40 protein-coding genes, 1 other RNA gene and 1 pseudogene are annotated in these 44,603 nt (G+C 46.7%); 23 read left to right on the top strand and 19 right to left on the bottom strand.

Going from position 1 to position 44,603, the window contains the following annotated elements; translation table 11 throughout:
- The 4 genes and pseudogenes from Q0537_RS05470 to Q0537_RS05455 all read left to right on the top strand — a co-directional run.
- Positions 1 to 522 (top strand): annotated as a pseudogene (locus tag Q0537_RS05470) (DNA gyrase subunit B); the annotation flags it as partial.
- Positions 522 to 1,952: an EAL domain-containing protein gene (locus Q0537_RS05465; RefSeq protein WP_299225761.1), complete on the top strand. Its 1,431-nt coding sequence runs from the start codon at positions 522 to 524 to the stop codon at positions 1,950 to 1,952. The pseudogene Q0537_RS05470 and the gene Q0537_RS05465, both read left to right, overlap by 1 nt.
- A complete protein-coding gene (gene queF, locus Q0537_RS05460) occupies positions 1,952 to 2,332 on the top strand; it encodes a preQ(1) synthase (RefSeq protein WP_299225758.1) in 381 nt (126 codons plus the stop codon). The genes Q0537_RS05465 and queF overlap by 1 nt, the downstream gene beginning before the upstream one ends.
- Positions 2,329 to 3,564 (top strand): HD domain-containing protein, encoded by a 1,236-nt coding sequence (locus tag Q0537_RS05455; RefSeq protein WP_299225755.1) that lies wholly within the window; start codon positions 2,329 to 2,331, stop codon positions 3,562 to 3,564. Before queF ends, Q0537_RS05455 begins: the two co-directional genes overlap by 4 nt.
- A gap of 3 nt (positions 3,565 to 3,567) precedes the next feature.
- On the opposite strand, the gene ffs is transcribed toward Q0537_RS05455, so the two are convergent.
- Positions 3,568 to 3,665, bottom strand: an RNA gene (gene ffs, locus Q0537_RS05450) — signal recognition particle sRNA small type.
- A gap of 47 nt (positions 3,666 to 3,712) precedes the next feature.
- Between ffs and Q0537_RS05445 the strand changes: the two genes are divergently transcribed.
- The 3 genes from Q0537_RS05445 to Q0537_RS05435 all read left to right on the top strand — a co-directional run bounded on the left by Q0537_RS05445 (position 3,713) and on the right by Q0537_RS05435 (position 6,699).
- Positions 3,713 to 4,132, top strand: a complete 420-nt coding sequence (locus tag Q0537_RS05445) for a hypothetical protein (protein WP_299225752.1) — start codon at positions 3,713 to 3,715, stop codon at positions 4,130 to 4,132.
- 64 nt (positions 4,133 to 4,196) lie between these two features.
- Positions 4,197 to 5,999 carry a translational GTPase TypA gene (typA, locus tag Q0537_RS05440; RefSeq protein WP_299225749.1) on the top strand — a complete coding sequence of 601 codons (1,803 nt, stop codon included), beginning with the start codon at positions 4,197 to 4,199 and terminating at the stop codon, positions 5,997 to 5,999.
- Between the two features lie 112 nt (positions 6,000 to 6,111).
- A complete protein-coding gene (locus Q0537_RS05435) occupies positions 6,112 to 6,699 on the top strand; it encodes an HAD-IB family hydrolase (protein WP_299086627.1) in 588 nt (195 codons plus the stop codon).
- Positions 6,700 to 7,151: 452 nt separating this feature from the next.
- Here the strand turns inward: Q0537_RS05435 and Q0537_RS05430 are convergent, their stop codons facing one another.
- A complete protein-coding gene (locus Q0537_RS05430; protein WP_297987633.1) occupies positions 7,152 to 7,964 on the bottom strand; it encodes a transporter substrate-binding domain-containing protein in 813 nt (270 codons plus the stop codon).
- Positions 7,965 to 8,193: 229 nt separating this feature from the next.
- Positions 8,194 to 8,997, bottom strand: coding sequence for a transporter substrate-binding domain-containing protein (locus Q0537_RS05425; RefSeq protein WP_298098411.1), 804 nt, complete (start codon positions 8,995 to 8,997; stop codon positions 8,194 to 8,196).
- Between the two features lie 97 nt (positions 8,998 to 9,094).
- Here Q0537_RS05425 and Q0537_RS05420 point away from each other — a divergent pair, with 97 nt between their 5' ends.
- Entirely contained in the window at positions 9,095 to 10,123 is a 1,029-nt protein-coding gene (locus Q0537_RS05420) for a hypothetical protein (RefSeq protein ID WP_299225746.1), read from the top strand.
- A 297-nt stretch (positions 10,124 to 10,420) separates the two neighbouring features.
- Entirely contained in the window at positions 10,421 to 10,828 is a 408-nt protein-coding gene (locus Q0537_RS05415; protein ID WP_299225743.1) for a DUF805 domain-containing protein, read from the top strand.
- Between the two features lie 132 nt (positions 10,829 to 10,960).
- Here the strand turns inward: Q0537_RS05415 and Q0537_RS05410 are convergent, their stop codons facing one another.
- Positions 10,961 to 11,542 carry a helix-turn-helix domain-containing protein gene (locus tag Q0537_RS05410; protein WP_299225740.1) on the bottom strand — a complete coding sequence of 194 codons (582 nt, stop codon included), beginning with the start codon at positions 11,540 to 11,542 and terminating at the stop codon, positions 10,961 to 10,963.
- 127 nt (positions 11,543 to 11,669) lie between these two features.
- On the opposite strand from Q0537_RS05410, the gene Q0537_RS05405 reads away from it, so the two are divergent.
- The 3 genes from Q0537_RS05405 to Q0537_RS05395 all read left to right on the top strand — a co-directional run bounded on the left by Q0537_RS05405 (position 11,670) and on the right by Q0537_RS05395 (position 15,685).
- Positions 11,670 to 12,236: a hypothetical protein gene (locus tag Q0537_RS05405; RefSeq protein WP_299225737.1), complete on the top strand. Its 567-nt coding sequence runs from the start codon at positions 11,670 to 11,672 to the stop codon at positions 12,234 to 12,236.
- Between the two features lie 13 nt (positions 12,237 to 12,249).
- Positions 12,250 to 14,697, top strand: coding sequence for a molybdopterin-dependent oxidoreductase (locus Q0537_RS05400; protein ID WP_299225734.1), 2,448 nt, complete (start codon positions 12,250 to 12,252; stop codon positions 14,695 to 14,697).
- A gap of 271 nt (positions 14,698 to 14,968) precedes the next feature.
- The gene (locus Q0537_RS05395; protein WP_299225731.1) at positions 14,969 to 15,685 is read left to right on the top strand and encodes a hypothetical protein; all 717 of its coding nucleotides are present in this window, start codon (positions 14,969 to 14,971) and stop codon (positions 15,683 to 15,685) included.
- Positions 15,686 to 15,957: 272 nt separating this feature from the next.
- On the opposite strand, the gene tpx is transcribed toward Q0537_RS05395, so the two are convergent.
- The gene (tpx, locus tag Q0537_RS05390) at positions 15,958 to 16,482 is read right to left on the bottom strand and encodes a thiol peroxidase (RefSeq protein WP_297921832.1); all 525 of its coding nucleotides are present in this window, start codon (positions 16,480 to 16,482) and stop codon (positions 15,958 to 15,960) included.
- An 89-nt stretch (positions 16,483 to 16,571) separates the two neighbouring features.
- On the opposite strand from tpx, the gene Q0537_RS05385 reads away from it, so the two are divergent.
- The 6 genes from Q0537_RS05385 (at position 16,572) to Q0537_RS05360 (ending at position 24,022) form a co-directional block, all read left to right on the top strand.
- On the top strand, positions 16,572 to 18,020 hold the full coding sequence (locus Q0537_RS05385; RefSeq protein ID WP_299225728.1) for a TM2 domain-containing protein: 1,449 nt from the start codon (positions 16,572 to 16,574) through the stop codon (positions 18,018 to 18,020).
- A 60-nt stretch (positions 18,021 to 18,080) separates the two neighbouring features.
- Positions 18,081 to 18,524: a DUF805 domain-containing protein gene (locus tag Q0537_RS05380; RefSeq protein ID WP_005872982.1), complete on the top strand. Its 444-nt coding sequence runs from the start codon at positions 18,081 to 18,083 to the stop codon at positions 18,522 to 18,524.
- Between the two features lie 216 nt (positions 18,525 to 18,740).
- Positions 18,741 to 19,253: a heme utilization cystosolic carrier protein HutX gene (hutX, locus tag Q0537_RS05375; protein ID WP_299225725.1), complete on the top strand. Its 513-nt coding sequence runs from the start codon at positions 18,741 to 18,743 to the stop codon at positions 19,251 to 19,253.
- 1,027 nt (positions 19,254 to 20,280) lie between these two features.
- Positions 20,281 to 20,880, top strand: coding sequence for a disulfide bond formation protein B (locus Q0537_RS05370; RefSeq protein WP_299225722.1), 600 nt, complete (start codon positions 20,281 to 20,283; stop codon positions 20,878 to 20,880).
- A 20-nt stretch (positions 20,881 to 20,900) separates the two neighbouring features.
- Positions 20,901 to 21,509: a cytochrome C gene (locus Q0537_RS05365; RefSeq protein ID WP_299225719.1), complete on the top strand. Its 609-nt coding sequence runs from the start codon at positions 20,901 to 20,903 to the stop codon at positions 21,507 to 21,509.
- Complete coding sequence (locus tag Q0537_RS05360; RefSeq protein ID WP_299225716.1) at positions 21,506 to 24,022, top strand: molybdopterin guanine dinucleotide-containing S/N-oxide reductase; 2,517 nt, start codon at positions 21,506 to 21,508, stop codon at positions 24,020 to 24,022. Before Q0537_RS05365 ends, Q0537_RS05360 begins: the two co-directional genes overlap by 4 nt.
- Positions 24,023 to 24,223: 201 nt before the next feature.
- Here Q0537_RS05360 and Q0537_RS05355 read toward each other — a convergent pair whose 3' ends face one another.
- From Q0537_RS05355 to Q0537_RS05315, 9 genes are all read right to left on the bottom strand, one after another.
- Positions 24,224 to 25,036 (bottom strand): hypothetical protein, encoded by an 813-nt coding sequence (locus Q0537_RS05355; RefSeq protein WP_299225713.1) that lies wholly within the window; start codon positions 25,034 to 25,036, stop codon positions 24,224 to 24,226.
- Between the two features lie 451 nt (positions 25,037 to 25,487).
- Positions 25,488 to 26,915, bottom strand: coding sequence for a class II fumarate hydratase (fumC, locus tag Q0537_RS05350; protein WP_299225710.1), 1,428 nt, complete (start codon positions 26,913 to 26,915; stop codon positions 25,488 to 25,490).
- A 187-nt stretch (positions 26,916 to 27,102) separates the two neighbouring features.
- Positions 27,103 to 28,413 carry a hemolysin family protein gene (locus Q0537_RS05345; protein WP_299225707.1) on the bottom strand — a complete coding sequence of 437 codons (1,311 nt, stop codon included), beginning with the start codon at positions 28,411 to 28,413 and terminating at the stop codon, positions 27,103 to 27,105.
- 682 nt (positions 28,414 to 29,095) lie between these two features.
- Complete coding sequence (locus tag Q0537_RS05340) at positions 29,096 to 29,905, bottom strand: M48 family metallopeptidase (protein ID WP_299225704.1); 810 nt, start codon at positions 29,903 to 29,905, stop codon at positions 29,096 to 29,098.
- A gap of 1,119 nt (positions 29,906 to 31,024) precedes the next feature.
- Positions 31,025 to 32,284: a hypothetical protein gene (locus Q0537_RS05335; protein ID WP_299225701.1), complete on the bottom strand. Its 1,260-nt coding sequence runs from the start codon at positions 32,282 to 32,284 to the stop codon at positions 31,025 to 31,027.
- Between the two features lie 11 nt (positions 32,285 to 32,295).
- Positions 32,296 to 32,556, bottom strand: coding sequence for a DUF493 domain-containing protein (locus Q0537_RS05330; RefSeq protein ID WP_298986954.1), 261 nt, complete (start codon positions 32,554 to 32,556; stop codon positions 32,296 to 32,298).
- Positions 32,534 to 33,004: a cyclic pyranopterin monophosphate synthase MoaC gene (gene moaC, locus Q0537_RS05325; RefSeq protein WP_299225698.1), complete on the bottom strand. Its 471-nt coding sequence runs from the start codon at positions 33,002 to 33,004 to the stop codon at positions 32,534 to 32,536. Before moaC ends, Q0537_RS05330 begins: the two co-directional genes overlap by 23 nt.
- A 620-nt stretch (positions 33,005 to 33,624) precedes the next feature.
- A complete protein-coding gene (locus Q0537_RS05320) occupies positions 33,625 to 34,071 on the bottom strand; it encodes a hypothetical protein (protein WP_299225696.1) in 447 nt (148 codons plus the stop codon).
- Positions 34,072 to 34,434, bottom strand: coding sequence for a DUF1508 domain-containing protein (locus tag Q0537_RS05315; RefSeq protein ID WP_299225693.1), 363 nt, complete (start codon positions 34,432 to 34,434; stop codon positions 34,072 to 34,074).
- 116 nt (positions 34,435 to 34,550) lie between these two features.
- Here Q0537_RS05315 and Q0537_RS05310 point away from each other — a divergent pair, with 116 nt between their 5' ends.
- From Q0537_RS05310 to Q0537_RS05290, 5 genes are all read left to right on the top strand, one after another.
- Entirely contained in the window at positions 34,551 to 35,030 is a 480-nt protein-coding gene (locus Q0537_RS05310) for a hypothetical protein (protein WP_297904142.1), read from the top strand.
- Between the two features lie 429 nt (positions 35,031 to 35,459).
- Complete coding sequence (locus Q0537_RS05305; protein WP_299225690.1) at positions 35,460 to 36,302, top strand: DUF3737 family protein; 843 nt, start codon at positions 35,460 to 35,462, stop codon at positions 36,300 to 36,302.
- A gap of 1 nt (position 36,303) precedes the next feature.
- Positions 36,304 to 37,497: a MalY/PatB family protein gene (locus tag Q0537_RS05300; protein ID WP_299225687.1), complete on the top strand. Its 1,194-nt coding sequence runs from the start codon at positions 36,304 to 36,306 to the stop codon at positions 37,495 to 37,497.
- Positions 37,498 to 37,677: 180 nt separating this feature from the next.
- A complete protein-coding gene (locus Q0537_RS05295; protein ID WP_299225684.1) occupies positions 37,678 to 39,063 on the top strand; it encodes a DUF3137 domain-containing protein in 1,386 nt (461 codons plus the stop codon).
- Positions 39,060 to 39,188, top strand: a complete 129-nt coding sequence (locus Q0537_RS05290; protein WP_299225681.1) for a hypothetical protein — start codon at positions 39,060 to 39,062, stop codon at positions 39,186 to 39,188. The genes Q0537_RS05295 and Q0537_RS05290 overlap by 4 nt, the downstream gene beginning before the upstream one ends.
- A gap of 464 nt (positions 39,189 to 39,652) precedes the next feature.
- Here the strand turns inward: Q0537_RS05290 and Q0537_RS05285 are convergent, their stop codons facing one another.
- The 5 genes from Q0537_RS05285 to Q0537_RS05265 form a co-directional block, all read right to left on the bottom strand.
- Positions 39,653 to 40,513, bottom strand: a complete 861-nt coding sequence (locus Q0537_RS05285; RefSeq protein ID WP_299225678.1) for a cysteine ABC transporter substrate-binding protein — start codon at positions 40,511 to 40,513, stop codon at positions 39,653 to 39,655.
- 20 nt (positions 40,514 to 40,533) lie between these two features.
- Entirely contained in the window at positions 40,534 to 41,271 is a 738-nt protein-coding gene (locus tag Q0537_RS05280) for an amino acid ABC transporter ATP-binding protein (protein ID WP_297881210.1), read from the bottom strand.
- The gene (locus Q0537_RS05275; protein ID WP_297897210.1) at positions 41,271 to 41,927 is read right to left on the bottom strand and encodes an amino acid ABC transporter permease; all 657 of its coding nucleotides are present in this window, start codon (positions 41,925 to 41,927) and stop codon (positions 41,271 to 41,273) included. Before Q0537_RS05275 ends, Q0537_RS05280 begins: the two co-directional genes overlap by 1 nt.
- A gap of 2 nt (positions 41,928 to 41,929) precedes the next feature.
- Positions 41,930 to 42,583: an amino acid ABC transporter permease gene (locus Q0537_RS05270; RefSeq protein WP_299225674.1), complete on the bottom strand. Its 654-nt coding sequence runs from the start codon at positions 42,581 to 42,583 to the stop codon at positions 41,930 to 41,932.
- A gap of 166 nt (positions 42,584 to 42,749) precedes the next feature.
- Entirely contained in the window at positions 42,750 to 44,096 is a 1,347-nt protein-coding gene (locus Q0537_RS05265; RefSeq protein ID WP_298102400.1) for a DASS family sodium-coupled anion symporter, read from the bottom strand.
- Between the last annotated feature and the right edge of the window lie 507 nt (positions 44,097 to 44,603).

The following is a 44,603-nucleotide window of genomic DNA, read 5'->3' as shown; positions in this document are numbered from 1 at the left end:
AGATTTTTGATAGAAAACGACGAAGCGCGAAGCCTTGGATACGAGGAACTATTTAAAATTTTAAAACCGCGTCTGGAAAGCGAAGGATTTAATATATTAAATTCTTACGTAAATGATGGAGGCATTAGAATTTATGTCCAAACTCCGAGCGGCTTAGAACAGCTTGTGATAGATGAGAATTTATTTGGCAATTATATCTTTGAAGAGGCGATCAGAGTTTATTCAAAGATCAAAGAGCGAGATGTAAGCTTCGGTAAGGATTTTATTGAAATTTTAGATGAAATCGAAAAAAGCTCGAAAAAAGGCGCTTATATTCAGCGCTATAAAGGTCTTGGAGAGATGAATCCGGAGCAGCTTTGGGAAACAACTATGAGCCCTGAAAATAGAAGGCTTTTAAAAATTAGCATTGCAGACGCACAGAGTGCTAGCGATACCTTTAATCTTTTTATGGGTGATGAGGTCGAGCCGCGCCGAAACTACATCCAAGATCATGCCAAAGATGTTAAACACTTGGATATATAATGTCTGTTCTATTTAGTGAGACCAAAGAGCGCGAAAATCGCTTCATAACGGCACTTAAAATTTCGGTGCCGTTTACCTGCGTTTTGATTGTTTTTGGAATTATTTTGTTTCGAAACGGAGAGTTTAAATTTGATGACGTAATTTTGTTTTTGATACTTTTAATTTGTTATGTTTATTATGTCATCTATCAAATTTATTTTGGCTTTCAAAAAACGCTGATTGATCCCGTTACTCACGTATTCGTGCGCGAGGAGATCGAGAAAATTTTAAGCAACGATCTAGTCAAAAATCGTCAAATAAATATCGTTCTTTTGCGAATTAAAAATATCATCGACATAAACGATCGATACGGTTATAAAAACGGCGATGAAATTTTATATGAGTATTGTAAGGAACTTTCAAATTTTATGGCGGAGCAGGGTTTTAAGGACCTTCCGATCGGTCGCTTTATAAATGGCTACTTTGTATTCGGAGTGGAATCAAAAGCTACAAATTTAAGCCATATTTTGCGGATGTTTGAGCATAAAATTTCAAGTCAAACGATCAAAAATGTAGAGATAAAAAGCGAATTTACGATGCTTCCAAGCTCCTATGATCGCAATCTACATAATATCGTAAATGCGCTATTTTATAAGATCAATCACCTGGACGACGAAGAGCACGGCGAAAAGTCTATCGACGTCGAAAAGGTGCTAATCGACGTATTTTCCGCCGACGTTATGGAGGCGATAGATAGTGAAAATTTCAGTTTTAAATATCAGCGCGTCGCAGATAAAAACGGGGTAAAATCTCATATAAATTTAATTCCGAAGCTTGATCTAAGAAGCGGCGAAAAGATTACAAAAAGTAGAATTTTAGATATCTTGCTTCTAAATCATTACGATATTAAATACGATATTTCGATGATGAGACAAATTTCTAGGATTATCTATTTTAAAGATATCGACGCTAAAATTTTTATCGAGATCATGCCTCAGACGCTGCGAAATAACGAGTTTCGCAATGAAATTTTAAAACTCATTGATAATAACCTAATCGATCCGAAAAAGATTGTGTTTGAGTTTAACGAAAAGCTCATCTACCCGGAGATCAAGCGCTTTGACGAAATTTTAATTAAATTCCGCGAACTCGGATTTAGCTTCGCGCTGTCGCAGTTTGGCGGCTCAAACGCTAGCTTTGAGTATTTAAAGTTTCTAAACGTCGATTTTATCGTTTACGACATAGAATTTAATAAAAATTTAGACGATGAAAAGATTAAAAATATTTTTATAGGCATCAACGAAGCTTGCGCGAAATCGGGCGTTGAAACCGTGATGCGTTTCATCGACAAAGAGAAATTTCAAATGCAGCTTTATAAAATGGGCATCGATTATATTCAGGGATTTTGCGTTGAAAAGCCGAACGATATATCGAATTTAAGGAGATCATAGTGAGATACGGCGAAGAGGAAATTGAGAAATTTGACATCAAAAATTTAGAAGTTTGGCCCAATAAACAGGAGTGTGATTATTTGATAAAAATTACCCTACCCGAGTTTTGCTGCCGCTGCCCGCGCTCTGGCTATCCGGACTTTGCGACGATCTATTTGGAATATATCCCCGATAAGCTAGTAGTCGAACTTAAAGCGATTAAAATTTACATAAATTCCTTTATGGATCGCTACATCAGCCACGAGGATAGTATAAATGAAATTTACGGTGCGTTGCAAAGTAAGTTAAAGCCTAAATTTATGAAAATCAGGGGCGATTTTAATCCGCGCGGCAACGTCCACACGGTAATCGAAATAAACTCGGACCAAATTTACCGATGATAAGCTCAAATTTAGTCGAACAAATTTTTAAATCCGCAAGCATTAGCCGCTGGAACGATTACCCAAAGATGGTAAGTCTAGTCGAGCTCGACAAACAGGCGCATAAATTTATCATCGCTTATTTCATCGCTAGCTTTGAGTGCGACGTGGATATCAACTACGTCATCGAAGCGGGGATTTTCGAGTTTTTAGCGCGTATCGTAGTAACCGACATCCGTCCGGACGTCTTTCATCAGATCCAAAAAACCAAGAAAAAAAAGATCAACGAATGGGTTTTAAGCGTCCTCGAAAGCGATCTTTTGCCTATTCAAAACGGCGCGTTTTTCGAGCGATTTAAAAAATATCTAAATTCCAAGGATCATAAGAAAGAAGCCGTGATCTTAAAGGCGGCGAGCTACCTCTCTACGCGGTGGGAATTTAACATCGTCTATCAAACGAGCCAGTTTCTAAACGACATCGAAGAGCTAAAAGCCAAGGTGGAGGAGGAGCTCGAGGATTATTACGAGCTCATCGGCGTGCGAAAGATCGTGATGAATAAAAAGCTCGCCCGCATAGTCGATCTTAGCGGCAGACTTCGTTTTCAAAAGCGCTGGGCGCAGACGCCGCGCATCCCTGAGACATCGGTGCTTGGACACATGCTGGTAGTCGCGATCTTAAGCTACTTTTTCTCGCTTGAAGTGGGTGCGTGTCGCTCGCGCACGGTGTATAATTTTTTCTGCGCGCTATTTCACGATCTACCAGAAAGCCTCACTCGCGACATCATTAGCCCCGTAAAATACGGCGTTAAGGGTCTTAGCGACATCATTAGCGAATATGAGATGCGGCTAATAGACGATAAAATTTTACCATTCGTGCCGGAACATATGCGAGATGATTTCAGTTATATTTTGGGTATCCGTAAAGAGGGCAGTAAATTTATAAAAGACGAGTTTGAAAACCGCACCTTCGAGCTAGGCAAGGAGCCTAAATTTGCAGAGGGCAGCCTAAAGATGTTTAACGAAGATAAATTTCGCACAATCGACGGCAAAGCGCTTAAGTATTGTGATAAGCTAGCGGCATTTTTTGAGGCTGGAATTTCGATCAGTTACGGCGTAAAGAGCAAGGAGCTGCTTAGCGGGTATAATTCGATGTTAGAGTTTTTCAAAGCAAAGCCGAAAATTGAAGGCGTCGATTTTTATAGTGTTTGCGAGGATTTCAAAGAGCATTTCGGACTTAATAAGATCGATTTATAAAACCCCTTCCCAGATGGCTGCGGCACATGCGAGATCTAAGTGCTCTGCTGTATTCCTACCCTGAAGCGGTGCCTAAAAAAAGCATTGCACAGGTCTAAGAAAGGGCAATCGGGATTATATGGAAATGTTTCTTAAAGTAAGGTTATAAATGAATTTCAAGAATCATCTTTTATCCGTATTTCGCGAGGTTTTTATCCCTCATCATCGCTCTATCGAGTTTAGAGCCAAAATTTTTGCCGCTATGCTACTTGCCAAAAAGAAGCAGACCGACGAGGATTACGACGCGATCAAAGATATAGCGGGTGAAATTTATCCGGGTGATGAGCAGCGCATCGGCGTGCTGGTCTCCATCGTAAAAGAGTATATCTTAAAGGCGAAAACCTATAAAAGCTTAAATTTAGATTCGCTTTTAAAAGAGATCGACAGAGATATCAAAAATAACAAAAAATATATCAAAAAGATTGATTTTTCGCATCTACGCCGTTTAATCGGAGATGATGATGACGATGCGCTGATCCAACAGCGGGTTTATGAGTTTTTTGTCTGTGAAGTCAAAGAGTATTCGTAAATTTTGATCTTAAGAATTTTTTTAGTATAATCATCAGTTTTTGAAATTATAAACGGAGAGAAATTTGGAAAATATCAGAAATATCGCGGTTATCGCACACGTCGATCACGGCAAGACCACTATCGTAGATGAGCTTTTAAAACAGTCCGGCACCTTCGGTAATCACCAAGAAGTCGGCGAGCGCGTGATGGACAGCAACGACATAGAGCGCGAGCGCGGTATTACGATCCTATCCAAAAACACCGCCATCCACTACGGCGGCGTTAAAATCAACATCATCGACACTCCGGGTCACGCCGATTTCGGCGGTGAAGTCGAGCGCGTGCTAAAGATGGTGGACGGCGTACTCTTACTCGTCGATGCGCAAGAAGGCGTTATGCCGCAGACAAAATTTGTCGTGAAAAAGGCGCTATCTTTAGGGCTCAGACCTATCGTAGTCGTAAATAAAATCGACAAGCCCGCAGCCGATCCGGACCGCGTGGTAAATGAAATTTTTGATCTTTTCGTAGCGCTTGACGCAAACGACGAGCAGCTCGAGTTCCCCGTCATCTACGCCGCGGCCAAAAACGGCTATGCAAAATACGATCTAAACGACGAAAGCACCGATATGAAGCCTCTTTTTGAGACGATCATCTCTCACGTCCCTACTCCTAGCGGCAGCGATGATAATCCTTTGCAGCTGCAGGTTTTCACGCTCGATTACGATAACTACGTCGGTAAGATCGGCATCGCTAGGATTTTTAACGGCACGATAAACAAGAACCAAAGCGTTATGCTAGCCAAAGCAGACGGCACGCACATAAACGGCAGAATTTCAAAGCTCATCGGCTTTAACGGACTTGAGCGCGCTGACATTGATGCGGCGGGCACGGGCGACATCGTGGCGATCGCGGGCTTTGACGCGCTTGACGTAGGCGATAGCATCGTAGATCCCAATAATCCGGTCCCGCTTGATGCGCTGCATATCGAAGAGCCGACCCTTAGCGTAATTTTCAGCGTAAATGACGGACCGCTAGCCGGCACGGAGGGTAAATTCGTAACCTCAAATAAGATCGACGAGCGTTTGGAAGCGGAGATGAAAACCAACATCGCGATGCGCTATGAAAACGCGGGCGAGGGAAAATTTAAAGTAAGCGGCCGCGGCGAGCTGCAGATCACGATTTTGGCTGAAAATATGCGCCGCGAGGGTTTTGAGTTTTGCCTCGGGCGCCCGGAAGTCATCATTAAAGAGATCGACGGCATCAAATGCGAGCCTTTCGAGCATCTAGTCATCGATGCGCCCGATGATTGTACCGGTACAGTCATCGAAAAGCTCGGTCGCAAAAAGGCCGAGATGAAGGTGATGAATCCTACCGGCGACGGGCAGACGCGTATGGAGTTTGAGATCCCGGCGCGCGGTCTCATCGGCTTTCGCTCGCAGTTTTTGACCGATACTCGCGGCGAAGGGGTGATGAATCATAGCTTTTTGGAATTCCGCCCTTTCATCGGCGCGGTCGAGAAGCGACAAAACGGCGCGCTCGTGAGTATGGAAAACGGAGTGGCGCTAGGATACAGCCTGTGGAATCTGCAAGATCGCGGCGTGCTTTTTATCGCTCCGCAGGCGAAGGTCTATCTGGGTATGATCATCGGCGAGCACAGCCGTCCGAACGATCTGGACGTAAATCCGATCAAGGGTAAAAATTTAACCAACGTCCGCGCGAGCGGTAGCGACGATGCGATCAAACTCGTGCCGCCGCGTGCGCTAAATTTAGAGCGCGCGCTGGAGTGGATCGAGGAGGACGAGCTTGTGGAGGTTACGCCCGTAAATATCCGCGTGCGCAAGCGATACTTAGACCCTACGACGCGCAGACGAATGGCGAAAAAATAGAATTTTTAGATGAAATTTTAAAATTCGGCGTGAAATTTAGCTTTTAAATTTCACGCTTTTTTTATAGGCAAATTTTAAAATTTACGCTTCTGAAATTTTGCTAGGAGAGGCAATGAATCTTGTTTTATTCGACTTTGATGGCACGATCACGCGCGATGATTCGCTGCTCGAGTTCGTCGCCTACGTGGTCGGATTTAAGAAATTTTTTCGCGGGATTTTGGTGCTATCGCCCATTTTAGCGGCGTATAAGTTAGGTCTTGCGAGCAATAATTTTACGCGCAGAAAGCTCTTGGGCTACTTTTTTGCGGGCATGAGCGCCGATAAATTCGATAAAATTTGCAAAAAATACTCCACCACCCACATCGAAGATATCCTAAAACAAAGCGCGATGGACAAGATCGCAAGCTATAAAGCCGCGGGCGATAGGGTCGTCATCGTTACCGCCTCGCTCGAAGACTGGCTGCGTCCGTGGTGCGACGCTCAGGGCTTGGAGCTTTTAGGCACTAAAATACGGCGCAAAGGCGGCATCATCACGGGCGAGATCGAGGGGCAGAACTGCTACGGCGCGCAAAAGGTCGCTCGCGTGCGCGCGGCATATGACGTGAGCGCGTTTGATCGCGTTATCGCTTACGGCGACAGCAGGGGCGATCGCGAGATGCTAGAATTCGCCGACGAGGCGCATTACAAGGCGTTTGAATAAAATTTAACGGCTGAAAGCTTAAAGATAGTATCTGCGACGACCGCGCTTTTGCCGTGAGTCAGAATTTGCCTCACGCAGAATTTTATCCTTTTAAATTTATCTCGCTTATCTGCGGAATTCTACACCGCACGATAAATTTTATATTTTATCGCAGCGCAAAAGCCCTCAACTACGAAATTCTGTTGCAGCATGGGATTTTAAAATTCTCGGTGCGGGTAAAATTCTAAAATTCCGTCATACATAAAATTTTAAAATTCTATCATAGCGTGAAATTTTGCTCCGAATGGAATAGATGTTTTTAAACCGAGCGTAAGATAAAATTTTAAATTTTAGAATTTTACGAAATTTTGTAGCTACAAAAATTCCAAAATTTGCAGATCGTAAAATTTCACTCGCCGCGTGTGAGGCGGAATTTTAAAATTTCAAAATTCCGCGCCTTAGAATTCTAAGGTCTAAAGCATATTATAAATTCCGTCTAGCAGGAAGTATTTTTTATCCGCAGTGCCGCGGTAAAATGGCTCGAAAGTGTCCTCATAAGCCTTTTTGAAAAAGCCCTCTTTGCTTAGTTTGATTAGATCGGCATTGATGAAATCAAGCAGGCTTTGATTGCCTTTTTGCACGCCGACGCCTAAGAATTCCGCCGCGCCTAGGTTTTTAAACGGCACTTCGAGCGTATCGTCCACGACGGCATAGGCTAGGACGATGATGTTGTCATTGGCGTAGCCGTCGGCTCTGCCGTCCTTCATCATCGCATAGCACTCAGAAGTATTTTTGCAATAGACCAAATTGCTAAATTTCTCTTTACGCAAATAGCGCTCGGTCATTGAGCCGTTGGGATTTTTTTCGATTGAAATTCTCATATCGCGAACCTGTGCGAAGTCCTTCACTTGATCCTCTTTACGCGTTACGATGCCAAAATTTACCGATAGATACGGCAGCGAGAAATCCACCTGCTTCTTACGCTCTTGCGTAATCATAAAGGTGCCGATAACCATATCGACCTTGTTATTTTTCAAAAACGGGATTCTCTCGCCCGCGGTTACGGCTACGAACTGCACTTCACCCTTTTTATCGCCGAAAATATCTTTGGCGATCGAGCTAGCAAGCTCGATTTCAAAGCCCTCAAACTTGCCGTTATTAGACTCGCTTAGCGGCGGACGACCTTCGCGCACGCCCACTCTGATAACACCTGCCTGCCTGATTTCATCTAGTGTATTTGCAAAAATGCTAGCGCAAAATAAGGCTAAAATAAAAAGTAATCTCATAAAAAGCCCCCTACTTTTTAGTTTTAAAATAATTATAGCACTATATATTTTAGAGAAAATAAATGCAAGCGGTTTAAAATTCAATCACCGCACGTATTCAGGTTTGAAATTTAGGGGCGAAGTGGGGATTTAAAATTTCATGAATTTGAAAAATTTTAAATCCCAAGATTTATTCGTTATGCAAACTGCCTTCGATAAATTTTATATTTTAATTTCTAGCTCTACGCTTTTATAGTAAGTCATAAATTCCATCTAAAAGGAAGTATTTTTTATCCGCCGTACCGCGGTAAAAAGGCTCGAAAGTGTCCTGATAAGCCTTTTTGAAAAAGCCCTCTTTGCTTAGTTTGACAAGCTCTGCGTTGATAAAATCAAGTAGCTCCTTATTTCCTTTTTGCACGCCAATACCGATGAAATCTGGCTTGCCGAAGTTTTGAAACGGCACTTCGAGCGTATCGTCAACGACGGCGTAGGCTAGCACCGTGATATTTAGATTGATGTATCCGTCAGCTTTGCCGTCTCGGATCATCGCGTAGCATTCGCTTGTGCTTTTGCAGTAGCTTACGTTGCTAAATTTCTCTTTTTTGAGGTAATTATCTACGGTCGTGCCCTCTTCGGTTATGAGCCTCATATCGCGCAAACGCGATATATCTTTGATGGCATCCGCTTTGCGAGTTAGTACGCCGAGATTGGTCGAAAAATACGGCATCGAGAAGTCTACATGATTTTTGCGCGCCGAATCGATGACGAAGGTAGCTGCAACTATATCAACTTTATTATTGACTAGATACGAGACGCGATCGGCGGCGCTTAGAGAGACAAACTGCACTTCGCCTTGTTTAGCACCGAAAATCGCCTTTGCGATCGCATTGGCAAGCTCGATTTCAAAGCCTTCAAATTTACCACCGCTAATCTCGCTAAAAGGCGGTCTGCCGTCTCTGACGCCTACTCTAATGACGCCGCTATTTCTGATCTCTTGCAGCGTGTTTGCAAAAAGCCCCGCACAAAGCAAGATCAAAGTAAAAAGTAGTTTCATTTGCCGCTCCTTTGTTTAGGTTATTTATGGCTAATTCTAGCGAAATTAAAATCAAAAGGTGCTTTTTTAGGCTAAATTTATTTGTCATTTGCTTTTTATGAAATTTCAAGGCGCCATTAAATTTAGCCTTAGATTTGATATAATCGCGCAAAATTTAAGCGAGGGCGATATGAAAAATTCTATCTTTTTGTGGCTTTTACTTGCGGTCTGCACTTTCGGCGCTGCTAAGGATGATCCGAGAGTTTCTGCTTCACAGCAAGCAGAGTCAAATTTATCTCAGCCAAATTTTGAAATTTTTTACGATGAAAATGCTAGCGATGCGCAGATTGATGCGGGCTTGGACGCACTTTTAGCCTTCGCGGCGCAAAACAGGGGCAGGATCGACGAGGATTTCGGGGAGTTTAAAGATAGAATTTTCACTGCTTTCATTTTTAATCCGAAGGTGCTGCGAAATTCAAAATTTGACTTCGAGCGGATAGAAAAAATCCTTAAATTTAAACCAAATCTCAATTACGGCGGAGACGGCGGTTTTTTCTCGCCGCTAAAGCTCGCGATCTTTTTCGGCTCGAAATTTAGCGGCGAGACGGCAAAGCTTTATCACTTTGATAGCGCCGATGCGATGCGGCTTTTAGAGCTTTTGGTGCAAAACGGCGCGAACGCCAAGACTAGCGGGCTGCTGCGAGATGCCGCGGCAAGTGATAATTTCGAGGCATTTAAGTTTTTGATCGCAAACGGTGCGCGAGATACGAAAGACGTGGTCGGCTCGGTTGCGGGCAGCGAATTAATATTTTTAAGCGACAATAACGTTTCTATTCTCGGATATAGGGAGGCGCTGCCGCTTGCTGCGAGGGAGTTTGCCGCGGGAGCCAAATTTAAAGAATTCCGCGACGAGAGATTACGCTATTTGGACGAAATTTTAAAATTCCAAAGCTTTGCGAGCATTGATAAAAAGGAGATCGAAACGCTTATCAAAGTAGCTGTGGTGCTGGATGACGAGATGACGGCGGAGTTTTTGCTCGCTCACGGCCTTTGCAAGCAGAAGGAGCTTTGCGAGTTTCTAAAAGCGCAGGCAAAAACTTACGACGCTGCAAAAATTTCTAAAATTTTAAGCCGTCAAAAGGGCTAAATTTTAAAATTTGAGCAGCTACGGCGTGGCAAGCGGATAAAATCGCTATTATAGTTGCGCCAGTCGTAGCCACCCTACTTTGTCATTTAACGCGAGCGAAAAAGCAAAATCTGTTCCGCCTAACCTACCCTCCTCCGCTTATCAAACAGCTCGCTATTAAGTTCATTCGAGATAAATTTTAATGTATTTGCCAGACAGCGCGGTGGCGAAGGTAAATTTTAAAATTTAATCAATATAAAGGACAAATTTAAGTGCCATTGTTATATAATTTATCTTATTTTTAAAAAGGAGTTTGAGATGACTTTTATGGAGTCTATTCGCACTTGTCTCAAAGAGAATTATTGCAATTTTGAGGGGCGTGCGCCACGTTCAGAGTACTGGTGGTTTGCATTATTTGCGGCACTTTTAGGAATCGTAACGTTAGTATTGGACGGCTTTTTAGGCACCTATGCCGTTACGAGTTCCGGTAGAATGATCGGTTTCATTAACTCAATCTTTTTATTGGCAATACTTTTACCTTCTATCGCCGTAGCAGTAAGGCGTCTGCATGATACCGATAGAAGCGGCTGGTTTTATCTGTTAATTCTTGTCCCGATAATAGGCCCGATAGTATTGATCGTATTTTTTATCCAGCAAGGCACTAACGGAGGTAACCGCTTTGGAGACGATCCGTTGCGACCCGCAAGCAGAGGCTCGATTTTTTAAAGCGCCTGCATAGTCTTTGCAAATAGGCTAAATTTAGGGCTAATTCCATTTTGGTTTTAGCCCTTTTTTACGAGGCGGTTTCGCTCAAAATAGCCTTTTATATTTAAATTTAGATCCGCCGCGAGATTCAAACTACAAAATTTTAATCCTATTGCCCTTTAATTTCACGATCTTTTTGTCGTTTACGAGCTTCGTAATCGCCTGAGAGACGTTTTGTCTGGGTGCTCCGAGCAGGCTTGCCAGCGTCATTATATTAAAGGGAAGCTCCACGATCTTATCTGCGTTTGCGATGCGATTTAAAAAATTTAAAATCCGCGTCTGGATTTTTGCAAAGACGATCTCTTTGATCAAAATCCGCTGCGAGTAGATGTTTTTGATAAGCGCGTTTATGATCGAGCTTGCAAACTCGTCTCCAAGCAGCTCGAAAAGCTCCGAGATATTGATCTGCAGCGTCTCGCAGTAGCTTAAAATTTCAAGGCTCGTGTTCTTATCCAAGCAGACGTAGGCGCCGCTTTTTACGAAGCTAAAGATAAATTCCTTGCCGTTTTCGTAGCAGTTTAGCTTCGCTCTGCCGCGCAGCAGAATGATAAATTTAAACTTCTGCGCGTAGATCACGTCGCCGCGAGCGTAGCTCTCGCGTCTAAATTTAGCAATCCGCTCCTTACTTAAAAAGTCGAATTTCTCGCTGTAATCGTTATTTAGTCTATCTATCATAGCAGCTCTTTGCATAAAATTTCACGTAAATTTTACATAAAAAGGATAAATTCGTCGCAATCGCGACAAATTTAAATTTATCTTTGATTTATAATTCGCGTTAAAGACAACCTAGAAAGGATACTTTATGAGGAAAATTTTTATCTCATTTATCTGTGCGTGTTCGCTTTTCGGCGGAGAGGTAATCTCTAAAACCGCTACGATCTCGCAGGAGGGAAAAGCAATCGGCGAGGCTGAAATTTTAACACCGATCGAGGTGATATCCAGCGAAGGTGGCGTTACCAAGATTAAAATTAAAGGCGTCGTGAGCGAAAACTATCAGCTTCAAATACAAAAAAATATGAAAGAGGCTGAAATTTACGCGATTTTTACGAATGAAGCCGAAGCAAATTTTAAAAGGGGCAAAAAGCTCGAGGACGATTACGGCGAGATCTGGTATGAGGTCGAGGGGATTTACGAGGTTGGCTCGGATGCCGTAGCCAAGGACGCTAAGGCGCTTTATACGGAGGCAAAGACGAACTACGAGCAGATCTGCTCAGCGTGTCACCGCCTGCATGAGCCAAAGAGCTTCACGGCAAATCAGTGGCCTGCAAATTTACAAGAGATGATCAATGCAAACTACGTAGCGCTCGAGGGCGACGAGCTAAATTTGATCATAAAATATCTACAACACAACGCAAAAAAACCTGAATGATAAAGGAGATCAGATGAAAAGGCGAGACTTTTTAAAGGCAGGGATTTTAGGCGCAAGCGCAGCAAGTGCTAGCAGGATTGAGGGAGTAACGCAGACGATTTTTGATAACAAAAAGGTATTCGGCGCAAATAGATTCGGCACTTTTTGGCTAAATTTAAACTCGTCGCAGATCGTTTCGGTAAGCGATTTTGAAGGCGATAAATTTCCAAACACGATGAATTACAGCTTGCCCGATTCCGTGCAGAACGAAAACCGCGTGCTCTATCCGATGGTGCGCAAAAGCTATCTAAAGGCTAAAGGTGCAGCCAAAAGCGAACTGCGCGGCAAAGAGGAGTTCGTGCGCGTTAGCTGGGACGTAGCGCTTGATTTAGCGGCGAAGGCTTTGAAAGAAAATTTCGACAAATACGGCGCCGAGGCGATCTACGGCGAGTGCTACTGGTGGGGCGGTAGCGGCAAGATCGGCTGGGGACGCACCGTAGCGCACCGAATGCTTAAAATTTTAGGCGGCTACGTAGAGGAAAGCGGCGATTATTCGACCGGCGCGGGGCTCGTCATCATGCCTCACGTGCTGGGCTCAAGCGCCGTTTACGACGCGCCTACTACGTGGAAAGCGATCGTCAAAAACGCCAAAAACGTCGTATTTTGGGGCACCGATCCTGCGGTAACCAATCAAATTTCATCCATTCCGCCTACGCATGACGGCTACATAGGCATGCAAGAGCTTAAAAAATCGGGCATCAAAACCTACAGCGTAAACGTGATGAGAAACGATACCGCGCGTTACTTCGGCAGTGAAGATATCATTGTGCGCCCGAACACCGACACCGCGCTCATCATCGGTATGTGCCATTATCTGTTTACGAACAACCTCTACGACGAGGAATTTATCAAAAAATATACCGTTGGATTTAATAAATTTAAAGCGTATTTTCTAGGCGAGAGCGATAAAATCGTAAAGGACGCAGCTTGGGCGAGCAAAATTTGCGGGCTTAGCGAGGAGGCTATTGCGAAATTTGCTACAGCGCTTGCAAAGGAGCCGACTACGATCTTGATCGGTCGCGGTTTGCAGCGCGCAGATCACGGCGAGCAGCCTTTCTGGGCGCTAGTGGCGCTTAATGCGATGCTGGGATATATCGGCAAGGAGGGTCTCGGCTTTGAATTTAGCCTGGGCTACGGCTCTGCAGGCGCTACGAATAAAGTGGCTCCGATTTTAAAGGGACTTAGCACGCGCATAGATGAGAAATACGAAAACACGGGCTCTGCGCCTTGGAAAAGCGCGAAAAACATCACCATCCCGTCCTCTCGCAGCATAGAGGCGCTGGAGCATCCGGGCAAGCAGATCGATTATGACGGCACCAAGATCAAGCTGCCGCATATGAGAGTCGCCTATATGGCGTGCGGATCGATGTTTACGCGCCATCAAGACGTGAATAATATTGTTAGGCAGTGGCGTAAATTTGACACCGTCATCACCGCCGAGCCTTACTGGACGAGTACGGCGAAGCTTAGCGACATCGTGCTTCCCGTCGCGATCGAGGTCGAGCGCAACGACATCAACCAAACGGGCGCTACGGGCGAATATATAGTCGCTTACAGGTCTGCAATCGAGCCGATGGGCGAGAGTAGGAGCGACTTTTGGATCTGCGAGCAGATCTGCAAGCGCTGGGGATACGGCGAGGTCTTTAGCGAGGGCAAGGACGAGTTAGGCTGGATGAAGGAATTCTACGCCGATGCCGTAGAGCAAGCCAAAGGCCTAAATATAACGATGCCTAGCTTTGAGGAATTTTACGACAAAGGCTTCGTGCGCTTTGAAAAGGACGACGAGAGTAGCGCGCTATATACGCGTCTTGCGGCATTCCGCGAAAATCCCGCCAAAAATCGCCTCGGCACGCCGTCTGGTAAGATCGAGCTCTACTCGCCGGTAATCGCTAAGATGGGCTATGCCGACTGCCCGCCGATGCCTACTTGGATCGAGCCTAAGGAGTGGCTAGGCGATGCGAAAAAGACGGCGAAATATCCGATTCACATCGTAAGCCCGCACTCTCGCTACCGCTTGCACAGCCAGCTAAACAACTCAATCATCAGAAATTTCGCCGAGGTTAGCGGCAGAGAGCCGGTGCTTATCAATCCAAAAGACGCCGAAGCGCGCGGGCTTGCGAACGGCGACATCGTGCGCGTTTTCAACGATCGCGGCGAAATTTTAGCGGGCGTGCTAGTCACCGACATCGTGCCTGAGCGCGTCGCAGCGATCTGCGAGGGCGCGTGGTACGATCCCGAGGTTTGGGGCGAAAAGAGCCTCTGCCAGCACGGCTGCGTAAATGTGCTTACGTTTGATAAAGGCACGTCAAGTCTCGCGCAAAGCAACTCGGCCCACACCGTGCTTGCTCAAATCGAGAAATTTAAAGGCGAGATTAAGCCGATTACGGCATTTGGTAAGCCAAAAATCTTACAATCTTTATAGAATTTAACGCGTCGTCTTTTAAACGTCTTTGAATGAGCTAGAAAATTTCGCCCTGCGACAGGCTAATTGCCTAGTCTTGGGACGAAATTTTCGTCGCAACATTCAAATCCATCTTAAAATACTTCCGCTTGTCTTTTTACGCTCAAATTCGCAATTTGTTGAATTTGAGCGTAAATTTACTTTCTTTTGTATTCGTCAAATTCAAACGTAAATTTTGCGCGGATTAAAAACTCTGCTAAAGTTGGCTCAAATTTAACCCAAAGGCCGCGCCGTGCAAATCCCGAATTTGATCCGAAATTTTATCCGCAAACGCATCGTTCCAGAGTCCATTTTGCTGCCGTTTTTCTATCCTGACGAGGGCGAGTTTGAGAGTTTTCAGGAAGGATATAGGCTCGCTAGCCGCAAAACGAGCGAGGAGCTAGCAAACGACGCACCCGAGCAGTGGCGCAAGAGTTGGCGGGTCATCGCGCGTAACGGCATGGACGATCCGTTTTTCGTGGATTTTGCTCTTGGGGATGCCTCACCCGTTTACTTCGCCTATCACGGCGCGGGCTTTTGGGAGGCGATAAAGGTTGCGGACGACATCGTTAAATTTGAAGAAATTTTAACTGCACTTGCCGCGCTTGAGCCGCCTTGCTCTATTGAGCTGATCGCGTCGCTTGCTGATTTAAACAACGAATTTTACCGCGAGCTGGTGGACGACTACGCGCAGCAAGATGAAGCGCGCGAGGAGCCGGGATATAAATATTTCAGCGTTTTCATCGAGGATCTGGGCGCGGATAAGGTAAAAACGCTCGTGTTTTTAAAGAAATTTTTTGAAAACGAGAACTTTACGGCGACTAAAGAGAGGATGCAAAACCTGCCGCTTTGCGTATTTAGCGGCATAGAGGAGCTGGCACTACCGCTGCAGGACAAACTCGCCTCGCTCGGAGTTAAATTTTACGCGCGGGAGATCTCTTTTAGCGAATTTATCGCGCGAAGTAGTTAAGCGAGCAAATTTAAAATTTCAACTCCCGCTGCTGCTAAATTTAAAATTTAGCAGCAGGCGATCCTATATTTCGTGCTCGTTCGCTTGCTATCGCAGTGCGTTAATAGCTTTGCGTGCACCGAAGCGCAAATCAAAGCGTAAAATCAAAATGTAAAATTGAAGTTGATTTTAAGCGCCCTACTTCGTTTTTTACTTGCAGTAGGGCGAATTTGCTTAAAGTAGTGAACTAAAGCGAGGCTAAAATTATCCAAACCTTGGATCTATTATCTTGCTCAGTTAGAGCAGCTGTTGCGAGCGACGAGCTCTGCAAAATCTAGGGCTGCGTCGTAGTCAGGCTCAGAGGCTATGTCGCTTACGAGCTCTTTATAAACCACGACGCCTGCGGTATCTATGACGAAGATCGCTCTGGCGCTAAGACCTGCTAATGCACCGCTGGCGATTAGGGTGCCGTAGCGGCGGCAAAATTCCTTATCGCGGAAATCGCTTGCAACGCGTAGATTTTTGATTCCCTCAGTCGTACAAAACCTCCCCATCGCAAACGGTAAATCCATCGAAACGACGATTACTTCAGTATTAGGAAGCGATGCGGCGCGCTCGTTGAACTTACGTGCCTCCGTCGCGCAGACGGGCGTATCTAGCGACGGCACGGCGACGATGATTTGCACGTGCTTGCCGCTAGCGATCTCGATTTCGCTTAGATCCTGGGCTACTAAGCGCACTTGCGGCGCGCGATCGCCTAGATTTATCTCTTGCCCGCTTAACTCTACGGGCTTTCCTTGAAATGTTACTGTTGACATTTTTGTCCTTTGTTTTGAATTTGTAGCGGCGAATATACAAAAATTCCTTAAATTTCAGGTAAAATTGCTTTAAAAATCAAGGAGAGCAGATGGGCGAAGATATTTGGGGCAGCAGCAGCAATCCTGCGTCGCTAGCCAGTATAAGACGTAAAAGTGGCGAAGAAAAAAAGCCTCTGGACGAGAAACCACAGGAGCAATCTGAGAATTTAGATTTAGCGCAAGAAGAACTTGCGGCGGATGATACTAGCGAGCAAAATTCTACTTTTACAAAACAGAATTTCACACCACAGAATTCTGCGGAGCAAAATTTAGCTTTTGCAGCTCAAGGCTTGGATGAAGAAAATTCTATTTTGCGAGATTCTGCCGCGACAGGCTCTAGCGAGCAAGATTCTAACGCTAAAAGTTTGAATTCTACCGAGAATGCCGCAAACTCGCAGAATTTTACAGAGCAGAATTCCACTTGGCGAAATTCAGCTTCCTTAAATTCCGATAGAATTAGCTCTACGCAAAGCTCAGCTAGGGCTTACGATCTAAATAAGGCCTACGTATTTTATATGTTCCTCGGACCTTTTGGTGCGCATAGATTTTATCTTGGGCGTATAATCTCCGCGATTTTTCAGCTTTTAGGCGGCTTACCATTTCTCATCTGGCTTTTTTTAGCAGTGGTTACTGTCATGTGGACGAGTATAGAAGGTAAAGATCTGTTGGCGCTTATAAACTCGTCTCGTCCGGATTTGGGTGTGCAAGCATCAGACCTAAAAGATATAGAACAGGGCTTTTTTCATTTTATGGTTATTTTCTCGGTGCCTAATGTTTTGTTTTTAATTTGGCTTATTAGCGACTTTTTTAGGTTGCCTGATATGGTGCGAAAGCTAAATGTATCCGTAGGCGCGGGAGCAATCCTGTATGTTTATACGGATGACGCTAAAGAGCAGAGCGAAAATCTATCTACCGCCAAAACCACCCTTTACATAGCATTTGGGCTTGAGGCGTTAAATGCGGTAGGCAGATATATCAAGAATATAGATAAAGTGGGTGCGTTGGAGGGCGTCGGACTTATATCTATGATATGCCTAGCTGTAGGGTTATATTTTTTAGCGCGGGCAATACGCAGCACGGATCTGCTATCAAACGCCGTGTTAGTCGGGGTTTCCTCGGCTATAAGCGCAGTAAGCACTATATTTGTAGGATTTGAATTGTTTAAACCATCAGTTTTTATGATAAGCATTTATTACGTATGCACAGCGGTATATCTGATCTATCAGCTGCTAGTTAGTAAAGAGCTTTATGATTGTAGCGGAGAGAAAAACTATCTAAGAGCGTTTTATGTTATTGCAGCTACGGAGATAGTAACTCTAATCTTGATAGCGCTTGACTCGCAGCTTTTCGCTTTAGTATTTGCCATAGGGTGGTTAGCTTCGGTAATTCTAAATGTTTCGGCGGTTTATAGCACTAGAGAGGTTACCGCCTCAAAAGGCGGCTACAATCTAGCGAATCTGGCGTATCACGTAAGGCAGATGAACGGGCGGGAGTTTTAGGTATTTAAATTTAAGGGGCAATTAGTATAATCCTATATTATTTTAAAAAAGGAGTTTAAAATGACTTTTATGGAGTCCGTGCAAACTTGCGTCAAGCAAAAATACGCCGCATTTAGCGGGCGAGCATCAAGGTCGGAGTACTGGTGGTTTTTTCTATTTACCGTGCTTGGCGGGATCGTTTTGAGCTTAATAGATGGCGTTTTAGGCACTACGATAGGGTACAATCAAATAATAGCCGGCAAAATCGTCCATCAAGAAATCGGCATTATAGATGCGCTTTTTCAACTAGCTATGCTCGTGCCAGCTATCGCCGTATCAGTTAGGCGACTACATGACACCGATAGAAGCGGCTGGTTTTTTCTGCTTATTTTAACGCCGATCGTGGGTGCTTTTTTCGGCGATATCGGGCTTTTGGTATCATTTGTGGGTTGGATAGTGCTGCTTGTGTTTTTCGTGCAGCGCGGCGATAGCGGGTCCAATCGCTTCGGATACGATCCGCTATGATACAGCTCTAAACTTTGCGGAATTTTAGAATTCTAAAATTCCGTGCAGATAAAATTCTTTGTATTATCACTTAAAATTCTATGCATAAGCACTTTGCAGCGCTAAATTTTTCTTCAAATAAGCTTTTTAAATCCTCTTTAATTGATTGCCGTTATCTGTAACTTAGAATTTTTATATTATAATGGCTTTCAAAATTTTATTTACGAAAGGGTAAAAATGAAGGAAAAAATCGAGGCGCTGTTCGCGCAAAATCCTAAAATTTCGATCGCGCAGATCTGCAAGGAGCTGGGCGCGAAGGAGATCGATGTGCTGCTAAACCTGCCCGAGCGCTTCGGCAAGAGCGCGGGCGGCGATAAATTCTGCGAGGTCATTAGGGAGCTTGAGAGCTGGGGCGAGGTGCTTTTCGTAAAAAATACGCCGAGCTTCATCATCGAGTTTAAAACCAAGATCCCAAGCGGCAAGAGCGCGCGCGGATATTATAATTTCGGCATGGGCGCAAACGGCGATGAGGCGCATGGGCTGGGCATTTTGGGGGGTCATCTAAAGACGGATGAGATCGATAAGATCATCCTCGTGACGCAGACTTTCATGGGGATGCTCTCGAAATTCGTGGGTTTTTACGACAAGGCGGGCGAGAATATCTTTAAAATTTACGTCTCGCGCGATGAGAAAGGACAACTGCTAGCCGAGCAAGACGCGAAATTTGAGTCATTAAAAGCCGCGATTTAGCGCTTTGCATAAGATCGTTTTTGTGCGGCTTGCGTAAATTTACCCTTGTACGGGCATTTAGGCTTGATCTCGTCCTTTACGCGCGAGATCAAATCCGTAAAATTCTACTGCGAGATAACACTGCGTGCACTCCTACGCGCTCGCGCGCAAAATTGATCCGCGCCGCCGCCCTCTTTATCTCCCACCTATGCGTATTTATGGCTTTGATCTGCGGCGCAAATGGCCTCCTTTTCTCGCTGCCTTCATGCAGAATCGATCTTGTCGGTTTAATTTACCAAACCGACTTTAGCGCGCGGGAATAGTTTTTCGAATTTGACGTAGGGTCGCTCCTTTCTTCATTTCATCTTCAAGCATGCGCAGTATCTCGGGTGCAGAGAGTTTGAATTTTAAAAGGCTCGCGACGGGGCGATTAAACGGATAAAATTTAGTCGAAGGATTTATGCAGCCGCGTTTTTAACGGTCTCAAATTTTAAATTTTAGATTTGCTGCGCTGCGCCACCGTAAGGCGTAAATTTCGAGTACGGGCTGTTTTGATCGAGCGCAACTTCGGGCGATTACAATTTTAAGCGCGCATGATTTTAAAATTTGCGCCGCGCCGCTAGCTTTATTCTATCTTGTCGCGCCGGGTTCCGCTCTACCGCGCCTATCTTCTGCCGCATCTCGTCTTGTTTCGCTTGTGACGTCCCGCTTCGCGCCCCGTTCGTTTTTTAAAAAGCGGCGCGCGACCGAGAAAAAACCGCCCTACTTCGGATCAAAATTTTATTTTTCCTCAAAACAGATCCCGACAAAGATAAAATTTTATAAAATCTATCATTTTAATTTCATATCTCAAAAACTTTCCGCCGCCACGCAAGGAGCGTCAAATTTTAAAATTGAAATTTTATACGTTAAGCTTAAAGCTTATAAAACTCCGATATTTAGGGCAATGCAGACCTGAATTTTTATCTTTTATTGCTATAATTCCCTCATAAATTTAAATCTTAAGATTAAAAAGTATTCTTAAGAATTTTATAAGATGGAGGAGATCTTGAATAGATTGATTTTGAAGATTTACGCGTGGCAAAATACCGCTGCGCCGTGGTTTTGGCTCTTTGTGATAAGTGCAGGCTATCTTGCGGTATCGCATTTTTTCTTTCAGCGCTACCTTTTTATGTCGCCTACGCAGACGAGCACCCTCGTGCGTCTGGGCTTTGCCGTAGCGGGCGTGGGCGCGCTTATCGGCTTGCTGCTACCGTTTGGCTTCATAGCAAGACTCGTTGCTTACCTGCTCGGCTTTGCGGGCGCGATATACGGCTATCTACAAAGCTCCGCGCCGCACCCCGCCGCAGATACGGCAAATTGCCTCGCAGCGCCCGCGTTTCCTTTTGCGGCGCCGCTTGATAGCCTGCTGCCGGAGCTATTTCGCCCCGCAAGTTGCACGGGCACCCCGTCCTTCCCCGCAGGCACCGCGCTTAGCGAAGTGCAGAGCTTTTTCGGCGGATTTTACGGCGAGGGGTTCTATCTGGTGCCGAGCATTAAATTTGCAGACGCGGCGCAGTGCGCGCAAGTAGCGTTTGCGGCATTCGCGGCCGTTTTGGTCGTGATGTTTGCGAGCTTTTTATACGGCAGATTTACGAGAAGTTTTTAAAATTTTAAGAAAGGATAAGCATGAAGTTTTTAAATTCTATTGCGGCTGCGGCGGCTCTTGCGGCTACGATCGCAAGCTACGCTGGCGCCGAGGTCAAGGCGGGCGAGACGCTTTACGGCACGGTGTTAAAGCAGGTAAGCGTAAGCGGCGATTTGTCGCACAAGGACGGCAGGCTGCTGCCCACAAACGCCATAGAGGTTTTGGAGGTTAAGGACGGAGTAGTGAAATTTTCGCTCACCGGCTATCAAAATCCAAAGGCGCCCAACGTTATTTATTTCACGCCTAAAGCGCGCATAATCGCGGTGGCGTTTTCGAAGCAGGCTAAATTTCAAAGCGAGAGTTTGGGCGAAGAGGACGGCTTTAATAAGGTTAAAATAACCGCCTACACCGACGAGGGCGCGCTAAGCGGCGACGTGGATAAAATTTTCGCGGGAGCGAAGGAGAAATTCGAAGCCTCGTGTAGCGTCTGTCACGCTCTGCACCAGCCCGTCAGCTACGAAGCCAACAGATGGCCGGGCTACATCAAATCGATGCTTTCGCGCACGCCTATTAGCAAGGATGAGAGCTGGACGGTGGTGCAGTATCTGCAAAAGCACTCCAAGGACGTAAATTTAAAGGATATGAAATGAAAAGACGAAATTTTTTAAAGCTCGGCGCGGCGGTCTCGGCGCTTCCGCTCATTCCAAGCTCGATGCTTGCGGCGGATAAACTTACCGCGCTTAAGAAAAACGGCGAAATTTTAACCGCGGCGCGATGGGGAATTTTAAAAGCAAGCGTTAAAAACGGCAAGATCGTAAAATCCGCGCCGTGGAAGATCACCTCTAAAATCCCCAATACGCTTCAAAATACGATGGCGGATCTCGTTTATAACACGCGCGTCAAAGCGCCGATGGTGCGAAAATCTTACCTCGCCGATCCCGATAATCCAAAGCCTGAGCTTCGCGGGCTTGACGAATGGGTCGAGGTAAAATATGAAGACGCGATCAAACTCGTCGCGCGCGAGCTTAAAAAAACGCGCGAGCAAAAGGGCGCGAGCTCGGTGTTTGCGGGCAGCTACGGCTGGCAGAGCACGGGCAACGTGCATGTCTCAAGGACGCTGCTTCATAGATTTATGAACTTAAGCGGCGGCTTTACGGGCGTCACGGGCGATTACTCTACGGGCGCGGCGCAGGTCATAATGCCGCACGTAACGGGCTCAAATCAGGTTTATGAGCAGCAAACTTCATGGCCCGTGGTTCTTGAAAACTCCAAAGTCGTGGTCTTTTGGGGGCTCAATCCGATTTCTACGCTTCGCGTGGCGTGGACGAGTTCGGACGAGCAGGGTTTTAAGTATTTCGAGCAGCTAAAAAATAGCGACAAAGAGATCATCATCATCGATCCGATCAAAACCGTAAGCGGCAAGTATTTCGAGGACAAGGCGAAATGGATCACCCCTCGCCCGAACACCGACGTAGCGATGATGCTAGGCATGGCGCAGCACCTCTACTCGCAGGGCAAGTACGATAAGGAATTTTTACAAAACTACACCGTGGGCTTTGAAAAATTCGTACCGTACCTCACGGGGCAGAGCGACGGCGTGGCTAAGACGCCGGAGTGGGCTAGTGAAATTTGCGGCATTAGCGCGGACGTGATCAAAGAGCTTGCGATAAAATTTTACGAAAACCGCACGATGATAATGGCGGGTTGGGGTATCCAGCGCGCTCATCACGGCGAGCAGGCGCACTGGATGATCGTAACTTTGTGCGCGATGCTAGGGCAGATCGGACTTGCCGGAGGAGGCTTCGGTTTTAGCTACCACTACGCTAACGGCGGCGCGCCTACCTGCGCGGGCGGCGTGATCGGCGGAATGAACGCGGCTAGCGTCGGCGTCGTTAAGGACGGCAAATTCCTAGGGCTTGCGCAGGATCAAAAGCAAGGCGGCGAAGCAGCCCAAGCGTGGCTGGTAAATACGGCGAAGGTTGCCTTTCCTCTAGCTCGTATCGCGGACGCGCTACTAAATCCGGGCAAGACGATCGACGCGAACGGTGCAAAGATCACCTATCCGAAGATCGATTTTATCTACTGGGTCGGCGGAAATCCGATCGTGCACCATCAAGATACCAACACCAACATAAAGGCTTGGCGCAAGCCGCGCACCATCGTAGTGAATGAAATTTACTGGACGCCTACTGCGAAGATGGCGGACATCGTGTTCCCGACCACGACGGAGTATGAGCGTAACGACATTACGATGAGCGGAGATTACTCCAATATGCATATCATCCCGATGAAGCAGGTCGTCGCTAAGCAGCACGGCGCGAAGGACGATTATCAAATTTTTACTGACCTTTGCAAGGCTTACGCGGACGGACTTGCCGAAGTATATACGGACGGTGGCAAAACGGAGATGGATTGGATCAAAGAATTTTACGAAGGAGCGGCAAGCGCTGTGAATGCAAACACCGCTTTGGGCATACAGATGCCGAGCTTTGAGCAGTGGTGGGAGAAAAACGAGCCGACGGAATTTTACGAAACGCCAGAGAGTGCTGCGTACGTGAGCTTTGAGGATTTTAGAAATGATCCCGTTTTGGAGGCTTTGGGAACGCCTAGCGGGCTGATTGAAATTTACTCCGATACGATCGCTGCGATGAACTACAAAGACTGCGGCGCACATCCGATGTGGTTTGAGCCCGTCGAGTGGCTCGGGATGAAGGATAAGCCTGCGAAATTTCACCTGCTTAGCATCCATCCGTATGACCGCTTGCATTCGCAGCAGAGCAACACCTCAAATCGCAAGAGATACGCCGTCGCGGATCGAGAGCCAGTGTTAATAAATACCGAGGACGCTAAGGAGCTTGGCATCAAACAGGGCGATCTGGTGCGCGTGTTTAACGCTCGCGGCGAAATTTTAGCGGGAGCCAACGTAAGCGACGACATAATGCGCGGCGTGGTGCAGATCTTCGAAGGTGCGTGGTATGATCCTAACGCCGAGGGGCTTTGCAAAAACGGAAATCCGAACGTGCTTACGATCGATCTGCCTACGAGCGAGCTTGCCAACGGCAACATCTCCCACACGGCGCTAGTAAATATCGAGCTTTATAAACACAAGGCGGGCGAGGATATCAAACTAACCGCATTTATGCCGCCTAAAGGGGCGAAGTAGGGATTGGGAGCGGTCTGGGGTTTTAGGGCGAGACTCTATCCCCAGATCGTCGAGGATTTGCTGCGACGACGGGTCAGATCGATTTGGCCTGCCGCAGCTTTGCGGCTGTAATGAGCGGAGCTAGCGAGCGGTATTTGTCTCGCTGCCTCACTCTGCCCTATTCGCTTGTGAAATTTAACGGCTCGTGCTCAGGCTAGAATTTCAATCCAAACTAAAAAACCGCCTAAGCTTCCATTTAAAATTTTTCTTCGGAATTTGTGTATCGCTAAAATCGTCGCTCCAAATTTCGTTTTTATCGGTGAAATAGCCGCTATTTTGAGCCTGCGGTATAAAGTCGGTCCGATCTTCTATTTTTACGTTTAGCGCCTTGAAATATTGCAGCAGCTCATAATACTCTTTTGTAGATACGGCATTTATTAAAAAGTAATTTCTGTTGTTAAATTTAACGACAAAATTTCTTTTTAACAGCCAAAGGGGCTCCGAGCTCTTTTTGAGCTTGTAAATTTTATACGGCAGAGCAAATATTAAATATAGCATTAGATGCTTTATATAAAGAGCAAGTTTGCCTATATGAACGCCTATGCTTGAATATCTATACAACTCATACGAGCTTAAATAATGGAACCTGCCGTAAGAGTTTTCTAGTTCGCATACTACGCAGAAATGAACACTAGATATATTTGCGGACGGATCGGGGGCTATTTTGGTTTCGGAAATTATGCTATCTTTCATATCTATATTTTCGACGTAGCGGATCAGGCTGTTTGAAAAATAAAAATAGCTCGGATTTTTAGAAAAATTTTGCTCCGCCGAAATTCTTAGCCGTATGAAAGAATATGTCACAAAAATTAAAGAAACGATACCGAAAGCGCTAAATTTCCCCGTAGTGCCAGTCATAATCAGATCATAACCCAAAAGCGAAAAACCCAATATGCAAGTAAATATGCTCCAGGAAAATACATGATAGACGGTGTAATCGTTTATGATCAATGGCTCCTTATCATAGTCCCTCATAAAATCCTCGTTTTGTAAATTTTGGCGCATTTTATCGTTTGGGTGCTTACGAAGCATTTAAAATTTTATCTTAGCGGCGGTTTCGATGTGTATTTGGCGGGGCGCGAAATGACGGATAGAAATTTAAAGGCAAAAGGCGGCTTTAGCCTCGGTAATCTCGCCATTTTGCGAACCGCAAAAGCTGCATTATCGAAGCAAATTTAATCCGCAAATTTCGCTCTCAAATTTACGGATCTTAAAGAAGGCTCGGCAAAATTGCTTTAAAGTAAACTCGGCAAAACCGTGCAAGGCAAGCTTTACGAAATCACTCAAGGCGAGCATGTCACGCAAAACAATCAAATTTCGTCGAAACAATCAAAATTTATCGAAACGATAAAATTTTGCCGAAACGCCCTAATCTCGCCGAATTCCGCCGAGCGAACCCTGCCGAGCCCAAAAGCAAGGCGCCAGTTTATTCCTTCGGCGCGATCATATCCTCAGGCACCACCCACGCGTCAAATTCCTCGGCGGTTAATATGCCCGATTTTATCGCCTCTTCGCGTAGCGTCGTGCCGTTGTGGTGCGCCGTTTTGGCGATTTTGGCGGCATTTGCATAGCCGATATACGGATTTAGCGCGGTTACTAGCATTAGGCTCTCGTGAAGTAGCTTGTCGATTTTTGCTGCATTTGCCGTGATACCGCACGCGCAGTGTTTCTCAAAGCTTAGCATCGCGTCGCTTAATAGACGAATGCTTTGGATGAGGTTGTAGGTAAGCACCGGCTTAAAGACGTTTAGCTCGAAGTTGCCCTGGCTTGCAGCGACGGAAATCGCGACGTGGTTGCCCATCACCTGCGCCGCTACCATCGTGACGGCTTCGCACTGCGTCGGATTTACCTTGCCCGGCATTATCGAGCTTCCCGGCTCATTTTCGGGGATATTTATCTCGCCGATACCACATCTTGGCCCGCTTGCTAACCAGCGCACGTCGTTTGCGATTTTCATCAAATTTGCCGCCAAGCCGTTTAGCGCGCCACTTAAAAATACCTCGGCGTCGTGGCTGGTTAGGCCGTGAAATTTATTCGGATGGGATTTAAATTTAAATGCCGTGCCTGTTAGCGCGTTTAGCTCGTCGCTTACCATTTGGCTAAATTTCGGGTGCGAGTTTAGCCCTGTGCCCACCGCCGTGCCGCCGATAGCAAGCTCCTCTAAAAACGGCATAGTAGCGAGGATCTGCGCCTTGCTCGCCTTTAGCATATGCGCGTAGCCGCTAAATTCCTGCCCGAGTGTGAGCGGAGTAGCGTCTTGCAGGTGAGTGCGGCCGATCTTTACGATCCCCGCAAACTCGGCGGTCTTTTTATCCAGCGTCGCTTCAAGTTTTTCTATCGCTGGTAGCAGCTTTTTTTGAAGCTCTAACACAAAGGCTATTCGCATCGCCGTCGGATAAGTGTCGTTTGAGCTCTGGCCCTTATTTACGTGGTCGTTTGGATGCACGAATTTTGCATCTTTGACGTCCAGCGCCGCTTTGTCGCGGAAATTTAACCCCAAAATCTCCATCGCGCGGTTTGAGACGACCTCGTTTAAATTCATATTCGACTGCGTGCCCGAGCCCGTCTGCCACACGACTAGAGGGAAATTTCCGTCCAGTTTGCCGTTTAAAATTTCATCGCACGCCTGCGCTATCGCCTCGGTGCGAGGCTCGTCTAGGCGGCCTAGCTTACGATTAACAAGCGCGCACGCCTTTTTTAGATAGGCAAAGCCCTCTATGACCTCTTTTGGCATCGTCTCTAGCCCTACGCCGATCTCGAAGTTATCGTGGCTGCGCTGTGTCTGCGCACCCCAATATTTATCATTTGGTACCTTTACCTCGCCCATCGTGTCTTTTTCGATACGAAATTCCATAACTAATCCTTTCTAAGAGAAATTTCGGAATTTTAATTTTAGGCGGCGACATACTATTCGGCGCAGCTCAAAACGCTTGCCGATTAAGTTTTACCGCTGTTTTGATCGCTTCAGAGCCTGCGCCGAGATTTTGCGTCACGCTCAAAGCGACCGGATTTACGCACGCCGCACCAAATGCGCCTTATCTCTACTCGTTTTTATTCTCGTCTCTTTCTTGCAGTTCCTGGTCACACCTTTTGGTGACTTTTACGAGCGAGACCCTAGTGCCGTCCATTCGCAGCACTTCATAGTCGCAGTTTTCATCGCTTATTTTATCGCCGATTTCAGGTAGGCTGCCGAAGAGATTAAAGACGTAGCCGCCGATCGTTAGCTGCTCGGTCTCCTCATCAAAGTCGATGCCCATCACCTCCTCGACGCCTTCGATCTCGAAGCGGCCTCTAAACTCAAAGGTATTCTCGTCGATACGTTTAAAATTTTGTGCATTCGCGTCGTGTTCATCGTTGATGTCGCCAAAAATTTCTTCTATTATATCTTCCATCGTCAAAAATCCCGCCGTGCCGCCGTATTCGTCGATGACGAGCGCGGCAAAAATGCGCTGCTTATTCATCATAGGTAAAATTTTAGAGATCGGGCTGTTTTCAGGCACGATGATGAGCTTGCGCACGATCTTATCGAAGCTTTTATCTCCCTTTTGTTGGATGATGTCGCGGATGTGGATGAGGCCTAGGACGTTATCTTTGCTGCCGTCGATATATGGGAAGCGCGTAAATTTCGACTGCAATACGGTTGCGTAGTTTTCATCGTAGCTTTTTTGCTTATTTAGGCATATGAGATCGCGCCGTGGCGTCATTATCTCTTTAGCGACTGTGTCGCTAAAATCGACGGCGTTTTTGATGATCTCGGTCTCTAGGCTATCGAGCACGCCGCCTTTTAGGCTCTCGCTTGCGATGATTTTGATCTCTTCGTCAGAAAGCGCGAGCTCGCTCTCTTTGGCGGGCTTTACGCCGATGATTTTAAGCGAGACGGCAGCGATGAAGTCAAATGCCTTTATGATCGGAAAAAACATAATCCAAAAAATATGAAGCGGCCTAGAGATAAAAAGCACGATCTTCTCGGTTTTAGCAATAGCGATGGATTTTGGCACTAGCTCGCCGAGTACGACATGAAATAACGTAACGAGCGTAAAAGATATGACGAAGGCGATCGTATGCGCCGCCGCTCCGCCGCCTATGCCGATGGATCTTAGTGGCAGCTCGATCAGTCTTGATACCGCGGGCTCACCGATCCAGCCGAGGGCGAGCGAGCTTATCGTAATGCCTAGCTGAGTGGCGCTAAGATAGGTGTCAAGGGAGTTTGAAATTTTAAAAGCGAGCTTTGCGTTTGGAATTTTATCCTTGATAAGCTCTTCGAGGCGAGACTTTCTTACTTTGACGATTGAGAATTCCGAAAGAACAAAAAAAGCATTCATAAAGATGAATACAAAAGCTAAAACTAACATTAAAACCGAACTGTCCGTGTCCAAATTTCTTATCCTTTGAAATTTAAAAATAAATATTTATGATTATATCTAAAAACGCTTTAAAATCCAAAAGGCGCGGAAAATACCTCGCGCCCGTGCGTAGAATTCTGCGGAGTTGAAATTTTACTCCTTTTATCGCGTAAAATTTCATCTGCCCGCGCGAAACCTCTCGCTACGCAAAATAGCGCTAAATTCTACTACTCGGCTGAATAAATTTTATTTTCATACTGGGCTGCGGCTGCAAAATTTCATTTGTATACGGCCGCAGCGAAATTCTATCTGCGTCCAAAGGAGTAGAATTTTGCTCTAAATTTAATCGTGCTTAAAATCGTAAAATTTCGCGCCGTAGAATTCTGTAGCGACAGACATTTCGGCTTTCTATGCGACGGAATTTCGTCCAGCGCTTGCGTTTTGAAATGAAATTTTGTCTCGGTGCGGATTATATTTATCGCGCGTGTTAATGGAATTTTGCGGTAATTTAAAATTTCGCGCTGCGGCAGGTCTTTGTCTTAGCGAGATTTTATCGCAATAGAGCTTATGCGCGGCGGCGGATAATCCTAGCGCCACGCACAAGCCCATTAAGAAATTTAAATGCGACGATAAAACCTGCTACTTAAAAAACCTTAGCGCGCAAGCTCTTGCGAAATTTTAAATCGCAAGACTATCTATTTCTTGTGGCAGCCTCGTAAAGCGGCAAGACTTTCGGCATCACCTCTTTTAGATCGGCGATGCGATCGTCGTTTGAAGGGTGTGTGGACATAAATTTAAGTGGATGGCTCTCATTTAGCTTGTTCATCTTCTCCCAGACATTTATCGCCGCCCTCGGATCATATCCTGCGCGTGCCATCAGCTCGGCGCCCATCAGATCAGCCTCCGTCTCATGTGTGCGCGAAAACGGCAGTGTGAATGTGTATTGAGCCGCCATGTTCAAAGCCGCTGAGCCCAGATCTCCAAGCCCTGCTGCAGAGCTTGCTACGGCGATACCGACATCTTTCATCTGTTCAGTCGAGGCTCGCTCGCGACTGTGTTCGCGCAGTGCGTGCGACATCTCGTGCCCCAAAATAGCAGCCAGCTCGGCATCGGTAAGCTTTAGTTTTTCGATGATGCCAGTATATACGACGATGCGACCGCCAGGCATACACCAAGCATTGATCGTAGGGTCGTTGATTACGTTTACCTGCCAGTTCCATTTCAGTGCGTCTTTGCGAAATGCGCCGACTTGAGCGATTAGGCGCTTCGAGATGCCTCTAACGCGATCAGTTAGCTTTTTATCGGTATTTAGGACATGTTTGGCGTTTGCTTGGGCGGTAATCTGCCTGTAGGCAAGCGCGGCACTTTGATCCATTTCAGCTTCGCTTACGGTGATGAATTGCGAGCGGTCGATGCCTACGGCGCCGCCTTGCGTGGTACTCGCGCAGCCGGTAAAAATCATCATCGCAGCAAAAGATATTAAAAGAGCTAATTTTTTCATCTTTTCTCCTTGAAATTTTGCGGCGATTTTAGCGAAATTTGGTTAAATTTTTAGAATTTTATTTTGGATTGCCGGATTTTGCAGGCGCGATCTATTTGGAATTTGCCGTAAAATTTAAGGACGCCCGTCGCCTTTAAAATAGGATTGGGCTTTGTAATTTAGCGATAAAATTTAGCGGTGATTTCGCAGAATTTTATCGTGGCGTAAATTAGGCATTGCTATGTAAAAATAGTGGGTTTATCCAAGCGCGGCGCTGCATAAACAAAGCACCTCTGCGCCTAAATAGAGTAGGGGGGGGGGGGTACAGCTTTTAAATTTACGTAGCGTAGGCTACAAAAGCTAGCGGAATTTTATTTGCACTAAGCGCTCGGTTTGAGCAGATAAAAGCAATTTGAAATTTGCACAATCAAATCGCGCGATAAAATGGGCTCGGATGTCGCTATGATTTGAGGTGAGTCGCGCTAATCTTTGCAATGCAAAATTCTAATTGTTAGCTTAGTGGTAGCTCCTCACATCGCATCTTACGCTGTAGCGGAATCGCGTTTTATTAGAATTGAAATGATCGTAGAAATGCCAAACGCCAAGATGCCTTTTCATAGAATTTATCTCGCGGAATTCCATTTGTGCGTAGCGGGATAAAATTTCAAACTGCAAACCGCACTGTATCATTTTGGATGGAATTTTAAAATTTTACGCGTTTAGAATTTTAAAATTCTGCTACGCAAATCTACGTGATGAAATTTTCAAGCTTAAAAATCCGCGCCGTTTTTGGAATTTTATATATGCTCTGACAGCTATAAAATTTTGCACTTAGAATTTTATCACTGCGGCAAGATTTGGTTGGACCGGGGTCTCGCATCGCCGTAGGATTTTTGGCGGCACGGAATTTTGCAGCGCATATCTAAATTTAGCTATGCAAAATTCGTAAAATTCTTTATCAGCATGGAATTTTACAGCGCCGTTAAAGCGCATAAAGAATTCTGCGCAGACCTTGCAAACTCTAACGAAAGCTCCATTATTTGGAGGGTGCGGACTTTAAGGCAAGCGAGTAAATTATGCAACATAAAGCAGCGAGCGCTGAGTGTTTACCGCTAGGGATTTTACCTCTGCAGCGCCCATTTAGTCCTTTTTGGACTTTAGCTTGGCGATCGTCTCTTTTGCGGCCTCGTAAGCCTTAGCGCTCATCTCACGCGCCCTTTCGCTTACGTTTTTGGCGACGTCGGAGCTTTTTAGCTCAGCAAATTTTTGGCTCATCTTCTTTTCAAACTCGCTAAGCTCTTTTTTGATTGCGTCCAGTTTCTCGTCCAGATCGAGGTTTTCGATGATTTTGGCGCTTTTTTGGCTCAGCTCTTGAGTGATTTCGCGCGCTTTGGCGCTCGCCTTTTTTGCGCGCTCGCCAAGCTCGATCTCACCGATTTTGGCGCTTAGTTGCTCGGCAAGATCGCTTGAAATTTTTCTAAATTTAGTCAAATAGCCGCCGAATTCTTCATCGGCGATCTTGGCGATTTCGCTTTTAGCGGGCTCCTCCGAGCTTGCGACCGCATCGCTTAAAACCGCGCTAAATAGCTCGCTCATCTGCGAAATTTGAAGTCTTTCGTTCTCTAAGCTCTGTGCGTCGCTTGCTGGCGAGAAACTTAGCTCGTCGCGGTATCTTTCGGCGGCTTTGTTTATGCCGTCGTAGCAGCCTAAAATCGCGCCTCTAATCAGCGCAGAGGCGGTATTTTTGCTCTCGTTTGCGACGAAAATCGCGCGATTTATGATGATTTTTGAAATTTCTTTAGTGCGGAATTTCGTAAATTCCCCGTCGCCGATAGCCGAAAATGCGATGTTTTTAGCCGTCTCGTGCGCGGTGTCCTCGATGTCGGTTCCGCTTTCGAGCACGCTTATGAAGGCCAGTTCGCTTGCTTCTTTAAGTACGTCCGCAAGCGGAAGCTTGCTCGCGATCGCTCGCTGTAGCGCCGAGCCTATGCGCTCTTTTAGCTCTGTTTCGCTTGCGTTTTGCAGCGCAGTATCCAGATCATCGTAGCTGCGCAAAACAAGGGTTTTAATCGCCTTTTGCTTACAAGCGATCTTTTTGCGCAGATCGTCGTAGTCGTAGATGAGCTTGTAAAGAGCCTGCTCGTCCTCGTCGCACAGCGCCTTTTTTACCCCTTCGATTAGCGCTTCGGAGGAGGCGTCTTTTAGCGCTCCTGTTTCGTTAAGCTCGGCGGCAAAGCTTAAGACGAGCTCGGCGCTTTTAGCGCTTTTAGCATCTTCGCTAAGTCCGCGTAGAGCCTTCAGGCTCTGTTCAAAAGCTAAATTTTGCACGCAGGCCGCCAGCTCCTCGCCGCTGATTTGTGCAAGATCGGCGCCGAATTTTTTGATTATTGCTTCTTTCATTTCATCTCCTGTCACAATACATATTTAAAGTGGGCTTTTAAGCGCTCGAAAATTTCGTTTCGATGCAAGTCGTCCTTGACGAAAACGCTTACGTTGAAGCTCATATATTTGCCGCCGTTTGAAAAGCGCGAAAAGTCTATTTTGTAATCTTCGCCCTTTAAAATTTCATCGATCTGCTCGCGCTTTTGGGTAGTCGCGTCTAGGACTACTTTGTATTCCCAAAAGAGTGGATAGTCGATTTTGGGCTTTTCAGCCCCTAATATACACGCCACTCTTGCCCCCCTCTTTGCGTTGCAGCACGATGTCGGTAATCTGCATCGATTTATCTATCGCTTTTAGCATATCGTAAATCGTCAGCAGCCCCACGCTCACGCCCGTTAGCGCCTCCATCTCGACACCGGTTTTGCCCGTGATTTTTACCGTTACGAAAAGCTTAAACGCGCACTCGCTCGCAAGCTCCTCAATGTCTGTTTTAATCGAAGTAATCATAAGCGGATGGGTCATTGGTATGAGTTCGCTCGTCTTTTTAGCGCCCATTATCGCGGCAACGACGGCGGTTTGAAGCACCGGGCCTTTTTTGGCCGTGTTTTGCTTGACGGCGGCAAACGCCTCCGCACTCATTCGTATGATGCCGCTAGCGGTGGCTACGCGTTCGCTATCATCCTTGGCGCCGACATCCACCATGCGCGGCATATTGTTTTCGTCGATATGTGAAAGCATAAAATTTCCTTGCAGTTTTTGGCGGGATTATAGCAGAATTTCGGGCATAAAAAAAGCCCAAGCTTTTAAACTCGGGCTTCATACAAAAAGGAGGTTTTATCTTGTCGGACAAGGACGATTATACTACCTAAACAGTAAATAGAAATAAAATATATCCTTTTTAGGCGAACTCTTTCACGCTTAATTTATAGCCGTTTTTAAAATTTTGATGAAATTCGACGATATACTATGGCGCGCTGTGCGGGCATTTGAATGGGCGGTAAAATAAAACGGAGTCAAAGAGCGACTAAATTTAAAGCGGACGTTAAAGAGCAAAGATAAAATTTAAAGCAGAGTTTGTGGTTGTTTTAGCTCAATATGGGCGATCAAAAGAGCGGAGCAGGGCGCTCTGCCGAGGCAGCATAAATAAAATGCTACAAAGAAGCGGCTTAAATTCAATGCCGTCTCGCTGGCTATAAATTTAAGCTCGTTTTGCTTAAACTCAATGCCTCGTACGCAATGCAGCGCAAATTTAAACCTTCCACGCGAGCGCCGTAGTACGCAGGCACGGATTAAAATAGCGCGCCGTAAATTTAAACATCGCCGCGCAAAATCCGGCCTGCGTTTGAAATTTAGCTCGTTTAAATTTTAAACGTTTTTAGCAGACTGCCTAAGCTTAACCCCTTGTCTTCGCCGTTTGCGCCGCCTCCTAAAAGATCGCCCAAAAAGCTACTTGCGTCGTTAATATCGATTTTACCGTCGCCGTTGAGGTCGAGCTTGGCGCTTGCGATTTTGCCGATCAGCGCGCTAAAATCTACGCCTTTGCTATCGACAGCGTTTGCTTGCACGTCTTCGCCGCCGCCCAAAAGTCCGCCCAGCATCAAGCCTAACGAGCCAGATCCGCCGCTTTCGTTTTTGCTTAAAAAATTTGAACTGATGCCCGCAATTATCGCATTTATCTGATCGTCGGGCAGGTCCACGCCTAGAAATTTTTCGATAAAAGCGACCGGACCGCTTTGAAATTCTCTTAAATTTTTATCATCGCTTTTGAGCGCATAGACCATATTTACAAGTCCGTTTATATCCATTTATGCCTCCTTGATCTTGGCTTTCGGGGCCTGTTTTACGATAAGCTCTATTACTTTTAGGGCGTCCGCCTTAGCCTCAAAATCCTTACTAACGGCGATGATCTGTCCGTTACTAGCCGTTAGGCGAAAGCGAACCTTGTCTGCTTTATCGGTGTAAAGCTCAAATTTCGGATTGTTTAGCTTTTCTCCGCCCGTGATTTGATCCTCGATCTTATTTAGCGCGGCGTTTTTTGCGACGCTTTCGATGCCGTTTTTGCAAGCGACCTTGCTCGTGTAAACCTCGGAGGTACATAGCACGTGCCCGTCATAAAGTAGATCGAATTTGCAGCCGTCCTTGGCGTCTTTGATTAAAAACTCAGCCATTTTTCATCCTTTCGTAAAAGATATTATTATTTTAGCTAAAATTTTAATAAATATTTTTAATAGGCGCGGAATTTTCTGCTAAAATTACGCACAAATTTCATTTACAAAGGATCATAATGATAAAGGCTCTACGTTTTAGCTTGATTTTCGCCGCTACTTTGGGATTTGGCGCGGATGAGAGCGATGCATTATTTAAGGATATAAGGACGCGTCTGGGTTGCAATCTAGCCGCACAGGACTGCGAGACTAACGCGGGCGGGCAGAAGGCGCTCTTTAGCGTAGCGCGCCATCCGATCGAAGCGGGAGCAAACGAGCTAAAAATAAGCGGAATTTCGCGTGAGCTGAAAAATCCGAGCGTTAAAATTTCGGGCGTGAGTATGAATATGGGCAATGCGGAATTCCCGCTAAAGCGCAGCGCAGACGGCTATGAAGCGACGCTTGATGTTGCAGTGTGCACGCACGCCGTAATGCGCTACAAACTTGAAATTTACGAGGATGGCGAGCCTAGCGGGCTTTTTGTGTATTTTGATCTGCGAAAGCGTGCTACGGATCGAGACCGCGGCGAAGACATCCATTTGCATCACCACGAGCATTAGACGCATCCCGTTTGTTCGCGGGGTAAAATTTGCGCTTTTTCAGACACGACGCTTTAGGGGAACTTGCACGTTGATTGTAGAAAATTTTACAAATTTTATAAGGCGTCGCTTGCGATAAATTTTATACGTCTTTTGGGCGACGCGCGTCGCAGGCAGATACGGGCGCCTAAACGAATACGCGAATAGCCGTAGTGATCTAGGCGCGCTTCATTAGGGCGTTTACAAAAACGCCTTTATAAACGCGCGGCGATTCGCCGCGCATTCGCTGCATATGTTTCGTAACCACTACCGATGCGCGTCAAATTTAGCCCCTAGCCGCCTTTAAATTTTAAAATTTTTAAAATTCGGTCGCATTTCATATACCCAAGCTACGCGGAATTTTGAAATTCCTTGTATAATCTGAAGCAAATTTTAAATCTAAGGAAAGCCATGCAAATATTAAAACAAAAGCACTTTAGCGGCGAGCGCGCGCTGTTTTGCGCAAAGGATCTGCGGATCGAAAATTCCGTCTTCGGCGAGGGCGAGTCGCCGCTAAAACACAGCGCAAATATCGTCGCGCAAAACTGTAAATTTGAGTGGAAATATCCGTTTTGGTATGCCGAAAACATTCGCGCGCAGGACTGCTTATTCGACGAGGTCGCGCGCGCAGGGATCTGGTATAGCCGCGGCGTAGTGCTAAAAGACTGCCTCTACGGCGCGCCCAAGGGGCTTCGTCGCGTAAAAGATGCCGCGCTGCAAAATGTAGAATTTCACGACGCACAGGAGACCTTGTGGCACTGTAGCGACGTCACGCTAAAAAACGTCACCGCAAAAGGCGCGTATTTCGGGCTTGATTGCGAAAACTTAAGCATCGAAAATCTATCGCTCTTCGGGGATTACTGCTTCGACGGCTGCAGAAACGTAACGATCAAAAACTCCAAGCTACTATCCAAGGACGCGTTTTGGAACTGCGAAAATATCGTGGTCGAGGACTGCTTCATCGCAGGCGAGTATTTCGGCTGGAATTCCAAAAACGTAACGCTGAAAAATTGCAAGATCGAGAGCCTGCAGGGCTTTTGCTATATGCAAAATTTACTCTTGCAAGACTGCGAGCTGATAAATACGACGCTGGCGTTTGAATACAGCGACGTCCGTGCCGAGGTAAAAGGCGCAATCGATAGCGTCAAAAATCCAAGCAGCGGGCTAATTCGCGCGGCAAGCATCGGCGAGCTGATCCTAGACGGCGCAACGGACGCGTCTAAAACTGAAATTATTACTGAATTAAGGGCGTAAGATGGGACTTTTTGATTTTATAAGTGGCAAGGAGAAATACGACTTCGACACTCTGCCAAACCGCCGCGGCACGAAGTCGCTTAAATGGGACGTAGGCGAGAATGAGCTTCCGATGTGGGTTGCGGATATGGATTTCGCCGTAGCGCCCGAGATCATCGAGGCTTTGCAAAAGCGGCTGAACGAGCGGGTTTTGGGCTATTCGCTTGTAGATGATGAATGGCGCAGCGCGTATCAAGGCTGGTGGCTCGCGCGCCACGATTATGAAATTCAAAAGGAGTGGCTGATCTATGCCGGCGGCACGCTGCCTGCGATTGATTCGATCATCCGCAAGCTCACCTCGCCCGCCGAAAACGTGCTGCTGATGAGCCCCGTTTACAACTGCTTTTACTACTGCATTAAAAACGCCGCCCGCGTGCCTATGGAAAATGAGCTTGCCTATGCTAACGGCGATTATAGTATCGATTGGGAGGATTTGGAGGCTAAGCTTGCCGAACCGCAGACGACGCTTTTTATCCTTTGTAATCCGCACAATCCGGTCGGCCGCACCTTTAGCAGAGACGATCTTGCCCGCATCGGCGAGCTGTGCGAGAAGCACGGCGTTACGGTGCTTAGCGATGAGGTGCATTGCGATCTGACCGAGCCGGGCGTGCGTTACACGCCATTTGCTGCGGCAAGCAAGAGCTGCGAGAGGATTTCGGCCAGCATAATCGCGCCCACGAAGGCGTTTAACATCGCGGGGCTGCAAAGCGCGGCGGTCTTTGCCGCAGATAAGCGCTTACGTCATAAAATTTCAAAGGCGTTAAATTCCGATGACATCGCCGAGCCGAATTTTTTTGGAGTGCAGGGTGCGATCGCCGCATTTACGAAGGGTGCGCCGTGGCTGGACGCGCTGCGCGAATACCTCAGCGAAAATCGCAAATTCGCGGCGGAATTTATCGCGCGCGAGCTTCCGCAGGTGCATGTCGTGCCGCAAGACGCGACCTATCTGATGTGGCTCGATGCGGGCGCTTATACGCAGAATAGCGCGGAGCTTGCGCGCTTCATCCGCGAAAAAACGGGGCTGTATCTCTCCTGCGGCGCGCAATACGGTAAGGGCGGCGAGAAATTTTTGCGCCTAAATATCGCGACCTCTAGGGCGCTGCTAAAAGACGGGCTAGGGCGGCTAAAAGAGGCGCTAAAGGTCTGCCCGCATTAAGCAAGCTGCAGTTCAACAAAGACGAAATTTAAAATTTAAAGCGGCGGAGCAAATTTTAAAATTTTGCAGCAGGGCGCGAGCTTTGCGCTAAATTTAGCGGCGATCAAACTTGTGGCGCGCGAACGTTTAAATTTACGCGCGGCAAAAACCGGCGCTTAAATGCGCTACAAAAGGCGGATTATGGATAGAAACGGCGATTTAGAGGAGCTTTACCTGCTTGAAAAACGGCGCGAAAAGCTCGCGCGCATTAGCAAGCTCGTCTCATTTTTGATAACCCTGCTGCTGCTCGGACTTTACTTGTTTTTAAATACCAGGGCGGAACCCGTCTCATTTGATACAAACTGGCTTATAATCGCGCTTTTCATCATCTTTCCCCTTTTAAACGGACTGCTCTACCGTCTATTTTGCGGCTTAAGCTTTGGCAAAAATGAGGGCACGCAGCGCGCAAATTTTGATAAATTTAGCGACTTAAACACGGCGCAAAATACAGGCGCGCTAGGGCAGGGCGCGGCGCAAGACGGGCAAATTTTAAGCACCGATATAAACGAAGGGCGGGTATTAAAAGCCGAAGCGGGCGAGGATAGCGGCTGTAAAGACAGCGATAGCCGTATGAGCGTTACTTACGAGAGGTTTGGGCCCAAAGCCGCCGAAGGTGAGGGTGGGGGCGAGAAAGGCGGCGCGGGCGGATCAAAATTTAACTTTCTAGCCGATCTACAGAGCCTGGAGGATGAGCGCGCGGCGCTGCAAAAAGCGGTGAAAAAGGCTAATCTCGTCGCCGTTGCCGTAGGGACCGGCGTGGGCGCGCTGGTGGCGCGCTTTTGGGACGAAGCGGCGGCCGGCGTATTTTTCGGCATCTCCGTTTACGGCATCGTGAGCGCTCTTTTGACGGCGAGCAAAAGACGGAATTTCAGATCAAATTTTAAAAGCAGGATCGTCGCGAGCATCGCAAAAAGCTTCGAGCTTAGTTACGATGAAAGCGGCGGGCTGGGGACGGATGAGTTTTTTGAAATTTACGACTGCTACATAAACGAGCAATCGAGCGAGGATATGATGAGCGGGGAGGTGCAGGGCGTGCGGGTTAGCTTTAGCGACTTTTACGCCGCCGAAAAAGTGCGCACCAAAAACGGCACTCGCACCGACGTAAAATTTCAAGGAGTGCTTTTCGTCGCGGACTTTCACAAAAGGCTTAACTGCGAGGTGCGGGTATGTCATAAAAACTCGCGAAATCTGCGCAAATACGGGCAGCGAGCGAATATGGACGACGTGAAATTTGAGGAGTTTTTCGACGTCTATACGACCGATCAGGTGGGTGCCAGATACGCTTTGACGCCGCTTTTGATGCAGCGACTGACGGAGGTCTATCTAAGGCTGGGCTCGCAGATAAACGCGGTGCTAAGGGAGGATAAAATTTACGTGGCGATCGAGACCTGGCGCGATAATTTCGAGCCTAGAATTGACTGCTCGCTAAAGCAGGACGCTACGATAGAGCTTTACGTAGATGAGATCGGCGCGCTTGTAGGCATCGTGAGCGAGCTAAATTTGAACCGTAAAATTTGGAGCGAATGAGGCAGGCGGCGGCGCTGTGGAGTATGACGGAGGCTGCTGCTGCATACGGCTCTGGCGACACACAGATATGCAGACAAAGCGCGCGGGATCGTAGGCTTAGCGGTACAAATGCGCTGTGTAGCTGAATGTGGAAATGTATGCGTTGCGCGGCTTATGCGCTTGGCTTTTAGATCGGTACGGAAATTTAGCCCGCGCGCAAATTTACAAGTCGCTTTGAGCCGATAAATTTTATAAATTCCCGCTCCGTTAGCGAGCGGCCGCTCGCGATTTATCACTGCTCGTGCGATATAAATTTTTATCGCACGAGCAGTTTGTGTTAGAATTCTACTATCGCTTGAAATTTTATGCCGCCGCGCGCGACTTAAATTTTGCCGCGACGATCCGCGCTAGGCTGCATTTTGGCTCGGCTAAATTTGTCGTGCGAGAGCAAAACTTTGCCGCTAGATCGATAAATTTAGCTAGCTTATAAAAGCGCTCGCTGCCTATGGGCGTTTATGGACGCCGTTTTGGTAAAGCTACGGCGCCAGCGTCGCTGCGAGCTTGCGGGGCTTAGTGAGATCGCCCGCTAAACTAGACGGCAAATCTAAATTTATAACTTCCCGCCCTCGATTACGACGTCGTCAGCCTTGATGTCGTCGCCGTATATCGGCGCGAGCGTCGCGTCGTAGTCGGCGTGGAAAAATTTCTCGTCCGCGAGTTTCACGATTAGATCGTCAAGCCATTTGCGAAGCTCGTCGTTGCCCTTTTTGACCGCAGGCGCGATGACGTCCTGATCGCCCAGCGAGCGGATACCCACTTTAAAGCCCGGGTTCGATTTCGTCCATGCAAACAAAAGCGTATTATCATGCGCGATTGCGTCGCCCCTGCCATCCAGCATCGCACCAAAAGTCTCGGTATTTTGGTCAAATTTTAAAAGCTTGATCTCGGGATGGTTTTTCGTAAAATACAGATCCGCGGTCGTGCCTTTGTTGATTAAAAGCGTTTTGTCTTTAAGCTGCGAAACGTCGGTAATATCGCCGTCCTTGCTCGCGACGCCGAGAGCTACCTTCATATACGGTAGCGCGAAATCCACGACCTCTTTACGCTCCGGCGTGACGGTGAAATTTGCAAGCGTGATATCGACCTTATCCGACGCCAAAAATTCCGCGCGATTAGCGGCCTCTACGAGCACGAACTGCACCTTGCTCTCATCGCCTAAGAGCTCCTTTGCGATGCGTTTTGCAAAATACACGTCATATCCCGCGTTTTTGCCCGTCTCGTCAATGTAGCCAAACGGCGGCTTGTCGCCGAAAACGGCGATCCTTACTACGCCGCGCTTTTTAACTCCGTCTATATAGCTTTGCGGCGAGGCGGAACCTTGCGCGGAATTTGAGGAGCCTTTGCCCTCGTCGTTGCAGCCTGCGAAAAATAACGCACCTAAGATAAAAAGCGTGCTTAGCGTTTTTTTCATCTTTTCTCCTTTATTAAAATTTATTTTTTAAATTCGAACATATTTAGAAATTTCTTCGCGCGCTCGCTATTTGGAGCGGTAAAGAACGCCTCCGGTTCGTTAATCTCCACTATATGCCCGTCGTCCATAAAAACTATGCGATCGGCTACGGCGCGCGCAAAGCCCATCTCGTGCGTTACGATTAGCATCGTCTGCCCCTCTTTGGCGAGATTTAGCATTACGTCGAGCACCTCGCGCACGATCTCGGGATCAAGCGCCGCGGTAACCTCGTCAAAAAGCATGATCTTGGGCTTCATCACAAGGCTTCGTACGATCGCGATGCGCTGCTTCTGCCCGCCGCTAAGCTCTTTGGGGTAGGAGTTCTCCTTATCCGCAAGACCTACGATCTTTAGCCATTCGCGTGCTAGAGTTATCGCTTCCTCTTTCGGGACGTTTTGTACCTTCATCGGGCCTAAGATTATGTTGTGCAGCACATTTAAGTGATCGAAAAGCTCGTAGCTTTGAAAGACCATGCCGATCTTTTGCCTGATCCTGCGCCAGTCTGTGAAATTTTGATCGATCCGCTCGCCTTCGATTATAAAATTTCCGCTTTGTACCGGCTCTAACCCGTTGATCGTGCGAAGTAGGGTGCTTTTTCCACAGCCGCTAGGGCCTAGGATTACCACGACTTCGCCCTGCGCGACGCTAAGGCTGACGTCCTTTAGCGCGTGCAGCTCGCCGTAAAATTTATTGATTTTATGAAGTTCTAAAATTCCCATCAGCTCCACCTGTTTTCTAATTTTTTCGAAAGCGCCGAGATTGGATAGCAGATCAAAAAATATACGAAAAATATCGCTCCGTAGATGATTAGCGGCGCGTAATTATCGCGGAAGACATTCACTTCGATGATCTGCTGTCCGACCTTGACGAGCTCTATGACGCCGATTAGTACGGCGATCGAGGTTGTTTTTATCATCCTGCTGAATAAATTTATCGTTGCGGGCACCAGACGCCTCATCGCAAGCGGCAGGATGACATAGAGATAAATTTGAGATCTGCTAAATGCGAGCGCTTCGGCGCTTTCGAACTGATGCTTGGGTATGCTAAGCACGGCGCCGCGCACCAGATCCATCATCTCAAAAACGCCCCAGATGCTAAAGACGATGATCGAAGCCGCGATATTTGAGATGTGGATGCCAAATGCCTTGCTCGCGCCGAAATATACGATAAATAGCCAAACGATGGGCGGCATGATACGCACGATCTCCAGGCAAATTTTAAGCGGAATGTATAAAGCTCTGCGCCCGGAGGCCATTAAAATTCCAAGTACCAAGCCTAGTACGAGTGAAACCGCGATCGAGATAAGCGCGATTTGCAGCGTGACCCCAAGCCCGCCAAGAAGCCTGATTAAATTTTCGCCGCTTAAGAGTTCCATCGCTAGCCTCTCATATACGCAAGGCGCTTTTCAAGCAGCGTAAGCGCTAGCGAAAGCGGCAGGATTATGATCAGATACGAAACGCTTAGCATAAATAGCGCCTCGTTCGTCTTGTAATACAGCCCGATCACGTCCTTTGCGGCATAAACGAGATCGGCGAGCGCTACGATGCTAACGATCGAGGTTTCTTTAAGCAGAAAGATTATGTTTGCGCTGATGGAGGGCAGGGCGATCGCAAAGGCGCGCGGCAGCACGACGTAAAATACTATCTGTGCTTCGCTAAGACCGAGGCTCATCGCGCTTTCGATCTGGGATTTTTTTATCGCCTCAAAACCGAGCCTAAAGCTCTCGCTCATATAGCTTCCGCCCAAAAATGCAAGACCTACGATCGCGCAGGTAAAGCCCGAAATTTGAACGCCTAGCTTCGGCAGGCCGTAGTATAGAAAAAATAGCTGAATTAAAAGCGGGGTGTTACGCGATAGCTCGATATACGCGCTCACAAGCGGGCTTAGTAGCGGCAATCTTTTATATTTTATCAGCGTGCAGATAAAGCCGATGATGATGGATAGTAAAATCCCGTAAAATGCGAGCTTTAGCGTTAAAATTCCCGCCTTTATGAACATCGGGCTAAATTTAGCTATAAAATCAAAATCCATAAATTCTTCTTTCCGTAAGATATGCGTATTATACAGATAACTGATTAAAATAGTATTAAATTAGAATTTTTTTATAAAGATTCCGAAAATTTAGGAGTTTAAAAATATATCTTATAAATATATTTAGTCCGAGCAGATACCCGGACTATAGAATTTTGACGGAATTTTACGAGTAAAAAATATACGCGTATCCCGAAACCAAAAACGCGGAGAATATCGCTAGAATTCCGCCGCTTCGTACCATTTCCGCCTGGCGAATGCGTCCCGTGCCGAAAACCAAAGCATTCGGCGGCGTCGCTACCGGCATTATGAAAGCGCAGCTTGCGCCCACACCGATTACTATAGTAAGAGTTTCTTTTGGCAGCCCCATTTGCGCTGCTACTCCCGCAAATACTGGTACTAAAAGTGCAGCAGAGGCGGTATTGCTCGTAAATTCCGTAAGGCAGATGATGAAAACTGCCGTTACCAAAAGTACGATGTAAGTAGGCGCTCCGCCGAAAGTGTGCGCGACTAGATCGCCAAGCACCTTAGAAGCTCCAGAATCGCCTAAAACCGCACTTAGCGTAAGTCCGCCGCCAAAAAGTAGCAGCACGCCCCACTCGGTGTTTTCGGCGATGTCGTGCCACTTGGCAAGTCCTAGTATGACGATTACGACTGCCGAGCAGATGGCGACGTAAGCATCGTCCACTTTAAAGCCCACAAGGGCTGAAATTTGCTTTGAAAATATCCAGCCAAGCGCTGTTAGAGCAAATACGACGATAGTAATAATGCGCTCGCGCGTCCAAGGGATATGCTCCAGATCCATCTCTATTTTATGACTTAAATTCGGCTTGAAAATTATATAAAGCACCACAAGCATTATCGGTAGCATCACGCACATTAGCGGCAAACCTACCTTCATCCAGTCCGCGAAGCTGTAGTGCAAGGCTTGAGCCACGATTAAATTTGGCGGTGAGCCCACGAGCGTGCCCAAACCTCCGATACTTGCAGAATACGCGATGCCTAAAAGCAAAAACACGAGCGTGCCGCGATCTTTGCTCTCGTCCATGTTGGCGCAAATTCCAAGTGCGATCGGAAGCATCATCGCAGCAGTTGCGGTGTTTGAAACCCACATCGAAAGGATCGCCGTAGCAAGGCAGATTAAAATCGCAGCTACACCCAAGCGACCGCCTGCGCGGGCGATTAGCCACATCGCGATCTTTTTGTCTAGCTTTTGCATATGCAGAGCCGTTGCCAGCGCGAAGCCGCCGAAAAAGGTAAAGATCGTAGGGTTTGCAAAATTCGCAAGCGTGCTTTTGATGGTGGCAGCCGTGAAAGTGCCATCTTTAGCGAATTTACCAAGTCCGATAGCTACCGCAAGCACCGGCACCATAAGCGCGGTTACCGTGATATGCACGGCCTCTGTAAGCCACATAATTGCGATGAAAGCAAGCAGCGCAAGGCCTTTTTTGACATTGGGCTCAAACGGTAACGTGGCATATAGCGCAAAACCCACAGCAGCGGCAATCGCCATGATAATTACGCCACGCTTAGGAAACGGCACGGTGTCGGTGAGCCTGTCTAAACCCAGCTCGTCTACGTCTGAGTCTAGCGGCCCTTGTAAGCGGGAGTTGCGTAATTCCACTTTGTGTTCTTCCATAGATACTCCTTTTTTGGATTTGGCTTATGATACAAAAATGAGGCGGGAATTTTATAAATTCCAAATCAAATCGTCTTAAATTTTTAAAAGTGCAGTTACTATCGGTAACACGGCACTTATCTCGTGTGTAAATTTTAAATTATACATAAAAACGAACAACTAAATAGGCGATTTAAATTTTATCACAGATTGTTTTTAATGGTGTCCGGTGTTTAAATTTTCTAGTTGCTCACGGGGAGGCGGCGTAGAATTTCATCGAATTTCATCCAGGCAAGCGAGATAGAATTCTGTCCTTAGCAAACGAGATAAAATTTTATCCAAGGCGAGTGAGATAAAATTCTGCGTCTTACCTTAAAAATTTATCGAAATTTAAGTGGGGGG

This window comes from uncultured Campylobacter sp. (assembly GCF_938017775.1).
GTDB lineage: Bacteria > Campylobacterota > Campylobacteria > Campylobacterales > Campylobacteraceae > Campylobacter_B.
The sequence above is the reverse complement of the archived record's forward strand: the minus strand, read 5'-3'. Positions and strand labels throughout refer to the sequence as shown.

Bases quoted from the DNA above. Each gene is read 5' to 3' on its own strand.
- Q0537_RS05465 (WP_299225761.1), top strand. From the start codon at position 522: ATGTCTGTTCTATTTAGTGAGACCAAAGAGCGCGAAAATCGCTTCATA.
- Q0537_RS05455 (WP_299225755.1), top strand. From the start codon at position 2,329: ATGATAAGCTCAAATTTAGTCGAACAAATTTTTAAATCCGCAAGCATT.
- Q0537_RS05445 (WP_299225752.1), top strand. From the start codon at position 3,713: ATGAATTTCAAGAATCATCTTTTATCCGTATTTCGCGAGGTTTTTATC.
- Q0537_RS05435 (WP_299086627.1), top strand. From the start codon at position 6,112: ATGAATCTTGTTTTATTCGACTTTGATGGCACGATCACGCGCGATGAT.
- Q0537_RS05430 (WP_297987633.1), bottom strand. From the start codon at position 7,964: ATGAGATTACTTTTTATTTTAGCCTTATTTTGCGCTAGCATTTTTGCA.
- Q0537_RS05425 (WP_298098411.1), bottom strand. From the start codon at position 8,997: ATGAAACTACTTTTTACTTTGATCTTGCTTTGTGCGGGGCTTTTTGCA.
- Q0537_RS05420 (WP_299225746.1), top strand. From the start codon at position 9,095: ATGAAATTTCAAGGCGCCATTAAATTTAGCCTTAGATTTGATATAATC.
- Q0537_RS05415 (WP_299225743.1), top strand. From the start codon at position 10,421: ATGACTTTTATGGAGTCTATTCGCACTTGTCTCAAAGAGAATTATTGC.
- Q0537_RS05410 (WP_299225740.1), bottom strand. From the start codon at position 11,542: ATGATAGATAGACTAAATAACGATTACAGCGAGAAATTCGACTTTTTA.
- Q0537_RS05405 (WP_299225737.1), top strand. From the start codon at position 11,670: ATGAGGAAAATTTTTATCTCATTTATCTGTGCGTGTTCGCTTTTCGGC.
- Q0537_RS05400 (WP_299225734.1), top strand. From the start codon at position 12,250: ATGAAAAGGCGAGACTTTTTAAAGGCAGGGATTTTAGGCGCAAGCGCA.
- tpx (WP_297921832.1), bottom strand. From the start codon at position 16,482: ATGTCAACAGTAACATTTCAAGGAAAGCCCGTAGAGTTAAGCGGGCAA.
- Q0537_RS05385 (WP_299225728.1), top strand. From the start codon at position 16,572: ATGGGCGAAGATATTTGGGGCAGCAGCAGCAATCCTGCGTCGCTAGCC.
- Q0537_RS05380 (WP_005872982.1), top strand. From the start codon at position 18,081: ATGACTTTTATGGAGTCCGTGCAAACTTGCGTCAAGCAAAAATACGCC.
- hutX (WP_299225725.1), top strand. From the start codon at position 18,741: ATGAAGGAAAAAATCGAGGCGCTGTTCGCGCAAAATCCTAAAATTTCG.
- Q0537_RS05365 (WP_299225719.1), top strand. From the start codon at position 20,901: ATGAAGTTTTTAAATTCTATTGCGGCTGCGGCGGCTCTTGCGGCTACG.
- Q0537_RS05360 (WP_299225716.1), top strand. From the start codon at position 21,506: ATGAAAAGACGAAATTTTTTAAAGCTCGGCGCGGCGGTCTCGGCGCTT.
- Q0537_RS05355 (WP_299225713.1), bottom strand. From the start codon at position 25,036: ATGAGGGACTATGATAAGGAGCCATTGATCATAAACGATTACACCGTC.
- fumC (WP_299225710.1), bottom strand. From the start codon at position 26,915: ATGGAATTTCGTATCGAAAAAGACACGATGGGCGAGGTAAAGGTACCA.
- Q0537_RS05345 (WP_299225707.1), bottom strand. From the start codon at position 28,413: ATGTTAGTTTTAGCTTTTGTATTCATCTTTATGAATGCTTTTTTTGTT.
- Q0537_RS05340 (WP_299225704.1), bottom strand. From the start codon at position 29,905: ATGAAAAAATTAGCTCTTTTAATATCTTTTGCTGCGATGATGATTTTT.
- Q0537_RS05335 (WP_299225701.1), bottom strand. From the start codon at position 32,284: ATGAAAGAAGCAATAATCAAAAAATTCGGCGCCGATCTTGCACAAATC.
- moaC (WP_299225698.1), bottom strand. From the start codon at position 33,004: ATGCTTTCACATATCGACGAAAACAATATGCCGCGCATGGTGGATGTC.
- Q0537_RS05320 (WP_299225696.1), bottom strand. From the start codon at position 34,071: ATGGATATAAACGGACTTGTAAATATGGTCTATGCGCTCAAAAGCGAT.
- Q0537_RS05315 (WP_299225693.1), bottom strand. From the start codon at position 34,434: ATGGCTGAGTTTTTAATCAAAGACGCCAAGGACGGCTGCAAATTCGAT.
- Q0537_RS05310 (WP_297904142.1), top strand. From the start codon at position 34,551: ATGATAAAGGCTCTACGTTTTAGCTTGATTTTCGCCGCTACTTTGGGA.
- Q0537_RS05305 (WP_299225690.1), top strand. From the start codon at position 35,460: ATGCAAATATTAAAACAAAAGCACTTTAGCGGCGAGCGCGCGCTGTTT.
- Q0537_RS05300 (WP_299225687.1), top strand. From the start codon at position 36,304: ATGGGACTTTTTGATTTTATAAGTGGCAAGGAGAAATACGACTTCGAC.
- Q0537_RS05295 (WP_299225684.1), top strand. From the start codon at position 37,678: ATGGATAGAAACGGCGATTTAGAGGAGCTTTACCTGCTTGAAAAACGG.
- Q0537_RS05290 (WP_299225681.1), top strand. From the start codon at position 39,060: ATGAGGCAGGCGGCGGCGCTGTGGAGTATGACGGAGGCTGCTGCTGCA.
- Q0537_RS05285 (WP_299225678.1), bottom strand. From the start codon at position 40,513: ATGAAAAAAACGCTAAGCACGCTTTTTATCTTAGGTGCGTTATTTTTC.
- Q0537_RS05280 (WP_297881210.1), bottom strand. From the start codon at position 41,271: ATGGGAATTTTAGAACTTCATAAAATCAATAAATTTTACGGCGAGCTG.
- Q0537_RS05275 (WP_297897210.1), bottom strand. From the start codon at position 41,927: ATGGAACTCTTAAGCGGCGAAAATTTAATCAGGCTTCTTGGCGGGCTT.
- Q0537_RS05270 (WP_299225674.1), bottom strand. From the start codon at position 42,583: ATGGATTTTGATTTTATAGCTAAATTTAGCCCGATGTTCATAAAGGCG.
- Q0537_RS05265 (WP_298102400.1), bottom strand. From the start codon at position 44,096: ATGGCGATTGCCGCTGCTGTGGGTTTTGCGCTATATGCCACGTTACCG.